At 41.9% G+C, this 57671-nt stretch carries 45 protein-coding genes, 1 tRNA gene and 2 pseudogenes (1 of these 48 running past the window's edge); 26 read left to right on the top strand and 22 right to left on the bottom strand.

Going from position 1 to position 57671, the window contains the following annotated elements:
• Nucleotides 1-333: 333 nt before the first annotated feature.
• From BHV72_RS07155 to BHV72_RS07165, 3 genes are all read right to left on the bottom strand, one after another.
• Nucleotides 334-406 (bottom strand) — tRNA-Lys (locus BHV72_RS07155).
• A gap of 94 nt (nt 407-500) precedes the next feature.
• A complete protein-coding gene (locus tag BHV72_RS07160; protein ID WP_005678626.1) occupies nt 501-1634 on the bottom strand; it encodes an AI-2E family transporter in 1134 nt (377 codons plus the stop codon).
• 16 nt (nt 1635-1650) lie between these two features.
• Nucleotides 1651-2250: a thymidine kinase gene (locus BHV72_RS07165; RefSeq protein WP_022041455.1), complete on the bottom strand. Its 600-nt coding sequence runs from the start codon at nt 2248-2250 to the stop codon at nt 1651-1653.
• Nucleotides 2251-2415: 165 nt separating this feature from the next.
• Between BHV72_RS07165 and BHV72_RS07170 the strand changes: the two genes are divergently transcribed.
• From BHV72_RS07170 to BHV72_RS07205, 8 genes are all read left to right on the top strand, one after another.
• On the top strand, nt 2416-5631 hold the full coding sequence (locus BHV72_RS07170; protein WP_005678628.1) for a SusC/RagA family TonB-linked outer membrane protein: 3216 nt from the start codon (nt 2416-2418) through the stop codon (nt 5629-5631).
• Between the two features lie 15 nt (nt 5632-5646).
• A complete protein-coding gene (locus BHV72_RS07175) occupies nt 5647-7164 on the top strand; it encodes a SusD/RagB family nutrient-binding outer membrane lipoprotein (RefSeq protein ID WP_286855504.1) in 1518 nt (505 codons plus the stop codon).
• 8 nt (nt 7165-7172) lie between these two features.
• Entirely contained in the window at nt 7173-9011 is a 1839-nt protein-coding gene (locus BHV72_RS07180; protein ID WP_022041458.1) for an alkaline phosphatase, read from the top strand.
• Nucleotides 9012-9197: 186 nt separating this feature from the next.
• On the top strand, nt 9198-9803 hold the full coding sequence (locus BHV72_RS07185; protein ID WP_005678631.1) for a DUF8457 domain-containing protein: 606 nt from the start codon (nt 9198-9200) through the stop codon (nt 9801-9803).
• Nucleotides 9804-9813: 10 nt separating this feature from the next.
• Nucleotides 9814-10488 (top strand): 16S rRNA (cytidine(1402)-2'-O)-methyltransferase, encoded by a 675-nt coding sequence (gene rsmI / locus BHV72_RS07190; protein WP_005678632.1) that lies wholly within the window; start codon nt 9814-9816, stop codon nt 10486-10488.
• Between the two features lie 34 nt (nt 10489-10522).
• Nucleotides 10523-11380 (top strand): Cbp1 family collagen-binding glycoprotein adhesin, encoded by an 858-nt coding sequence (locus BHV72_RS07195; protein WP_005678633.1) that lies wholly within the window; start codon nt 10523-10525, stop codon nt 11378-11380.
• A 98-nt stretch (nt 11381-11478) separates the two neighbouring features.
• A complete protein-coding gene (locus BHV72_RS07200; RefSeq protein ID WP_022041459.1) occupies nt 11479-12171 on the top strand; it encodes a YjjG family noncanonical pyrimidine nucleotidase in 693 nt (230 codons plus the stop codon).
• A 62-nt stretch (nt 12172-12233) separates the two neighbouring features.
• Nucleotides 12234-12893 (top strand): MarC family protein, encoded by a 660-nt coding sequence (locus BHV72_RS07205; protein WP_005682614.1) that lies wholly within the window; start codon nt 12234-12236, stop codon nt 12891-12893.
• 70 nt (nt 12894-12963) lie between these two features.
• Here the strand turns inward: BHV72_RS07205 and BHV72_RS07210 are convergent, their stop codons facing one another.
• From BHV72_RS07210 to BHV72_RS07220, 3 genes are all read right to left on the bottom strand, one after another.
• The gene (locus tag BHV72_RS07210; RefSeq protein ID WP_005678636.1) at nt 12964-14523 is read right to left on the bottom strand and encodes a SusD/RagB family nutrient-binding outer membrane lipoprotein; all 1560 of its coding nucleotides are present in this window, start codon (nt 14521-14523) and stop codon (nt 12964-12966) included.
• 16 nt (nt 14524-14539) lie between these two features.
• Complete coding sequence (locus tag BHV72_RS07215) at nt 14540-17557, bottom strand: SusC/RagA family TonB-linked outer membrane protein (RefSeq protein ID WP_227102846.1); 3018 nt, start codon at nt 17555-17557, stop codon at nt 14540-14542.
• 580 nt (nt 17558-18137) lie between these two features.
• Nucleotides 18138-19331 carry a site-specific integrase gene (locus BHV72_RS07220; protein WP_122265258.1) on the bottom strand — a complete coding sequence of 398 codons (1194 nt, stop codon included), beginning with the start codon at nt 19329-19331 and terminating at the stop codon, nt 18138-18140.
• Between the two features lie 449 nt (nt 19332-19780).
• Here BHV72_RS07220 and BHV72_RS07225 point away from each other — a divergent pair, with 449 nt between their 5' ends.
• The 7 genes from BHV72_RS07225 to BHV72_RS07255 all read left to right on the top strand — a co-directional run bounded on the left by BHV72_RS07225 (nt 19781) and on the right by BHV72_RS07255 (nt 32121).
• Entirely contained in the window at nt 19781-23005 is a 3225-nt protein-coding gene (locus tag BHV72_RS07225; protein WP_286855508.1) for a SusC/RagA family TonB-linked outer membrane protein, read from the top strand.
• Nucleotides 23006-23022: 17 nt separating this feature from the next.
• Nucleotides 23023-24648: a RagB/SusD family nutrient uptake outer membrane protein gene (locus tag BHV72_RS07230; protein WP_005678642.1), complete on the top strand. Its 1626-nt coding sequence runs from the start codon at nt 23023-23025 to the stop codon at nt 24646-24648.
• A 13-nt stretch (nt 24649-24661) separates the two neighbouring features.
• Nucleotides 24662-25543 carry a hypothetical protein gene (locus tag BHV72_RS07235; protein WP_022041462.1) on the top strand — a complete coding sequence of 294 codons (882 nt, stop codon included), beginning with the start codon at nt 24662-24664 and terminating at the stop codon, nt 25541-25543.
• A 179-nt stretch (nt 25544-25722) separates the two neighbouring features.
• A complete protein-coding gene (gene hflX / locus BHV72_RS07240; RefSeq protein WP_022041463.1) occupies nt 25723-26979 on the top strand; it encodes a GTPase HflX in 1257 nt (418 codons plus the stop codon).
• A 59-nt stretch (nt 26980-27038) separates the two neighbouring features.
• On the top strand, nt 27039-29027 hold the full coding sequence (locus BHV72_RS07245) for a DUF4954 family protein (protein ID WP_122295810.1): 1989 nt from the start codon (nt 27039-27041) through the stop codon (nt 29025-29027).
• Between the two features lie 189 nt (nt 29028-29216).
• Complete coding sequence (locus BHV72_RS07250; protein ID WP_022041465.1) at nt 29217-30854, top strand: fumarate hydratase; 1638 nt, start codon at nt 29217-29219, stop codon at nt 30852-30854.
• A gap of 106 nt (nt 30855-30960) precedes the next feature.
• Nucleotides 30961-32121 carry an acyltransferase gene (locus tag BHV72_RS07255; protein WP_022041466.1) on the top strand — a complete coding sequence of 387 codons (1161 nt, stop codon included), beginning with the start codon at nt 30961-30963 and terminating at the stop codon, nt 32119-32121.
• Nucleotides 32122-32223: 102 nt separating this feature from the next.
• Here BHV72_RS07255 and BHV72_RS07260 read toward each other — a convergent pair whose 3' ends face one another.
• The 6 genes from BHV72_RS07260 to BHV72_RS07285 form a co-directional block, all read right to left on the bottom strand.
• The gene (locus BHV72_RS07260) at nt 32224-33570 is read right to left on the bottom strand and encodes a TolC family protein (protein ID WP_005678650.1); all 1347 of its coding nucleotides are present in this window, start codon (nt 33568-33570) and stop codon (nt 32224-32226) included.
• The gene (locus tag BHV72_RS07265) at nt 33567-36599 is read right to left on the bottom strand and encodes an efflux RND transporter permease subunit (RefSeq protein WP_005678651.1); all 3033 of its coding nucleotides are present in this window, start codon (nt 36597-36599) and stop codon (nt 33567-33569) included. The genes BHV72_RS07260 and BHV72_RS07265 overlap by 4 nt, the downstream gene beginning before the upstream one ends.
• 12 nt (nt 36600-36611) lie before the next feature.
• Nucleotides 36612-37697: an efflux RND transporter periplasmic adaptor subunit gene (locus BHV72_RS07270; RefSeq protein ID WP_286855516.1), complete on the bottom strand. Its 1086-nt coding sequence runs from the start codon at nt 37695-37697 to the stop codon at nt 36612-36614.
• A gap of 124 nt (nt 37698-37821) precedes the next feature.
• Nucleotides 37822-38754, bottom strand: a complete 933-nt coding sequence (gene rsgA, locus BHV72_RS07275; protein ID WP_022041468.1) for a ribosome small subunit-dependent GTPase A — start codon at nt 38752-38754, stop codon at nt 37822-37824.
• Between the two features lie 14 nt (nt 38755-38768).
• Complete coding sequence (gene frr, locus BHV72_RS07280) at nt 38769-39329, bottom strand: ribosome recycling factor (protein WP_005678654.1); 561 nt, start codon at nt 39327-39329, stop codon at nt 38769-38771.
• 51 nt (nt 39330-39380) lie between these two features.
• Nucleotides 39381-40292 carry a DMT family transporter gene (locus tag BHV72_RS07285; protein ID WP_286855519.1) on the bottom strand — a complete coding sequence of 304 codons (912 nt, stop codon included), beginning with the start codon at nt 40290-40292 and terminating at the stop codon, nt 39381-39383.
• A gap of 300 nt (nt 40293-40592) precedes the next feature.
• Here BHV72_RS07285 and BHV72_RS19635 point away from each other — a divergent pair.
• Nucleotides 40593-40697: pseudogene (locus BHV72_RS19635) on the top strand (DUF4369 domain-containing protein); the annotation flags it as partial.
• A gap of 45 nt (nt 40698-40742) precedes the next feature.
• Here the strand turns inward: BHV72_RS19635 and pyrH are convergent.
• Nucleotides 40743-41453, bottom strand: a complete 711-nt coding sequence (gene pyrH, locus BHV72_RS07290) for a UMP kinase (protein WP_022041469.1) — start codon at nt 41451-41453, stop codon at nt 40743-40745.
• A gap of 54 nt (nt 41454-41507) precedes the next feature.
• A complete protein-coding gene (locus tag BHV72_RS07295; RefSeq protein WP_005678657.1) occupies nt 41508-42836 on the bottom strand; it encodes an MATE family efflux transporter in 1329 nt (442 codons plus the stop codon).
• 112 nt (nt 42837-42948) lie between these two features.
• Here BHV72_RS07295 and BHV72_RS07300 point away from each other — a divergent pair, with 112 nt between their 5' ends.
• The gene (locus BHV72_RS07300) at nt 42949-43632 is read left to right on the top strand and encodes a tetratricopeptide repeat protein (protein WP_286855523.1); all 684 of its coding nucleotides are present in this window, start codon (nt 42949-42951) and stop codon (nt 43630-43632) included.
• A 29-nt stretch (nt 43633-43661) separates the two neighbouring features.
• Here BHV72_RS07300 and BHV72_RS07305 read toward each other — a convergent pair whose 3' ends face one another.
• The 4 genes from BHV72_RS07305 to BHV72_RS07320 all read right to left on the bottom strand — a co-directional run bounded on the left by BHV72_RS07305 (nt 43662) and on the right by BHV72_RS07320 (nt 46333).
• Nucleotides 43662-44729 carry a zinc-dependent metalloproteinase lipoprotein gene (locus tag BHV72_RS07305; RefSeq protein WP_286855525.1) on the bottom strand — a complete coding sequence of 356 codons (1068 nt, stop codon included), beginning with the start codon at nt 44727-44729 and terminating at the stop codon, nt 43662-43664.
• A gap of 67 nt (nt 44730-44796) precedes the next feature.
• On the bottom strand, nt 44797-45555 hold the full coding sequence (locus BHV72_RS07310; RefSeq protein ID WP_022041472.1) for a biotin--[acetyl-CoA-carboxylase] ligase: 759 nt from the start codon (nt 45553-45555) through the stop codon (nt 44797-44799).
• Nucleotides 45539-45895 carry an MmcQ/YjbR family DNA-binding protein gene (locus BHV72_RS07315; RefSeq protein WP_005678664.1) on the bottom strand — a complete coding sequence of 119 codons (357 nt, stop codon included), beginning with the start codon at nt 45893-45895 and terminating at the stop codon, nt 45539-45541. The genes BHV72_RS07310 and BHV72_RS07315 overlap by 17 nt, the downstream gene beginning before the upstream one ends.
• 72 nt (nt 45896-45967) lie before the next feature.
• Nucleotides 45968-46333, bottom strand: coding sequence for a YraN family protein (locus BHV72_RS07320; RefSeq protein WP_005678665.1), 366 nt, complete (start codon nt 46331-46333; stop codon nt 45968-45970).
• 67 nt (nt 46334-46400) lie between these two features.
• On the opposite strand from BHV72_RS07320, the gene BHV72_RS07325 reads away from it, so the two are divergent.
• Nucleotides 46401-46634 (top strand): hypothetical protein, encoded by a 234-nt coding sequence (locus tag BHV72_RS07325; RefSeq protein WP_005678666.1) that lies wholly within the window; start codon nt 46401-46403, stop codon nt 46632-46634.
• Between the two features lie 4 nt (nt 46635-46638).
• Nucleotides 46639-47076, top strand: coding sequence for a nucleoside deaminase (locus BHV72_RS07330; RefSeq protein WP_005678668.1), 438 nt, complete (start codon nt 46639-46641; stop codon nt 47074-47076).
• 3 nt (nt 47077-47079) lie between these two features.
• Here the strand turns inward: BHV72_RS07330 and BHV72_RS07335 are convergent, their stop codons facing one another.
• The 3 genes from BHV72_RS07335 to BHV72_RS07345 form a co-directional block, all read right to left on the bottom strand.
• Nucleotides 47080-47364 (bottom strand): DUF4834 family protein, encoded by a 285-nt coding sequence (locus BHV72_RS07335; protein WP_005678669.1) that lies wholly within the window; start codon nt 47362-47364, stop codon nt 47080-47082.
• Between the two features lie 67 nt (nt 47365-47431).
• Nucleotides 47432-48139 carry a CDP-diacylglycerol--serine O-phosphatidyltransferase gene (gene pssA / locus BHV72_RS07340; RefSeq protein ID WP_005682627.1) on the bottom strand — a complete coding sequence of 236 codons (708 nt, stop codon included), beginning with the start codon at nt 48137-48139 and terminating at the stop codon, nt 47432-47434.
• A gap of 10 nt (nt 48140-48149) precedes the next feature.
• A complete protein-coding gene (locus BHV72_RS07345) occupies nt 48150-48836 on the bottom strand; it encodes a phosphatidylserine decarboxylase family protein (protein ID WP_005678671.1) in 687 nt (228 codons plus the stop codon).
• A gap of 160 nt (nt 48837-48996) precedes the next feature.
• Here BHV72_RS07345 and dnaE point away from each other — a divergent pair, with 160 nt between their 5' ends.
• From dnaE to BHV72_RS07370, 5 genes and pseudogenes are all read left to right on the top strand, one after another.
• On the top strand, nt 48997-52803 hold the full coding sequence (gene dnaE / locus BHV72_RS07350) for a DNA polymerase III subunit alpha (protein ID WP_122265144.1): 3807 nt from the start codon (nt 48997-48999) through the stop codon (nt 52801-52803).
• A gap of 65 nt (nt 52804-52868) precedes the next feature.
• Nucleotides 52869-53183 carry a thioredoxin gene (trxA, locus tag BHV72_RS07355; protein WP_005678674.1) on the top strand — a complete coding sequence of 105 codons (315 nt, stop codon included), beginning with the start codon at nt 52869-52871 and terminating at the stop codon, nt 53181-53183.
• A gap of 26 nt (nt 53184-53209) precedes the next feature.
• Nucleotides 53210-53545, top strand: a complete 336-nt coding sequence (locus BHV72_RS07360) for a hypothetical protein (protein ID WP_005678675.1) — start codon at nt 53210-53212, stop codon at nt 53543-53545.
• Between the two features lie 105 nt (nt 53546-53650).
• The gene (locus tag BHV72_RS07365; RefSeq protein ID WP_122265266.1) at nt 53651-54169 is read left to right on the top strand and encodes a transposase; all 519 of its coding nucleotides are present in this window, start codon (nt 53651-53653) and stop codon (nt 54167-54169) included.
• Nucleotides 54154-54993, top strand: a pseudogene (locus BHV72_RS07370) (IS3 family transposase); the annotation flags it as partial. The gene BHV72_RS07365 and the pseudogene BHV72_RS07370, both read left to right, overlap by 16 nt.
• Before the next feature lie 181 nt (nt 54994-55174).
• On the opposite strand, the gene BHV72_RS07375 reads toward BHV72_RS07370, so the two are convergent.
• A complete protein-coding gene (locus BHV72_RS07375) occupies nt 55175-55900 on the bottom strand; it encodes an RDD family protein (protein WP_122264835.1) in 726 nt (241 codons plus the stop codon).
• Between the two features lie 101 nt (nt 55901-56001).
• On the opposite strand from BHV72_RS07375, the gene BHV72_RS07380 reads away from it, so the two are divergent.
• Entirely contained in the window at nt 56002-56964 is a 963-nt protein-coding gene (locus tag BHV72_RS07380; protein ID WP_122264834.1) for a stage II sporulation protein M, read from the top strand.
• Nucleotides 56945-57671, top strand: partial view of a hypothetical protein gene (locus tag BHV72_RS07385; protein WP_005678678.1) — the 5' portion only. The gene runs 215 nt beyond the window's last position; only the first 727 of its 942 coding nucleotides appear in the window; its start codon is at nt 56945-56947; the stop codon falls past the right edge of the window. The genes BHV72_RS07380 and BHV72_RS07385 overlap by 20 nt, the downstream gene beginning before the upstream one ends.

Consider the following 57671-nt stretch of genomic DNA (forward strand, 5'->3'; position numbering starts at 1 on the left):
TTTCCGGGAAATAGCTATGGACTTTGGGTTTAGCTCTCCTGCACATCTGACTTGTTATTGTAAGAAGTTATTTGGTGCAACTCCAACTGAACTGAGAAATAATTATAATAAGGGAAATGAAACTTAGACTGTAATGTGTTCATAGCTCTTGTCTTTTAGGGATCTTATTAGAAAGATCTCCGTGTGTATAAAGATAGGAAATACTTCTCGTAATTTCTTGGTATAAGACTTCCTTTGTTTTTTTTAACTCTCGGTTTAACTGAACCATGTAATCCAGCACAATTCAGGCATAAAAAAAGAGAGTTACTTTCGTGTAACTCTCTGATTTCTAAGTGATCCGCCTGGGGCTCGAACCCAGGACCCCAACATTAAAAGTGTTGTGCTCTACCTGCTGAGCTAGCGAATCAATCCTTATTTGCAAATCAGTTATTTCCTGATTGCGGGTGCAAAGGTAGTGACTTTTATTTAATTTGCAAGCGTTTCGTGGAAAAAAGTTCCAATTATTTTTCCTTTTTACTGCTTGTTTCTTGATTATCAGTTGTTTCTACTTCATCATATTTTATCTTTTCTTTGTTGATAATAAAGCGTTGGTAGTAAGAGAGCATTAAAGTTGTTAACGGTAAAGCAATAATCATTCCCAACATTCCCATTAATGAGCCCCAGATAGAAAGTGATAAAAGGATAATGGCAGGATTTAGGCCGGTAATCTTTCCCATAATTTTGGGGACGAGAAAAGTATCCTGTATAATTTGTACGATAGCAAAGACAGCTAATGCGCACGCAATGATAATCCAGAAATTCTGTCCCGTATCCGCTGCTTTGAGGATAGCTAGCAATACAGTGGGAAGGAAACCTATGATTTGCAGATAAGGAACCATGTTGAGAGCACCGATGAAAAGTCCCAGAGCGATAGCCATTGGAAAATCAATAATGAGGAAACCTATGCTGAACAGGATACCTACGCAAAATGCCACCAAAGCTTGACCACGAAAATATCTGTTCATACCGTCCTGCACGTCATGAACCAGATTGGAGGCAAATGTACGGTACTTGTTCGGAAGCAGGTGCAACCACCCTTCGGCTATTGCTTCATAATCCAGCAATATAAAAATAACATATAATAAGATAATAAAGGACGCAAGAATGCTAAATAGAATATTGAGAGATTCTGCAAGCAAAGCCCACATCCTGGGCACGGTATCCTTGATAGCTGCAAGAATATTCTCCTCGCTTAATATACGGTTGAGCGCTTGAAGGTCGATATTCTCATGGATAAACTCGGAAAGATTTTGAGGGACGTTGTTGCCGGCACCGTTGGTGAGGTAAGTCACGAGCAAGTCATTCATTCTGCTGATTTCCGAAATCATTGGCGGTACTAACAGATAAAATAAGGATACTCCGACAACTGTAATCAGGAATAATGCACAGAGGATAGAGACGATACGACTTTTCAACTTCAGCTTGTATTGGAAGAATTTGACCAGCGGATAAACCATGTAAGCGATCAGCCACGCAATAAAGAAGGGCAATAACACTCCGCTCAGTCGTTCCACCAGCATTAATATTCCTACCACCAATACACATCCGATGGCACCACGTATAAAACTGTCGAATGTTATTTTTTTCCTTTCCATATATGTAATTGTTAGTTTATATTTTTTGTCCGTCCTCTTCGAGCGCACGGAGATAACACTCCCTGCAGAGAGGCTCATATTCTGCTGTTTCTCCCAAAAGAACCTGTTTGTCATTCTTCACCGTGCGATGCGAGAAAGAAGCCAACTGTCCGCATTTCACACAGATAGCGTGCACTTTTGATACTTCGTCTGCAATGGCGCATAACTGAGGCATTGGTCCGAAAGGGTTCCCTTTGAAGTCCATATCCAGTCCGGCGATGATGACACGTACACCATTATTGGCAAGCTGGTTGCAGATATCAATTAGTCCGCTGTCGAAAAACTGAGCTTCGTCAATACCCACTACATCTATTTCGGAAGTGAATAGCAGGATACTTGCCGATGAGTCGATAGGAGTAGAAGCGATAGAGTGACTATCGTGTGAAACCACATCTTCTTCCGAATAACGGGTGTCGATAGCTGGTTTGAATATCTCCACACGTTGGCGGGCAAACTTGGCTCTTTTCATTCTACGAATTAGTTCCTCCGTCTTTCCGGAAAACATGGAGCCGCAGATAATTTCGATTCTACCTCTTCTTTTAGTCTCTTGTATATGATCTTCTGAGAATAATACCATGATATGATTTCGTGCTTCCTTGATTAAATAAATGTGTGTACAAAGGTAGCATAACTTTTTTGAAATAAAATAGTGTTGGCATTGTAACTTTCTTGTCTCGCTTTTGTAAATCCGCTCCGATACTTTTGCAGCCGTAAATCAGGATTTATTTATTAATATAATTAAATGAAAACAATGTTTAAGGTAAAAGTTTGTTTGTTGATGCTGTTGTGCAGTGTGGCTGCTGCAATGGCAAATCCCCCTGTGCCTGTTGAAAAGGTGAAAGGTACGATTAAAACGCCGAACGGAGAACCCGTTATCGGAGCTACTATTATTGAGAAAGGAACAACTAATGGTACCATAACGGATGTCAATGGTAACTTCGTATTGAAGATTATGAACAAGATAGGCGAACTGGAGGCTGCTTGTGTCGGGTTCAAAAAGGTTGTGTTTAAACCGGAAAAAGAGATTGTCAGTCTGATAATGGAAGAGGATACCAAAGTGCTTGGGGAAGTCGTGGTTACTGCCCTGGGTATCACCCGCGAGGCTAAATCATTGGGATATTCGGTACAGAAGTTGGGAGGTGACGGAGTGGTGCAAGCGCACGAATCCAATTTTGTGAACGCGTTGAGCAACCGTATTGCAGGTGTGCAGATTACGAATTCTTCTGGTGGCATCGGAGCTTCTTCGAGTATTCAGATACGTGGTCAAAACTTCGTGGGCGGATACAACTATAACAACTCTCCTTTATTTGTGGTAGACGGTGTGCCTATTAGTAATAACAATGAGCAGTCTACTCGAAGTTTCACCGGACGCCAGGACTACAATAATCCTAATTTTACATCAGGTGAAGCTGAAGTAGACTACGGAAACGCTGCCGGAGAGATAAATCAGGAAGATATTGAGAGTGTTTCTATTCTGAAAGGTCCGAACGCTTCGGCTCTTTACGGTGCACGTGCCGCTAACGGAGTGATTCTGATTACCACCAAAAGCGGGAAAGGGCAAAAAGGACTTGGAGTGACATATAGCTCTACCGTTTCTTTTGAGACTGCCCTTCGGCTTCCGGAATTTCAGAACAGTTTCGGCCAGGGGCTGGAAGGAAAATACGCTTATGTTGACGGTGCCGGAGGTGGTGTGAACGATAAGGACGTAGCCAACTGGGGCCCCGCAATGAACGGGCAGCTTATTACTCAGTTTGACTCTCCGTTGGATGATAACGGAAACCGGATTGCAATCCCTTTTGTGTCCGGAGGTAATCAATTGGAAGATTTCCTTCAGACGGGACATAATATATCTAATACAATCACGCTGAGTAACTCGAACGATAAACTGAATTATCGCTTGACGTATACTAATAATCAGCAGAAGGGTATTGTCCCTAATACCGGGCTGGCGAAGAATACGATAGGTTTGTCTGCCGGATATCAGATCATTCCACAGTTGCGTGCCGATGTGACTATGAACTATGTACATACCAACAGCGACAACCGGGCAAGTACGGGAGCGAAGAACGCTGACAACATCATGGCTATTTTCTTGAAAATGCCGCGAAATGTCAGTCTGAATTCCTTGCAGCAGCAGTGGCGTGATGGAAAAGAAAATGTAGCCCAGAATACACCTATCGGTGATGAAACGTCTACAGGAATCAACAACCCTTATTTTGTGGTCTACAATAATCTCAACGGAAATACCCGCGATCGTGTCTACGGAAATCTTCGTTTGAAATATGATATTCTCAAGGGGCTGTCTTTACAAATCCGTTCGGGGCTTGATGTATATTCGGACAAGAGAACGATGCGTCATGCCGTAACTTCACAATCTTTCTTCAACGGTTATTATCAGGAAGATGACGTTTCTTTTATGGAAATAAACAATGACTTTCTGTTGAGTTACCGTCTGCCGGATGAGGCTGTAAGAAACTTCGGGTTCAGTATTTCTGCCGGAGGAAATATGATGAACCAGATATCCAAGCGACTGGGGGCCATTGCACCGGAACTGACTATTCCCGGGGTATACAACCTGACAAATAATGCTAAACCGATTCTTGCGGGTAATTCTCTTACACAGAAGAAGGTGAACAGTTTGTATGTAACGGCACAGTTCAGCTATTTGAACGGATTGTTTCTTGATCTGACAGGAAGAAACGATTGGTCAAGCGCGTTGCCCAAGAAAAATAATTCTTATTTCTATCCTTCGGCTTCTCTGAGTGCTGTGCTGACAGACTTGTTCGATATAAGGAGCAATATCCTGACATTTGCCAAAGTAAGAACAAGTACCTCTATGGTACGTCGGGATTTGGAACCTTATCAGACGGCTTCCAACTTTATCATTTCTCAAGGGTGGGGAGGTAACTCTACTGCAACTGCCAATAATAACTATCCAAACCCGGATATCAAACCGGAGAAAGTAGTATCCTACGAGTTTGGTGGTGATTTTCGCTTTTTCAATAGCCGCGTAGGGATCGATGTGGCTTACTATAAAAGTATTACTACTGATTTGATTATTCCGATCACGCTGAATCCGTCTGCCGGATATGATACGAAACTGATGAATGTTGGAAAGATGACTAATCAGGGAATAGAGTTAATGGTCAACGTGGTTCCTGTGCGTACCAAAGACCTTGAATGGAGCTTGAACTTCAACTTCTCCAAGAATAAGAACAAAGTAGTTGCTTTGGCGGAAGATAAAGGAATCTCACGTATTCGCCAAATTGAACGGTGGGCCTCTCTGGAATTACGTACTGAAAACACTAAGGGCGATGGTTCTTATGGTTCTCTTTACGGTGATTATCTGGTATACAAAGACGGACAACTGCAACTGAAAAACGGCCTGCCGGTAGAAGAAAACGGTGACTGGGGATATTTGGGAAATGTGAATCCTGATTGGACGGGTGGTCTTGGTACGGATTTCAAATATAAGAACTGGACGTTCAGTGCGCTTTTCGGATTTCAGCACGGAGGTTCTGTTTACTCACGTACTTATATTGAAGGGATGAGAAATGGTTCGTTGAAAGAATCTCTGGCATGGCGTGATGCTGACGGAGCCGGAATGATTGTAGCAGACGGTATCGATGTGGAAACGGGACAGAAGAATACAGTGGCTGTACCGGTGAGAAACTACGTGCAGGCGTACTATGACAACGATATGATTGCCACCTTCGACGCTTCTTACGTGAAGCTGCGTGAACTGAAAATCGGATATACTCTTCCAAAGAAATGGCTGAAGAATACTCCGTTGAAAAACGTCTCTGTATCAGCTTTCGGACGTAATCTCTTTATCTGGACGGATGTCCCCAACATTGATCCGGAAGTTGCTTCTTACGATGGGCAACTGAAAGGGATAGAAACAATGTCTTTACCTTCTACCAGAAGCTTTGGATTCAATCTTAACGTAACTCTCTAATAAACAACAGAAATCATGAAAAGAAATAAAATAACTTTGTTGCTTGCCGCATTTCTACTGGTGTGTGGTTGTAGTGACTTCGAAGAGATTAATGTCAACCCCAATAATCCCCCGACTGTTCCTGCCAATCTTCTTTTGCCGACTGTTATCAGTACTGCTGTTTCTTCAATGACGGGTAGTGGCAATGGAGCTGCCGGACAGTTTATCCAACACATTAACTATATCGGAGGAAGTAACGAAAGTTTTGGGCGTTTCAATATAACCGGGGCTTCTTTCCGCGAAGAATGGAATGCTCCGATGCGTAGTGTAAAGGATATTAATCAGATCCTTGATATTGCAGAGAAAAACAATCAGCCTCAGTATAAGGCATTGGGATTGATCTGTAAAGTATATGTTCTCTCATTGATGACGGATGCGTATGGTGATATTCCGTATAATGAAGCTGGAAAAGGAGATGTCAGCGGATTGGAATTTCCGCATTATCAGGAACAGAAGGAAGTGTATCGATTAATGCTTGCCGACCTTGAAACTGCAAATCAGCTATTGAAGTCATTAAAGGCTGACGCTACTATTAGTGACGATATTCTTTTTAATGGAGATGCAGTGAAATGGCGTAAATATGCAAATTCTTTAAAAGTACGTATCCTGATGCGCCAGTCGGCGAAGAAAGATGTGTCTGCCGATATAGCTGCGATCTTCAACAATGCACAGGAATATCCCGTCTTTACTTCTATTGACGACCAGGCAACACTGGTGTATAACAATACCGTTGATTTCTACAAGTGGTATATACAACCTAAAAACCTGCCTTCTGACGGATCGGGTGTTATATTCGGAGATAATTTCCGGGTAAGTGAAGCCATAGTAGATGCTCTGCAAACCAAGGATGATCCTCGTTTACCGGTTTATGTTGCTCCGACAAAGCATTCTTTTGAAGCACATCGGGCAAATGCTTCTGTACCTTTTGTCTATCGCGGGCAACCGGCGGGACTGAGTGCGGCAGAGCAGAATGAGATTGATAAGGATGATTATTCAGTATTGAGCAGTACGATCCGAAGCGAAAGCCGTGCTTTCGTGATGACTTTTGCTGAACTTCAGTTTCTGAAAGCGGAAGCGATTATCCGAGGTATGATAACAGGGAATGCAGCCGATGAATATGCCAAAGGTATCAGAGCTTCTATGCAGAAGTGGGCTGCTATTTCTTCTGATGACGTGGACGTCTATCTGGCACGTCCGGATGTGGCATTGAATACAGCTCAGAATGAAGCATTGAAACAAATAGGTACACAGGCATGGATTGATAGTTTTCTGAATGGTTTTGAGGCATTCGCAAATTGGCGGCGTACCGGGTATCCGGAGTTGAAGGTCGGTACATCGGTATCAAGTGCTATTCCCGTGCGCTATATCTATTCGGATAACGAGCAGAACAACCCGAATCTGATTTCATGGACAAATGAGAAAATCGGACGCATGGTGAATGACACAGATATGGTATGGTTTCAACCTCAGAAATGGAATACAAATGATAAATGATAGATAGAATGAAAAAGTTATATAGTATCGTAGGAATGTGGATCGTGTCGGCCTTTTGTTTATTGTCGGCTCAATCACGTGTTTATTCTTCAGTCGAGAATGTACATTCTCATAATGATTATTTGCAGAATGTACCTTTTTATACTGCGTACTCCACACGGTGTGCTTCTATCGAAGCTGATGTGTTTCTGGTAGACGGAGAGTTGTATGTGGCTCATAAAGAGAATGAAATTAATAAAGCCCGTAAACTCCGGAATCTTTATTTGAATCCGATCAGGGAACAATTTGAAATGAATGGCGGCTCCGGTTACCCGAACGGAAAGAGCTTCCAGCTACTGATTGACTTGAAAACAGATTATAAGGAAACAATGAAGGTGTTGGAACAGCAACTATTGGAATATCGGGATTGTTTTGATGTAAAGAAGAATCCTTTGGCAGTCCGGGTGGTTGTCAGTGGCTTTCTCCCTTCACCGGAAGAATTTTCCAATTACGCAGATTTTATTTTCTTCGACGGAAGACCCCGATTCATCTATACGCCGGAACAGAGCCTGCGTATACCCATGATGAGTACTTCTTTCCGGACATTGACTCAATGGAACGGATTGGGAAGAATGGTAGAAACCGATTACAACAAGGTAAAAGCGTTTATAGATAAAGCTCATGCCGAAGGGAAAGCGGCACGTTTCTGGGGGTGTCCCGATACCAAAACGGCTTGGAATACTTTTATGAAACTAGGATTGGACTATCTGAATACCGACCATCCTGCTTTGCTGGATGATTTCCTGAAACGTTATCCGAAGAACTTTTATACCAGCAGGGGAAAGTTTCATGAGATTTATCAACCCACCTATAAAAATGACGGAAGCAAGAAAATGCCTAAGAATGTCATTGTGCTTATCTCCGACGGCGGTGCGGGGCAAGGGCAGATGTGGGCTGCGGCTACGGCTAATGGCGGCAAGCTGAATCTGATGCAAATGAAGAATATCGGACTGTTGAAAACGAATCCGACAAATGACTATACGACTGATTCGGCTGGAGCTGGAACTGCATTGGCTACCGGGCAGAAAACCCGTAACCGCCGTATCGGTACCGACTCTCTGGGTAATAAAATACAAAACATAACGGAAGCTTTGGCCGCAAAAGGAGTTCAGACAGGAATCATCAGTAATGACGGAATCACGGGAGCTACTCCTTCCGCTTACTATGCTCATCAACCGGAACGGGACATGGGGCAAGAGATAGCGGAAGATTTGCTTACTTCGCCTGCAGATCTGGTGATAGCCGCACCGGTGGAGGCTTTTGCAGCAAACGATAGTCTGTTGACGAAGCAATTGCGGGAGAAGAATATAGCAGTCTGTAACCAATTGCCCCAGCTGAGTCAGGTTCCTTTAAACCAGCGTGTTATCTGTTTGCAAGGAGATGACTATGGAAAGAATTTTCGGGTGATAGAAGAATCTTTCAATACAGTGATAACCCGTCTTTCGGCAGGTAAGAAAGGTTTCTTCACCATGATAGAAGGAGCAAAAGTTGATAAAGGCGGCCACGCTAATGATTTGTATACAGTGGTGGACGAATATCTGTCTTTTGACCGCTTGGTGGGGAAAGCTCTCGAATATGCCGATCAAAACGGAGAAACATTAATACTTGTACTCTCTGATCATGAGACGGGAGGATTGACTTTATTGGACGGTGATTATAAAACCGGAACTGTAACTGGGAATTTCTTTACGAATGACCATACAGGGATTCCAACGCTTTTATATGCTTATGGCCCCTGTTCACAGTATTTCTGCGGTTTTGCTGAAAACTCATCCTTATTTGATAAAATTCTGGGTTTCTATAAGTAATAGATACTGTCGATTCTGATAATATGGATAATATCCCCGAATGTATCTTTTTGCATTGCCGAAAAGTACATTCGGGGATGTTTTTTAGTACATAATTTAATATGCAAGAACTGTTAAATTATCCATTATTTTAAGTTATTGCATAAATTATTCCTACATTCGCACCATATTAAATAATAGACGGACATGAAACAGAAGCTATTAACAGATATCGAGTTGGATGTTCATGAGTTGAAATACCTCATGGAGTCATTCTCAAAGGAGTCGACTCAGACTTTGTCTGAACTGTTGAAGCGGAGTATTACACGGATGCAGGGACATTTGGATGAACTCTTGCAGGATGTGGATACTGTTTGTGAAAGTTTGCCGCCTTCTCCTATCGTAGAAGAATATAAAGAATCAGACACTTTTGTAGCGGAACCGGAACCTCCTGTTGTGGAAGAAACAATTGAGGAGGAAGAGGAAGAACCTGTTGCTGATGAATCAGTGACAGAGGAGTCTGTATTTATTGAGGATGAGGTGAGTAAGCCGACCGTATTGGGAGAAAGTATCAAACTGTCCGCCGGAGGGTTACGTCAATCTATCAGTCTGAATGATTCATTCCGTTTCTCACGCGAGTTGTTTGGTGGAGATACAGACTTGATGAATCGTGTGATCGAACAAATATCAGTCATGAGCTCCTACAAGACTGCTGTTGCATTTCTTTCCTCGAAAGCCGATATGAACGAAGAAAATGAAGCAGCAATTGATTTTCTGGAGTTGTTAAAGAAGTATTTTAACCAATCAGCGTAATAAAAAATATATGGGAAAGTTGTATGTAGTACCTACGCCGGTAGGAAATCTGGAGGACATGACCTTTCGGGCTATCAAAGTTCTGAAAGAGGTCGACTTGATTCTGGCAGAGGACACGCGCACTTCCGGTATCTTGCTGAAACACTTTGAAATAAAGAACGCAATGCAGTCCCACCACAAATTTAATGAACATAAAACGGTGGAAAGTGTTGTTAATAGAATAAAGGCAGGTGAAACAGTTGCGTTAATTTCGGATGCTGGAACGCCCGGAATTTCCGATCCCGGATTTCTTGTCGTTCGTGAATGTGTACGTAACGGTATCGAAGTAGAGTGCTTGCCGGGGGCGACAGCCTTTGTTCCGGCACTTGTAGCTTCGGGATTGCCGAATGAAAAGTTTTGCTTCGAGGGGTTTCTGCCTCAGAAGAAAGGACGGCAGACACGATTGAAGGCATTGGCAGAAGAACATCGTACAATGGTGTTTTATGAATCGCCTCACCGATTGTTGAAGACATTAACTCAGTTTGCCGAGTATTTCGGAGCTGAACGTCAGGTAACCGTGTCGCGTGAAATATCCAAGCTCCATGAGGAGACGGTTCGCGGCAGTCTGGCGGAATTGATAGAACACTTTACCGCTACCGAACCGCGGGGCGAGATTGTGATAGTATTAGCAGGAATAGACGATTAAAATAACTTCATTTAAAAACGTAAAACGTAAACGTATGAAAAAGTTAGCAGTTTTATTTGTATGCGCAGCCATGTTGGCTTCGTGTGATGGCTTTAAAGGTGGAAGTAAGGACCTGAAAGCTGAAAATGACTCTCTGTTGATGGAACTGAACCAGCGCAATGCTGAACTGGATGATATGATGGGAACTTTCAATGAAGTTCAGGAAGGTTTCCGTAAGATCAATGCTGCCGAAAGTCGTGTAGACTTGCAGCGCGGTACTATTACCGAAAATTCTGCTAGTGCCAAACAACAAATCGCTTCTGATATTGAATTCATCTCCAAGCAGATGGAGGAAAACAAAGCTCAGATTGCTAAATTGCAGGCTCAGTTGAAAAATAGCAGTTATAATTCTGCTCAGATGAAAAAGGCGGTTGCCGCTCTGACTGCTGAATTGAATGCTAAACAACAACGTATCGAAGAACTTCAAACCGAACTGGCTTCCAAGAATATCCGTATTCAGGAACTGGATGCTGCTGTAAGCGATCTATCTGCTGCCAAAGAAACGCTGGTTGCCGAAAACGAAGCGAAAGCTAAGACAGTTGCCGAACAGGATAAGAGCTTGAATGCTGCATGGTTTGTATTCGGAACAAAATCCGAACTGAAAGCCCAGAAGATTCTTCAAAGTGGTGATGTGCTGAAAAGCGCTGATTTCAACAAGGATTATTTCACTCAGATTGATATCCGTACAACAAAAGAAATCAAGTTGTACTCTAAACGTGCTGAGTTGTTGACTACTCATCCTGCCGGTTCTTACGAATTGGTGAAAGATGACAAAGGTCAGTTGACTTTGAAGATTACGAATCCTACTGAATTCTGGAGTATATCCAGATACTTGGTTATTCAGGTAAAATAAGGTAGACACCTCTTTTGAATTGCCAATGTGCTGATTCCTGAATGCAAGAAATTAGCACATTGGCTTTTTGTTTCTTATATATACCCCCGTAACTGTTGATGAAATATAGAAATCTTTTTTTTGATCTTGACGACACTATCTGGGCTTTTTCCCGTAATGCTCGCGATACTTTTGAAGAAGTCTATCGGAAATATTCATTCGAACGTTATTTTGATTCGTTCGATCATTATTATACGATTTATCAGCAACGGAATACCGAACTCTGGATTGAATATGGTGAGGGGAAGATAACGAAGGATGAACTGAACTGGCAACGTTTTTCTTATCCTTTGCAGGCGGTAGGAGTGGAGGATGAGACCTTGGCTGAAAAGTTCTCGGAAGATTTCTTCGCAATTATTCCTACCAAAAGCGGTTTGATGCCTTATGCGAAAGAGGTGTTGGAGTATCTGGCTCCGAAATATAATCTTTATATACTGTCCAACGGTTTTCGGGAATTACAATCACGTAAAATGCGTTCAGCAGGCGTAGACATCTACTTTAAAAAGGTTATCCTTTCCGAAGATCTCGGGGTACTGAAGCCGTGGCCTGAAATATTCAACTTTGCTCTTTCCGCCACTCAGTCCGAACTGCGCGAATCATTGATGATTGGTGACAGTTGGGAAGCGGATATAACCGGGGCACATGGAATAGGGATGCACCAGGCTTTTTACAATGTAACCGGTCGTACCTCATTTCCTTTTCAGCCTACTTATCACATTTATTCTTTGAAAGATTTGATAGATTTATTATAGATTTTATGGATTAAGTCGTATTTTTGTCGTGTTTAATAAATGCATAAAAATGCGATACTGCCATGGATAGTACACTTCTCCCGTTTGCCTTGCTTTGTTTCACTTCGTTCTTTACGTTGACCAATCCTTTGGGGACAATGCCCGTCTTTCTTACAATGACTCATGGAATGACGGATAAGGAACGTCAGTCTATCGTGCAACGTGCCACCATTGTGTCGTTTGTCACATTAATGGTTTTTGTTTTTGCCGGTCAGTTTCTTTTTAAGTTTTTCGGGATCTCTACTGATGGATTTCGTATTGCCGGTGGGGTGATTATCTTCAAAATCGGTTTTGATATGCTTCAAGCCCGCTACACGCCGATGAAGTTGAAGGATGAAGAAATAAAAACTTATGCTGATGATATTTCAATTACTCCTCTCGGGATACCAATGTTGTGTGGTCCCGGAGCGATAGCGAATGCTATTGTTTTGATGCAGGATGCTCACAACTTCGAAATGAAAGGGATTTTGATAGGAACTATCGGACTGATTTATCTGCTGACTTTCTTTATTCTCCGTGCTTCCACGAAATTGGTGAGTGTCTTGGGAGAGACGGGGAATAATGTAATGATGCGTCTTATGGGATTGATCTTAATGGTGATCGCAGTAGAATGTTTCGTCAGTGGGTTGAAACCGATATTGGTGGATATAGTGAGAGAAGGGATGGTTGGTGTCTTAAAATAAGAATAGTGAAAAACCGGGTAGTGGAAAAGTTACTCACTACCCGATTTTTTGTTGTTTGCAGATGAATGAATTATCTGTTACCGCCTGCCCACCAGACTTTTTCGTTATAAACATACTGTCCATTTCCATAAGCAGCTTTCACTTCTGCGTTTGTCGTTGTGTCACTATTGCCATATGGACAACGTAAGGGGAAAGGCTTGGTATTCTGTAATTGAATGAAACTTTCAGTAGGTGCTGTCATTCTACGGAGGTCATTATAAGATTCTGTAGCTTCTCCGGAAGCTCCCCATAGTGCAAAATATTTTTGTATCATGGTAGTTTTCAGAGGCTCATTCGTATATGTAGCTTCTACAGTGTTGTCAAAATAGCTATTCGCTTCTTCTTCCGTGATAGCGCTAGCTGGGTTTAGTAATGTGTTTCCCAATTCTTTTCTGGAAATACTAAAACTGTTCTCTGCATTTAGCAATCCGGCTACCACAGCCTCTTTCAAGGCGCTTTTTGCATCACGTCCCAATCGGCATAAAGCTTCTGCTTCTAAGAACTTTAACTCATGGAAGCTCATTAAAAGAGTAGGGGCTGTTGCTGAATACATAAACAGAGATGTACCATATTTGCTGGTTCCTTGTTCCGGTGTTCCGCTAGGTGCATATACATCAGTATCAGGAGTCCCCGGAGCTTGTGCTTTTCCTTCTTTCTCTTTGTCTAGTTTTGTAATGAATGCCCTGGACAGACGTGGGTCATTATATTCAGCTAGTTTGCTTCTCATGCTTTCGCTTGCTCCCAATGCTGCACGTGCTTTGAAGAAACCATAAAGTGGATTTATGTTATTGACATCATATACACTGAATGCTGCCTGTTCTTCTGTGTTTTTAAAAGACTTGCTTACATACTCCAACACTTTCTCCATATCAGCGTCTTTATTAGTTGACCTTTGAAGTAGGTGCATCGTATAGCGTGCTTTCAGGGCATATGCAAATTTGAGCCATTTTTCTGCATCTCCTTGGTAAAGTAAATCTTGACTGGATGGATCTATTAAATCCTCTTGTTGTAAGTCTGCAATAGCGTCATCCAGATATTGCATTGCTTGTTTATAAATATCCTCTTGTTTATCCATTTTGGGATTTAGATAAACGGGGGAACCATTTTCGTCAACTAAGGCAGCTTGGCTGCACGGAGCATCGCCAAACATATCTGCTATTAATGCACAGTTGTAGGCTGCTAATACTTCGGCCATGCCTTTGGTTGTATAATTGCCGTAATCTATCCCTCCATCACTACATTGGTTAATTATGATACGGGCGGATTTTAATGTTGAGTACAGGTTGTTCCATGTATTATTGAAAGTGGAAGATGATGTCGGTTCACTTTCTCTGGTTTCTGCATAATACAATTGATTGTCAACACCTACTTCATATTCAATATATGAAGATAGATAAGTATTTAAGTCTCCTCCTGCATTTGAAAACGCGGTAGAGGTTATTACATCAGTTAGGATAAATCTTCCAGCCACGCTTTGTGTGTGTCCATGATCTTTATTTATTCTATCCATTGCATCTTCCGAACATCCGGAAAGGACAACTGATAAAACGCCAACGGCAAAAAATCCTTTAATTATAGTATATGTTTTCATCTTTCTTTTTAGCTAATTAGAATTTTACATTAAATCCGAAGCCATAACTGGCCGTTCCGGGTAAAGAGAAACGTTCGAATGCGCCTCCCATATTGTCATTGCCTTGTGAAGCCTCTGGGTCGAATCCTTTAAATTCTGACCAAACTAATATGTTACGTGCAAAGACATTTACGTTTACGTTTAGCCATTTTTTGGAGAGGACCGGATAGCTTATGGATAATTCACGTAACTTAATATAAGAGTTGTCATAAATATAAGACTCGTCAATAGACCTTCTTCTTGTGAAATAGGATTGAGCATCAGATACCTTTATGTCATTAGGAGCATAAATCGGATTTCCATTGGTATCTTTACCCGTTTCTTTAACTGAGTTTTCTACAATAAAATCAGTTTTACGCATATCTCCAGATAATTTACTCACACCGTAATAGTTCATCTCGCCAGCGGTACCGGAATACATTTGACCGCCTTGTTTCCAATCAAATACAGCTGAAATGCGGAACTTGTATAATTCAATATTAGTATTGAACCCCAGGCGGAAATCGGGAGATACAGTTCCGATGACCGCATCTTCTCCTTGCATGGGGAGCCCGTTTTGATCTACAACTATCTTACCTTCATTATTGCGCATATAGCTTTTTCCATAGATTACAGGGAATTTGTCACCAATTCCGGCACGTACTTGTGGAGTAACAAAACCTCCTAACATAATGCTTTCTACTCCTGGAGCCAGTTCATCAACATAATTGTCGATTTTGGAGAAGTTGAAGGCAAAATCAAGTTTAAAGTTCTTTGTATCTACCGGAGAAATGCCCAAGGTCACTTCATGAGTATTAGTATGTATCTTACCTCCGTTCATTATCATACTTGAGGCTCCGGTTGAACCGGCTAAAGGAACTTCAAATATCTGATCCTTTACATTCTGACGGGAGTAAGTATAATTCAATGTGACCAATCCGTTGAAGAAAGTAAGATCAGCTCCTATCTCGTATGATTTTGTATTCTGTGGCTTTAAGTTGGGATCATATACTTTATAGTATGGTACATAAGCCATTGCTCCGGCTATTGGGTATACAATAGGATTCCCCATATAGAAACCGCCACCATAAGCGGGAGTGTAGTAATAGCTTTGAGTATAATCTCCTGCCATACCTACTTCTGCGTAGGAGGCACGTATTTTACCGAAAGTTAATATATTGTTCTTTAACGGTGCCAATTCTGTAAAAATGAATCCTAATGAGACTGATGGATAAGTGAAAGAACGATTGTTACGAGGCATACTTGAAACGATGTCATTACGTATACTTCCACTTAAGTAGAGCATATTTTTCCATGCAACTGATACATTTGCAAAATTACCTACGGTTCGTTTTTTATTGTATTGACTTTCATTGGAAAATACAGAAGCATTATTTAAGTGATTCCAGCCCGGAAAGTTGAAATTCATGCTATACGCATATTCGTATTTTGTCTTTTTATCAACAAATTCATTACCGATTAAAGCGTCTAATGCCCATTCATCATTAATATTCCATGTGTAAGAGGCAGTCAGTAATGAGTTTAGCTCATTAACAGTATAGTGATATTCCGAATCTTCACCTGTAGCGGCCCAAGTGCTTCCATATCCATAAATTTCAGAATAGTTAGTTGTATAAGCATCGTCACCTATTTGATACTTAATATCCAGTTTATGGTTGTCGGTCCCGAATTTAGTGGAGTATTTCACAAAGGCATTTCCAAAGAAGCGTTGTGAACGTTCTGAAAATTGATTATTATCGACAGCCCAGTAAGCATCGTCAATCCAATCACTACGATAGGTATTTTGAGTATATAGGTCACCTTCTATATGGGAAGGAATGCCTGCCATATTATAACTAACAGGAGCATTGTAAACAGTAGCAACTACACTTGTGTTGGCAGTAGATTGTTTTGTGATCTTTGAAGTCACAAAATTCCCATTAAATCCGGTAGTCCAGTTGGGGTGCAGTTGTGCTTCTGCTGATAATTTTACATTGTATCTATCCATACCTGTTGAGGGAACAATACCATTGGTAGTGGTATTTCCCATAGAGAAAGAGTAGTTCCCTTTATCAAATTTTTGGGCTACATTCACATTGTTGCTCCACGATACACCAGTTTCGAAGAAGTCTTTCATGTTGTTATATGCTTTTGGAGTAGCCCAAGGGTCCATACCGGCTGCTGCAAGCTGAGGAACGTAATACCTGTCTGGTTGTTTACCATACTTATTGGTGTAACTATTATTAGTATTTCCACCATAGTTAGGATCATTAGGTAATTCTGAGATTCTAGGACCCCATGCAAAAGGTGATAAGGGGTCAAATACTCCTTTAGAGCCTTGTGCGTATTCTTGTTGTAACTCTGGCAGGGTTGAGATCTTATCGAATGAAAGGTTGGTGCTAAAAGTGATGTTTGGTTTCCCTTTATTTGCTCCTTTACCACTTTTAGTAGTGATAACAATAACACCGTTCGAGGCCCTCATTCCATATAATGCAGAAGCAGCCTGTCCTTTCAGTATATTAATACTTTCGATGTCGTTAGGATCAATATCGACTGCACGATTAGCATAGTCTGTGCCATATGCTCCGTCAGTAAGAGATGTACTAACATCGGCAGTAGAAGCAATTGGCATACCGTCAATTACATATAAAGGGGTATTATCTCCTGTGAAAGAACGGGAACCGCGAATGGTTATTTTAGAAGAGGCTCCCGGCATACCCGATGAAGGAGTGATGTCAATACCTGATACTTTTCCTTGTAATGCACCTGCTAAATCCGTATTGGCCGCCCGTGTCAGTACATCTGATTTTACATCTTGTACAGCATATCCTAATGCTTTTTTCTCACGTGAGATACCCATTGCTGTCACAACTATCTCATCTAATTTTTGTGCATCAGCTTTCAGTATGACTTTTAAGGTCGGTTTAATAATGACTTCCTGAGTCTGCATTCCAATATACGAAATCTGCAAAGTCTTTGCAGAACTTGGTCGTTCGATATTGCTCTTATTATCAATAGATTATAACTATTTGCAAAACATAAGTATCTTGTCATTCTTCTTAATAAAAAACAACCTATATCTTTAATTTATAGCTTATTATTTATAGTAGCAATGATATAAAAACAGAAATTGTGCTACTAAATATCTACTTGAAAAAGAGATAAGTATTTAGTAAATAATCGTTTAGACTTTGAAAAGAACCCACTTTGACTTTGTTATTTTGTTCCACAACAATTTCCATTGAATGCAAATACTAGAATTACTTAATTGAGAATATTCCTCAGATGTTAATAAAAATAGGTTTTATTTATTCTATGTGGTATCTTATTTTATAAATTAAAATGATTTACTTCTTTCCGTACGGTTGTGGATTATTTTTAAGTTAGTAACTATCTACTTCTCGTACTTAATAAATCAATCTTTGTTATTGCATAATTTTATTCGTCTGACAGATGTTGTTTTTTCGTCTGACAACTGTTAGACGAAAGAGAAACAACTGTCAGACGAAAGTTTAACAGTTGTTAGACGAATAAAGCTATGCATAACGAGTACTAACTAATAGTATCCGGAGAGCTTAATCCTGGAAGATTTAGGATTAGTTTCCTTTATGTTTGCCACCGGCTTTTGAGTAGATTGCTTTTTCAAGATCCCGTACAAGAGTTATATCCATAATATTCGCATATACCTGAGTCGTTTTTACACTTTTATGTCCTAACAACTTTTGTACAGTAGTGATATTAGCACCACTATATATTAATAAGGTAGCATTTGTATGGCGGGCGGTATGAAATGATATACGTTTATCAATTTCTGCCAGTTTCCCTAATATACTCAGTTCCTTATTAATATTCGAATTATCTTTCAATTTGAAAAAACGATTAAGATCATCCTTATAGCGCTGCAATATATGAATGCCTTTCCCTTCAAACAATAGATATAATGGTAGACGTACCTCAATACCAGTTTTGACTGATTTGTAAATAAGCCACGTTTCCTGTTGAAACTCAACAATATTTGCAGATGTCAAATTGGTAAAGTCGGAGTATCGTAATCCGGCGTAACAGCAAAATAAAAAGGAATCTTTTGTCTTTTGCAATTTAGCATATTTTCCTCCTAGCTGTAAATCCTCCAATTTATGCAATTCTTCCGGTGATAGATGACTATGTCTGCCTTCTACACTTTTTATTTTATATTTTCTGAATGCATATTTCTGCACGTCCATATAATCCTTATTTATAGCGACGTTAACATAACGTTTCAAATGTTTCATATGTTTGGCAATCGTATTCAGGTGATATCCCTTGGATTGCAGATAATTGTCAAATGAAGACACAAATTCAAATGTCAGGTCCGTGAACTGTACTTCCTTCTTAAATTCTTGGAGTAGCTCCAGAGTAGACAGGTGATTCTGTCTGGTGCTTTCTTTCAAAGAAGAATTAGCGACTTCTTCTCTGAAGAAAGTTAAGAACGATCTACCGTTGCTTACAGGTTTATCGATGGAATCCTTTAATAACTCCAAAGAAATACTCTTCCCCTGTTGCCATAATCCAAGTTCTATTTGTTCAATAGCCGCAATGTGCTCGTATAACATACGATTCAATACGTCTGCATTAGGATGTCCCTTTACCATTCTACGTTTCGTATCCCACTGTTCAGGTTTAAGGTATATCTTAGTAGAGAAATATATTTTTCTTCTATTTAAATAAGCTTCTACCTGTACTAATGCCATTCCCTTTTTATTCAATCTTTTTTTTCTGTTAAACACAAGGTTGTAACTAATCTTTTCCATACTTCAGTTTTTTAATTAATAATAGAACAAATTAGACGTAGTTCTGTGCTACGCCAGGGTTGAATATGCATTAATATCTCTAAAAAAATAAATCCTCAAAAATGAAGTATTCACAAAACTTTAAATTAAATGCCACTTTTTATTGATGTTTTTTTCAAAATAAGCAAAAAGGTTTGTTAATAGAGGTGTTTTGTGACTAAAAATGAGTATGTGAAATATTAAAATGAGCATTTTGCTTTTGCAAAGTGTCGCTTCTGAGTTTTGAAATCAAAACTTTTGCAGCCAATATCTATGCTTATTAGCATAAATATTAGCAATTGAATAACAGAATGCCATATTTGCAACCTTTTTTTATTAAATGAATTGTTAGTTTCATATTTATTAATATATTTGCAAATTGTTAGAGTAAAGAAACAATTAATGTAAAGTTAAACTTTAAGAGAGAATTTATGAAAAGAAAATTGATGCTGTTATTGGCATGCCTTTTTGTGGGCATAAGTCTGGTAACTGCCCAAACTCAGAAGATCACAGGTGTTGTGATTTCTGAAGAAGACGGGCAGCCAGTTGTTGGCGCCTCTGTGTTAGTAAAAGGTACTACTCAAGGTACAATCACAGATGTGGATGGTAATTTTAATTTGGCAAATGTACCAAGTTCTGCAAAGACTTTGCAGATTTCGTATATTGGAATGCAGGCGCAAGAAGTGGCAATTAAACCCCATTTAAAAATCACATTGAAGCCGGATGCTAAACAATTAGATGAGATTATAGTTGTTGCTTATGGTACTGCTAAGAAATCAGCATTTACCGGTTCTGCTTCAACTATTAAAGCTGATAAATTGGAAGAGAGAATTGTGTCGAATATCACCAATGCCCTCTCCGGACAGGTGGCCGGTATTCAGACAGTAAATGCTAACGGAGCTCCGGGAGCGTCTGCGACAGTTCGTATCCGTGGTATCGGTTCTATGAGTTCAAGCAATGCTCCGTTGTATGTAGTAGACGGAGTACCTTATGATGGTGATATGTCTTCCATTAACCCTCAAGATATAGAATCCCTTTCTGTATTGAAGGATGCGGCTGCTAACTCTATTTATGGAGCACGCGGAGCGAATGGAGTTATCTTGATTACAACTAAATCTGCTAAAACAGAAAAAGCAAAGGTCACATTTGATGCCAAATGGGGGTCCAATTCGCGCATGGTTCCTCAATATGATGTAATTGGAACGGCAGAATATTACGAAACGCAGTACAAGACTTTGTACAATTCCAAGATCTATACCGGTTCCTCTAAGGCCGAAGCTTATAATTATGCAGATAAAACTTTGTTGGACGCAAAAAATGGTGGATTGGGATACCTTGTTTATACCGTGCCTGATGCTGAAAAATTGATTGGTAACAATTTCAAGCTTAATCCTAATGCTAAGTTAGGGTATTCTGATGGTAAATATTATTATACTCCTGACGATTGGTATGACGAAGTATTCAGTTCAAATTTCCGTCAGGAATACAATGTTAATATCTCAGGCCGTTCTGACAAATTGAATTACTATGCAAGTGTCGGTTACCTGAATGATTCCGGTATTATTCAAAATTCTGCTTACAAACGTTATACCGGTCGTGCAAAAGTTGATTATCAAGCTAAAGAATGGTTAAAAGTAGGAACCAACATTGCATACACTTATTCGGATTCACAAGCTCCTGACTATCAGGATGGTGATTCTTGGGGAAGTTCTGCTAACTTATTTTATGTATCCAATACAATTGCACCGATCTATCCTTTATATGTACGTAATGCTGACGGAAGTATTGCTATCAATCCCAACACAGGGTATAAAATCTATGACTCGGGTAACAACAGCGGCTTTTCTCGTCCTTCGGTAACTGGAAATGCGGCTAGAGACATCGAACTGAACCGTCAGCATGAATATACCGATTTGTTAAGTGGAAAATGGTATGCTAACATCACTCCGATTGAAGGTTTGACGCTGACTGCTAATATTTCTGCGAATGTACAGAACAGCCGTTTGAACCAGTTGAGCAGTGCTTTCGGATCTGCATCGGCAGATGATGGTTCTGTTTTTGTACAGCATACCAGAATGATGGGAGTGAATAACCAGTATCTGGCAACCTATGCACGTACGTTTGCCGATAAGCATAATGCAGATTTATTGGTCGGTTATGAACAATACCGTTATAAGAATCAAGTACTCTACGGAGAAAACACCAATCTGTACAACCCATATATTGGTGAGTTGAATAATGCCGGAGGTATAGACAAGAAGAATGCGAAATCATATACGGACAATTATATGACCGAAGGTATTTTGAGCCGTTTGCAATATAACTATGACGGAAAATACTTCCTCAGTGCTTCTTATCGTCGTGACGCTTCTTCACGTTTCCATAAAGATCACCGTTGGGGTAACTTCGGAAGTGTAGGTGGAGCTTGGCTGATTAACCACGAAAAGTTCATGGAAAACGTGAAATGGGTGAATATGTTGAAACTGAAAGCTAGTTGGGGTGTGCAGGGTAATGACAGACTGCTGATTACTGTAAACGGTGTACAGCGTGACAACTGGTATGCTTATCAAGACCAGTATGATGTGAACTACGCTAACGGGCAATATTCACTGATTCTCAAATATAAAGGAACGAAAGATCTGACTTGGGAAACGTCTTATGCTTTCAATATCGGTACTGACTTTGAATTATTCAACAACCGTTTGAATGGTACTATTGAATATTTCAGCAGAAAAACTGTCGATTTGTTGTATAACAAACCGATCCCTGTATCATCCGGTATCAGTACAGGCTATGAGCCGACCAACGTGGGCGATATTATGAATAAGGGTGTTGAATTGGATTTGAACGGCATTATCCTTCGCGGAAAGGATTATGAATGGGCTATGAACTTCAACCTGACGCACTATACCAATAAAATTACTGCATTGGATCCGGATTTGGAGAAAAATGGCGGTCAAAAAGGTTCTTATTATATTTACCGGGTAGGAGGATCTCTTTACCAGTCTTATTTGAAAACATACGCCGGAGTAGATCCGGATACGGGAAAGGCATTGTATTATGTGGATCCGGATAATGGTGATTATACAAAGACTTCTAACTATGAAGAAGCCCAACAAGCGGATCAGGGTACTACGTTGCCAAAAGTATATGGTGGTTTGGGGACTTCAGTGCGATTCTACGGTTTTGATTTCTCATTGCAGCTTTCTTATCAGTTGGGCGGCAAATATTACGACGGGGCTTATCAGGCATATATGCACAATGGAAATAGTGGTATGCAAGGTACAAACTGGTCTACGGACATCCGTAAAGCGTGGACACCGGACAATCGTTATACTGACGTACCTCGTTTAAGTGCAAGTGATGCAAGCTACCAACAGGATTCCAGCCGTTTCCTTGTTAGCTCGGATTATCTCAGCCTTAACAATATTACATTGGGATATACAATACCGAAACGTTTGACCAGCAAACTGGGACTATCTCATTGTAGAGTTTATTTGACGGCTGACAATGTAGCTCTTTTATCGGCACGCAAAGGTCTTGACCCGCGTTTGGGATTAGGTCTGGGAAGCTCGACTGCTGAAAGTGGTGCCAATACTACCAGTTCATATTCTGCGATGCGTACTATCACAGGAGGAATTTCTCTTACGTTTTAATTAAAAAAGAAAGAACTATGAAACGAATAAATAAGTTTGCACTTTTTATATTGGGAGCATTATCGTTTGCTTCCTGCTCTGACATCAATGATATTGAGAGTGAGGGCTACCGAATTACAGGTGAACAGATAGATGATGCTACATCTGTCATCCCTTCCCGTGTGGAGGCTAAAATTGCAGGTATGTATAGCAGCATGGGGACAGTGTGTGCTGCATTTCCTTCTGATACCAGAGATGATGACGGTGGTTATCCGACAGTTTGTCTTTCTCAGGATTTGAATGGCCCGGATATGATCTGTGCCAATAATGGTTATAACTGGTTTTCTGTCAGCAGTGAATATAGTGACCGTTATGCTACGTATGCCAATCCCTTTGCACGTTATGCTATCTTTTATAATCAGATAAAAGCGGCTAATGATATTATTCTTTCTATTGATCCGGCGACGGCGAGTGAGACTGAAAAGTATTATTTAGGACAAGCTAAGGCGGTTCGTGCGTTTGATTATTTATGTCTGGCACCTTATTATCAGTTCCGCTATGCTACCAGTAAAGACCTTCCATGTGTGCCGTTGATAACGGAAGAAACGACTAATTTTGTCAATAATCCTCGTGCTACGGTAGGTAAGGTCTACGAACAAATTATAAGTGACTTGAATAGTGCTATTGATTTGTTGGAAGGATATAACCGTCAGGGAGATAAGACTCGTATCGACCAACAGGTTGCTTATGGGTTACGTGCACGTGCTCACTTGTATATGGGAATGTGGCAAGAAGCATACAATGATGCTGATAAGGCAATGGAAGGCTATACTCCTTATACTAAGGAAGAAGTGTCCAAACCTGCTTTTTATGATATATCCGATCATAACTGGATGTGGGGAATTAACGTTTCTGTACCTATGGTGAATAAGAATGCGTATGCAACTCCGGCAGGACAATTAGGGTCATTCTCCAGTTATGCTTACACGGCGGGAGTAGCCATGTATAAGACTATAAACTCCTTGCTTTATAAGAAAATCTCAACATCAGATGTCCGCAAACAATGGTGGGTCGATGAAAACCTGAAATCAGACGCATTATCTGGACTTAGCTGGGGCTCTGCAATTGGAAATGATATTTCGACATTGGAAATAGAAGATGTAAAAATGAAATTTATCAAATATACCAATGTGAAGTTCGGAATGAAAAGTGGTATAGGAAGCTCCAATAATGACAATGACTGGTGTATCATGCGTGCCGAGGAGATGATTCTTATCAAAGCGGAAGCTTTGGCACAACAGAATGACGAAGGTAATGCTGCTAAAGAGCTTAAGGTATTGATGGATGAGCGTGATGCGAGTTGGAACAAAAGTTCTGTAACTGTTGATGATGTTTGGTTGCAACGTCGTATTGAATTATGGGGTGAAGGCTTCTCTATGGCAGATATTATGCGTTTGGGTAAACCTGTTGTTCGCTTCCAGGGAAGTGACAAGGGAAACTGGCCGGATGCTTTCTGTTTCAATATTGCTGCTGATGACCCTTGGTTGCTGTTGCGTATCCCGCAGAAAGAAAGCAATAACAATGCCGGTATCGTGAATAATACCGGAGGTAACCTTCCCGTAGCAGGGCAGAATCCGAATCTAAAAGATGGTGCAACTGATTAAAATGAATACTACAATGAAAAAAGTAACAAAATATATAGCTTTATTAATTGGAGGAATAGCATTGCTAAGCATGGCTGCTTGCTCCGATGATGATGGACGTACTCCTTCTCCGGCAGTTGATCCCAATTGTATTGGTGCTTCTTTTGTGGGAGATAATATTGGATATGAAGAGTTGGAAGATACTGATCCTAAAGAACTGACGTTGACAATTAGCCGGGATAAGACAGAGGCGGCTGCAACTGTTGCAATTGAGGTACAGGCTAATACGGAAAATATTTTCAACATCCCTCAGAGTGTTAGTTTTGCAGCCGGACAGGCAACGGCTGATCTGGTTATAACTTTTGAAAATGCACAGCTAAAAGAGGAGTATTCGTTTCAAATCTCATTGGAAGCTGCTGCCGTTAATCCATATAAAGGAAACGGACATGCTAGTTTCACTGTTCAATGTTTGAAATGGGTGGATGTTTCGGGAACATTTGCTTTCAAAGACTGGGTATTTGATGAATATAATGCTGGTAAAGAATATAATGTAAAAGTACAACGTGTAGATGGCGAGAATCGTTATCGCATTGTTGATCCGTTCTCGCAAGCTTTGGCAGAGTCAGGAGAAGAAGTTGGTGAACCGGATGAATATTTGTTCTTCACGATTAATCCGAAAAACAATGGAGTCGCTTTCGATAGTTATAATACCGGGTACTTGACAGAAGAAGGATCAGATATCCTAGGATTTAGCTCATTGGACTATTTAGGGGTAGATGATGTGGATTCTAAATATGATCCGACAAGCCATAAGATGACTCTCAATGTCTATTATTACGGGGATGGTCTGATTGGACAAAAAGAATCTGTGCTTACAGTGCCGGATGACTTTAAATTGATACTTGAGGATGAGTGATTCGAATCTAATCAATATTTGAAAGACGATTAACATGAAGAAATAGATCATTTCTTCTTGACAAGAATAAATAGAGAGTATGTTCGCGTTTTAAAAAAACGTAAGCATACTCTCTTTTATTATCTCATTGAAATCATTATCTTTGTCCCCGTGTTATATAGGAAAGAAAAAAGTAAAGAATGAAAGAATTTGTAATATCCGAAGCCAAAGTAGAAATAGCAGTGCTTGTGGGACTCATCACTCAGACGCAGGATGAGCGTAAAACGAACGAGTATCTGGATGAATTGGCGTTCCTTGCCGAGACGGCTGGGGCGGAAGTAGTGAAACGATTTACGCAGAAGTTGCCGACAGCTAACTCGGTGACCTATGTCGGTAAAGGAAAATTGGAGGAGATTAAACAATATATCCGGAACGAGGAGGAAGAAGAACGTGAAGTGGGAATGGTTATCTTTGATGATGAACTTTCTGCGAAACAGATACGTAATATTGAAGCTGAGCTGAAAATTAAAATACTTGACCGTACATCACTGATTCTCGATATATTCGCGATGCGTGCTCAGACTGCTAATGCAAAGACGCAGGTGGAACTTGCCCAGTATAAATATATGTTGCCACGCCTGCAACGACTCTGGACTCACTTGGAACGCCAGGGAGGCGGTTCCGGAGCCGGTGGCGGTAAAGGTTCCGTGGGGCTTCGCGGACCGGGAGAAACGCAACTCGAAATGGACCGCCGTATCATCTTGAACCGTATGTCGTTACTGAAAGAACGTTTGGCAGAGATTGACAAGCAGAAAGCTACCCAGCGCAAAAATCGTGGACGCATGATACGCGTTGCATTAGTAGGTTACACTAATGTCGGAAAATCAACCATGATGAACCTTCTCTCGAAGAGCGAAGTGTTTGCCGAGAACAAACTATTTGCTACTCTGGATACCACTGTGCGTAAAGTGATTATCGATAACCTGCCGTTCTTGTTATCCGATACGGTAGGATTTATCCGTAAATTGCCGACTGATTTGGTCGATTCGTTCAAGTCGACGCTCGACGAGGTGCGTGAAGCGGATTTGCTTGTGCATGTAGTCGATATTTCTCACCCCGGATTTGAAGAACAGATCGAAGTGGTAAACAAGACACTTGCCGAAATTGGCGGCGGTGGCAAACCCATGATACTTGTATTCAATAAAATAGACGCTTACACCTATGTGGAGAAAGCGCCGGATGACCTTACCCCCCGAACGAAAGAAAACTTAACACTCGAAGAACTGATGAAGACGTGGATGGCAAAAATGGAAGACAACTGTCTCTTTATTTCCGCCCGCGAAAGAATCAATATGGACGAACTGAAAAGCGTAGTTTATCAACGAGTGAAAGAATTACACGTTCAGAAATACCCCTATAACGATTTTCTTTATCAGATCTACGAAGAGGAGGAATAATTAATCAATGTGCTGCTTTGCTGATTGGGGGAAGCGGCACATTACTTATATTTATTAATATGAAAGATTATCGTAGACTAACTGAAGATGAAGTGCTTCAGTTAAAGAGCCAGTCGTGTCTGGCTGATGATTGGGGAAATGTATCAGTTGCAGAGGGGTTTAATTGTGAGTACGTTCATCACACCCGTTTTTCGGGAGAAGTGAAACTGGGTGTATTTGATGCTGAATTTACATTGCCGGGAGGCATCAGGAAACATTCCGGATTGCGTCATGTAACTTTGCACAATGTGACAGTAGGGGATAACTGCTGCATTGAAAACATTCAGAACTACATTGCTAATTATGAGATCGGTAATGATACCTTCATTGAGAATGTGGATATCATTCTGGTGGACAGGCTTACTACTTTCGGTAATGGGGTAGAGGCGACAGTTCTTAATGAAACAGGAGGGCGTGAAGTACTCATTAACGACAAGTTGTCAGCGCATCAGGCCTACATATTGGCGTTGTACCGTCATCGTCCTGAACTAATCAATCGCATGAAAGCGATTACGGATTACTATTCCAATAAGCACGCTTCTACTGTCGGCAGTATTGGTGATCATGTGATGATTCTTAATACAGGTTCAATCAGAAATGTCAGGATTGGTGATTATTGCCACATCTGTGGAACCTGTCGGCTGACCAATGGCAGTATCAATAGTAATGTGACGGCACCTGTGCATATCGGTCACGGGGTGATCTGCGACGACTTTATTATCTCTTCCGGTTCAGACGTGGACGACGGAACGATGCTAAGCCGTTGCTTTGTCGGACAAGCTTGTAAACTGGGACACAATTATTCTGCTTCCGACTCGTTATTCTTCAGCAACTGCCAGGGAGAAAATGGAGAAGCGTGCGCTATCTTCGCAGGCCCTTTCACGGTGACTCACCATAAATCGACTTTGTTGATTGCCGGAATGTTCTCATTCATGAATGCAGGTTCGGGATCTAATCAGAGTAATCATATGTATAAGTTGGGACCGATTCATCAGGGGACCATGGAAAGAGGGGCAAAAACGACTTCTGATTCATATATCTTATGGCCGGCACGTGTCGGAGCTTTTTCTTTGGTAATGGGACGTCATGTAAACCATGCCGACACTTCCAATCTTCCTTTCTCCTATTTGATAGAACAACGGAATACCACTTATCTGGTTCCCGGAGTGAATCTGAGAAGTGTCGGGACAATCCGTGACGCCCAGAAATGGCCGAAACGTGACAAACGGAAAGATCCGAACCGGCTTGATTATATCAATTATAACCTTTTGAGTCCATATACCATTCAAAAGATGTTCAAGGGACGTTCTATTTTGAAGGAATTGAAACGGGTATCCGGCGAAACCTCTGAAATCTACTCTTACCAGAGTGCAAAGATCAAGAATTCTTCTTTGAATAACGGGATTCGTTTCTATGAAATTGCCATCAACAAATTCTTGGGGAACTCTATCATAAAACGGTTGGAAGGCATTAATTTCCAAAGTAATGACGAAATCCGCCAGCACCTGAAACCGGATACGGAAATCGGTGTCGGCGAATGGGTGGACATCTCCGGACTGATTGCTCCCAAGAGTGAAATAGACCGATTGTTGGACGGTATCGAAAACGGCTCTATTAACCGCCTGAAATCTATTAATGCCAGTTTTGCGGAAATGCATGAAAACTATTACACGTATGAATGGACCTGGGCATATAATAAGATTCAGGAATTTTATGGCTTGAATCCGGAAACGGTAACTGCTCAGGACGTGGTTACTATCGTGAAAGCATGGCAGAAAGCTGTGGTAGGGTTGGATAAAATGGTTTATGAAGACGCAAAGAAAGAGTTCTCGCTTTCTTCAATGACCGGATTCGGTGTTGATGGTTCTCGCGATGATATGAAACAGGATTTCGAACAAGTACGTGGTGACTTTGAAAGCAATACATTCGTGACTGCAGTTTTGAAACACATCGAGGACAAAACTGCTTTAGGAAATGAACTGATTAAACGAATCGAACATATACAATAAGTGAACCAAACTATGAATCGATGAGCGGTGGACATTGTACAATAAAGTACAATTCGTTCACCGTCTTCATTTGTACCTCGTCATTCTCCGTTATTCATTCTTAATTCTTCTTCTTTCCTTTCTCATTCTTCATTCTTAATTATTACCTTTGCCTCACTAACTAACATTACGTAATAAAATAAGAAACTTATGGCAACACCTCCGTTTAAGTATCAACCCATGTTTGAAAAGGGAAAAGATACAACTGAGTATTATCTGCTTACGAAAGACTATGTGTCGGTAAGTGAGTTTGAAGGAAACCCTATCCTGAAAATTGAGAAAGAAGGTCTGACTGCAATGGCCAATGCTGCTTTCCGTGATGTATCATTTATGCTTCGTCGTTCGCACAACGAACAGGTAGCAAAAATCTTGAACGATCCGGAAGCCAGCGAGAATGACAAGTACGTGGCACTGACTTTCCTGCGTAATGCAGAAGTGGCATCGAAAGGTATACTTCCATTCTGCCAGGATACCGGTACTGCTATTATTCACGGTGAAAAAGGACAGCAGGTATGGACAGGGTATTCTGACGAAGAGGCTCTTTCGCTGGGTGTTTACAAAACATATACTGAAGAAAATCTGCGTTACTCTCAGAATGCACCTCTGAATATGTATGATGAGGTAAATACAAAATGTAACCTTCCTGCACAGATTGACATTGAGGCTACTGAAGGTATGGAGTATGAATTTCTTTGTGTAACAAAAGGAGGTGGTTCTGCCAACAAAACATATTTGTATCAGGAAACAAAGGCAATTCTGAATCCGGGTACATTGGTTCCGTTCCTGGTTGAAAAGATGAAAACATTGGGAACTGCTGCTTGCCCTCCTTACCATATCGCTTTCGTTATCGGCGGTACTTCTGCCGAAAAGAATTTGCTGACAGTGAAGCTGGCTTCTACTCATTTCTATGATAACCTGCCGACAACAGGAAACGAATATGGTCGTGCATTCCGTGATGTCGAACTGGAGAAAGAAGTATTGGCAGAAGCTCACAAGATTGGCCTTGGCGCTCAATTCGGTGGTAAATATCTGGCTCATGACGTACGTATCATTCGTTTGCCCCGCCATGGTGCTTCTTGCCCGGTAGGTTTGGGAGTATCTTGCTCTGCCGACCGTAACATCAAATGTAAAATCAATAAAGAAGGTATCTGGATTGAGAAACTGGATTCAAATCCGGGCGAACTTATCCCGGCAGAATTACGTAAGGCAGGCGAAGGCGATGTTGTGAAGATTGACCTGAACCGTCCGATGTCCGAAATACTGAAAGAGTTGACTAAATATCCGGTATCTACCCGTTTGTCATTGAATGGTACGATTATCGTAGGTCGTGATATTGCTCACGCCAAGCTGAAAGAACGTTTGGACCGTGGCGAGGACCTGCCTCAATACATTAAGGATCATCCTATCTACTATGCAGGTCCGGCAAAAACTCCGGAAGGCATGGCTTGTGGTTCAATGGGCCCGACTACTGCAGGACGTATGGATTCGTATGTGGAACTGTTCCAGAGTCACGGTGGCAGCATGGTTATGCTGGCGAAAGGTAACCGTAGCCAGCAAGTGACGGATGCTTGTCAGAAATATGGTGGTTTCTATCTGGGCTCTATCGGTGGTCCGGCAGCTATCCTTGCTCAAAATAATATCAAGAGCATCGAATGTGTGGAATATCCGGAACTGGGCATGGAAGCTATCTGGAAGATTGAAGTAGAAGATTTCCCGGCATTCATTCTGGTAGATGATAAGGGCAATGACTTCTTCAAACAGTTAAAACCGTGGAATTGCACTAAATAATTTGTTTGCAGTTCTGATTCAATAAATGATTTATTTAAGGGATACCTGTCAAATTCGTATAGGCATCCCTTTTTTACTAACTCTCTTTTTCTAATCACTAACTATTATGAAACCACCGACAATCGAATTAAACAATCCGAAGAACCAACATATCGTCTGGTTGGATGTAGTACGCCTTATTGCCATGTTTACAGTTGTTTGCTGCCATTGTACCGACCCATTCAACTTCTATCCGGGCACAGCTCCCAATATTGGGGAAATAAAATTGTGGGGAGCCATTTACGGTGCTGTACTTCGTCCGTGTGTGCCTCTGTTTGTAATGATTACAGGCGCATTGCTCTTGCCTGTCCGGGGTGACGCTTCTACTTTTTATAAAAAACGTATTCCCCGTGTTTTTTATCCGTTCTTAATTTGGTCTATTATCTATAATCTTTTCCCTTGGATTACCGGCTTATTGGGGTTAGACCCAAAGATTATCCTTGATTTCTTTCCTTATTCCGGTGAAGAAGTGATGCAGCAATCCCTTTCAGTAGCTATACAATACATTCTGACAATTCCTTTTAACTTCTCCCTTTTGGCAGTGCACATGTGGTATATCTATCTGCTTATCGGACTCTATCTTTACCTGCCTGTTTTTTCGGCATGGGTGGAAAAAGCTTCGCAACGGGCTAAGTTAATGTTCCTGCTGGCTTGGGGAGTGACATTGTTGCTACCTTATTATTATCAGTTTGTTTCCTCTTACTTATGGGGCTCTTGCTCTTGGAATTCTTTTGGAATGTTATATGCATTTGCCGGTTTCAACGGATACTTATTGTTAGGACATTATCTGAAAGATCTCGATTGGAGCCTGAAGAAAACATTGGCAATCGGTATTCCGATGTTTGTGGTGGGGTATGTCGTGACGTTCTTTGGTTTCCGTTACATGACAGCTTTGCCGGATTGTACGGACGAAATGTTGGAACTCTTTTTTACCTATTGTTCTCTCAATGTGGTGATGATGACAATTCCTGTATTTATGTTGGCTAAGAAAGTCAATGTCCGTTCGGAAAGAGTACGGAAGGCATTGGCTAACCTGACCGTATGTGGTTTCGGTGTCTATATGATACATTACTTCTTTACCGGTCCGTCAGTGGTATTGGTAAGAACACTCAATATACCTATTCCTTTACAGATACCGATAGCTGCGATAGTCGCTTTTCTGGTGTCCTGGTTGATTGTAAACTTGGTGAATCGTATCGGTAAACCTGCTAAATACATCATGGGATAATCTGTAAAACGATATACTATAAACGCGATAAACGGTGAACAAACTGTGCAATATGCTGCCAGTTGTGTTCACCGTTCATCGTTTATTATTCACGTAGTTTTTCTATTCTTCCAGGTATTTTGTAATCTTTCCGCTGATTTGCAGCAAAGAGATCTCGCAAAGTTTGGTGTTATATTCTGCGGAGAGGATGCGTTCTTCTGCATCCAGCAAACTCTTTTGTGCTTCACGTACCTCAAAACCGGAAAGGTCTCCCTGTATATAACGATCCATGGCAATATCGTGATTATCTTTGGCAGTTACGAGGTTCTGACGTTCCAGATTCAGTAATTGAAGGTTGTTGCGATAAGCCTGCCATAAATTACTAAGGTCGGAGCGAAGGGCAAGCTCCAATTCCTGACGTTCCAGACGGCGGTTCTTGAAGGCAAGGGTTGCATTCCGCTTTTCACGGCGGCGGTTGCCGTCGAATATATTAAATCCGACAGTTACTCCGGCATTGAAGCCCAAGTTTCCCCTCCGGCTGGTTGCATTAATATCGTACTTATTAAAGGTATATCCATATCCCGTATTCAGTTTAAGGTACGGATAGTTACGTGAATTTACCTTTTTATAATCCAATTGCGCAAGTACCGTATTCTGATCTGCTTTCAGTAAAGAAGCGTTCGTTGCCAGTGTGCCATTCCATAACTCCTCAAATTTCAAATCCCCATGTACGTCGATCGTGGAGTCTTTGATTATAATAGCCTGATTAACATTCTTGTTAGCCATTAGCTCATTTAACTGGATACGCGATGAGTGCAGCAATTCCTGTTGTTTGATATATTGAGCACTGTCTGCATTGAAGTCTACTTTCGCCTGTTGATAATCCAATCCTGAGAACTTTCCGACAAGATGACTCGCTTCTGCTATACGCAGGCGTTCTTTGGAGAGCGACATTGCATAATGAAAGTTTTTCAGACGGATCTTCTGTTGGATAAAGTTGTAATATTCCGAGGTCAGGTCCGCAATGAAATCCTCAATGGCGATACGGGTGTTAGTTTCTCCCTGACGTTCCAATTCCTTCAACTGTTTGTACGTTGTACTGATATTGAATCCGTCGAAAATAGTCCAGTTGAGGTTAAGCCCGACGTTGACGGTCTGGTCATAGACCCCATTGTTTTTTGTAATCTCTCCGGTGGCACGGGCCTTACTTTCAATATTATCCAGGTTTCCGGTATATCCGGCAGAGAAATCCAATGTAGGGAAGTATCCTGCATTCCCTAACGTTGCATTGTTCTTGCTGATTTGTTCCTCGTTATGGACGATGCGCAACGAGTAATTGTTTTGCAGTCCTTCCTCCAAACACTCTTTCAGTGTGAGGACTTGTTGCGCCTTCGCAGTAGAAACTGACAAGAAGGCACATGCGGTAACTATATATATGATACGTTTCATGCAAATTCCTTTCTGTTTCATTCGGTTAGTTTTTTGATTCGGTTGGTCGAGATATAACTGTAAATAGCCGGTACGATATACATGGTAAGTAGGGTAGAAACGACCATACCACCTACTACTGCCGTACCCATGGCAATACGCTGATTACAGCCTTCTCCGGTGGCGAATGCCAACGGGATAAGTCCCAGAACTGTAGAAGCGCTTGTCATAAGAATCGGGCGGAGACGTTGCAGGGCGGCATCTTTGATAGCACTCATTTTATCCTCTCCGGCCTCCTGTTTCTGATTGGCAAATTCCACAATCAGGATACCGTTCTTTGCCACTAGACCAATCAGCATAATAATACCAATCTGACTGAAAATATTCATTGTTATATCTCCGAAATACATGAATACCAATGCTCCGGCAATAGCCAACGGTACTGTCAACATGATAATCAATGGATCTTTAAAACTCTCGAATTGCGCAGCCAGAATCAGGTAAATCAGAAGAATAGCCAAGACAAAGGCAAACATCAGACTGGAAGAACTCTCACGATATTCTTTGGAGTCACCCGCCAAAGCTGTTCGGAACGTGTCGTCCAATGTTTCCTTGGCAATCTTATCCATTTCGTCCAGTCCTTGTCCGATCGTTTTTCCGTCTGCCAATCCTGCGGAAATAGTAGCTGATACAAATCGGTTATACCGGTATAACTTTGGAGGAGCGATACCACTTTCCAACTCAATCAAGTTATCCAACTGAATCATATCCCCATTGCTGCTGCGAACATAAATGGCTTTCAAATCGGCCGGCTTATTCCTCTGCTGACGATTGATCTCGCCGAGAATCTCGTATTGCTTTCCGTTCATATAGAAATATCCCATACGCTGGCCACTCAATCCGTATTGCAATGTTTGAGCAATATTCTTGGTACTAACTCCCATGATACTGGACTTGTCACGGTTAATCTGAATACGGGCTTCCGGCTTACTGAACTTCAAGTCTACGTCTGCCATCTGAAAGACCGGATTCTCATATACTTTAGCCATAAACTTGGGCAGTACTTCTTCCAGCTTCTCCAGATTAGTAGCTTGAAGCACATACTGGACAGGCATACTTCCACGACGTCCTCCGAAAGAAGACTGCTGTTGCACAAACGAACGTGCCATTGTCTTGCTCCGTATTTCTTTCGAAATCTTTTCGGCAACTTCCATTTGCGTGTAGTTACGATCTTTCATGTCTTTCAGCGTGATACGCACGTTTCCGCTACCACTGGATACACGGGCGGTAACAGATTCTGCGTCAGGAAGAATGGAATCGACAAGCTGGTTGATATCTTCCGTATAATCCCGAATATATTCATAAGTGACACCCTCTGCACCTCGTGTGTTGATACTGATTTGAGAACGGTCTTCAAGAGGAGCCATTTCCGCAGGAATAGCATTCCATAGAACTCCAATCAGGCAAATAGTAATAAAAGTGAAAGGAAGGGCAATCCAACGTTTGTTCAAGAAAGCAGCTAGCGAACGGCTGTATAGCCGGTTCATGCCTTCAAAGAACGGTTCGGTCTTTGCATAGAACCAGCTTTGCTTTTCCCGTTTGATCAGTAGTTTGGTTGCCAACATCGGAGTGAAAGTCAGTGCCGCGAACGAAGAAATGATAACCGAACCCGAAATTACGATACTGAACTCTCGGAATAACCGTCCCGTCATACCGTCCATGAAGACAATCGGGAAGAATACGGCAACCAGTGTGATCGTCGTTGAAATAACAGCAAAGAAAATCTCTTTCGCTCCTTCGATCCCTGCCTCTTTCGGGCTCATTCCCTTTTCAATGCGGATGTAGATATTCTCCGTCATAACAATCGCATCGTCCACCACCAGTCCCACGGACAACACAATGGCAAGCATGGAAAGTACATTAATAGAGAATCCCGCCAGATACATAACGAAGAATGCTCCGATAAGGGAAACGGGAATCACGATACATGGTACCAGTGTCACACGCCAGTCGCGCAGGAAAAGGAAGATGATGATGATAACGAGTACAAAAGCCTCATATACAGTAGACTTAACCTCATTGATAGACGCACGAATAAATTTGGTGTTATCAAACCCATAATTATAGTGCACGTCTTCCGGCAAGTCTTTTTTCATTTGTTCCATACGCTGGTATACAGCGTCGGCGATTTCAATATGGTTTGCACCCGGCTGTGGAATTACTACCACGCCGACCATGGGTACGCCGTTCATCTTCATGTAGCTCTTGATGTCGGCTGGCCCCAACTCGGCACGTCCGATGTCACTGAAACGTACAATTCGGTTGTTCTCCTCCTTGATAATCAGGTCATTGAATTCATCTGCCGTGTGCATCAGTCCTAATGTACGGATCGTCAACTCGGTAGTATTTCCTTCGATACTACCGGAAGGAAGTTCTACGTTTTCATTGTCAACTGCATTTTTTACATCGATAGGAGTAATTCCGTAACCTGCCATTTTCACAGGGTCGAGCCAGAGACGCATGGAGTAACGTTTCTCTCCCCAGATAGACACACTACTTACATCGGAAATTGTTTGCAACTGTTCTTTGACTGTCAAATCTGCGATTTCACTCAACTCCAGCAGCGAACGTTTGTCACTTTGAAGAGCAACCATTAAGATAGGCATGGCGTCCGCATCCGCTTTTGATACGGTAGGAGGGTCACAGTCGCGAGGTAAATAACGTTGTGCACGTGAAACTTTATCACGAACGTCGTTTGCGGCGGTTTCCAGGTCGACAGACAATTCAAACTCTACGGTAATACGACTTTGTCCTTGCTGGCTGACACTGGATAAAGAACGGATACCGGGGATACCATTGATATTCTGTTCCAATGGTTCGGTTATCTGATTTTCGATAACATCGGCATTAGCTCCCGGATATGAGCAACTAACAGAGATAATCGGATTATCTACTGACGGATATTCGCGGACACCCAGATAATTGTACCCGATAAATCCGAACAGGAGAATAATGATTGTCAATACAGTGGCTAATACCGGGCGGCGTATACTTAATTCGGATATATTCATAAGGCGCTGGTATTAATCAATGTTATCAAGTTTCACAACCAGTCCGGTGCGGAGCTGCAGTGTTCCTGAAGTAATGATTGTATCTCCCATGTGTAGTCCTCTTATCACTTGCACTTCGGATGCTGTACGGATACCGGTAATAATATCCACCGGTTCGGCTTTCCCCGATTTATACAGGTAGACTTTATCTTTCCCCATTTCCGGCACAATAGCTTCCGTAGGGATAGCGATTGCATCGGGAATCTCTTCCTTTTTCAATAAAACACTGGTATAGCGTCCCGGCAGCAGGATGTGGTTTACATTCGGATAAAGTGCGCGGGCTGTGAATTGGTGCAGATTCGGGTCGATTGCCGATTCTACTGCATATACTTGTGCGCCGAAGGCATCTAGTTTACCTTCAACGCTGAAATTCAGGTTGGTTCCTTTTTTAATCTGCTTGGCATAACGTTCCGGTACGGAGAACTCTACTTTCAGCGGGGCGATTTTAGTCAGCTTCGCAACGACAGTGGTCGGAGAGGCGTACGTGCCGACACTGACCTGTCGGAGTCCGATAATCCCGTCAAACGGGGCACGGAGCTCGGTCAATTCGATATTCGCTTTCACTATTTCAATATCGGCATTCAGCGTTGCTAAATCTGTCTTAACTTGTTCGTAGGCTTCCTTGCTGACTGCATCCCGTTTCAGCAGGGCGTCCTGACGGAAAACACGGTCTTCTGCCAGTTTCAGTTGTGAAACCAGTCGTTGTAGTTGTGCCTGTAACTGTCGGTCGTTTACCTTGGCTAGTAACTGGCCTTTCTTGACAGGCGTACCTTCTTCAAAGTTGATTTCGACTATTTTTCCGGAAGTTTCGAAAGACAAATCTACTTCTTCATCTGGTAGAAGTACACCGGTAGTCGTAAATTCATCCGTCAATAATTGTGGTTTTATGACTTTGGCATTTACGTTTAAGATTTGTTTTCCTTTTTTTTGATTACCACCCATTACTTTGTCGGCGGCTGCCAGTTCGTCGTTTTTCTTTGGTAATCGTGAGTAGATTCCTCCTCCGATAATTCCGGCACCAACGAGGATAATGATGCCCCATTTAGTTTTCTTATTCATGGTTTAGTATCGTATGTATAGCATGTTATATAATATCTTCACAAACTTAGACACTCTCTGAAAGGAAAGGTTTAATGAGAGAAATGGTAAAAAAGAGTTAATCAATCGAAAGAAAAAAAGAGTGCTAGTAAGCAGCCCGGTACTTTCCTTCTTCTTTATCCTCCAGCATATTCAGATAAGAAGTATAGCGGGATTCGCTGATTAAATGCTCCTCTACCGCTTTGCGCACAGCACATCCCGGTTCGTGACGATGCGTGCAGTTGCCATATTTGCACTCGGCGGAAACTTTGAATATTTCAGGAAAATAATGACCAATTTCTTCTTCCTCCATATCGAATGTTCCGAAACCTTTGATGCCCGGAGTATCAATAATATATCCGTCTCCGTCTACCGGGAACATTTCGGAGAAAGTGGTGGTATGCATTCCCTTATTGTGATAAGTGGAGATTTCGCCGGTTTTTGTTTCAATTCCCGGCAGTATAGCATTGATAAGAGTCGATTTCCCTACTCCCGAATGTCCGGAGAAAAGAGTAATCTTACCTTCGAGCGCCTTTTTGATTTCGTCTAGTCCGTCACCGTTCTTTGCGGAAACCTTGAAACAAGGGTAGCCGATATGCGTATACAGGTTAATAAGTGCGTCCAGATAATGCAATTCTTCTTCGTTGTAAACGTCTACCTTATTAAATACTAATTTGACGGGAACCCGATAGGCTTCTGCGGACGCAAGAAAACGGTCGATAAAAATGGTGGAAGTCTCGGGATAGTTGACAGTTACCACCAACATACATTGGTCGAGGTTGGCGGCAAGTATATGCGATTGTTTAGAAAGATTGGAAGAACGACGGATGATGTAGTTCTTCCTATCTTCTATTTCGTTGATAAAAGCAGTGCCCTCTTGATTGGTTATAATCTGAACACGGTCGCCCACGGCTATCGGATTGGTACTGCGAATCCCTTTTAACCGGAAATTACCTTTGATCTTACATTCAATAAATTGTCCGTCGTCGGTTTTCACCTGGTACCAACTGCCCGTGTTTTTGATTACTAATCCGTGCACTTGCTTTTTGTTTTTTAAACGGTCATGATTTCTTTATCCTTTTCAGCCAGCATATCATCTATTTGCTTGATATACTTATCGTGGATTTTTTGCAGTTTGGCTTCCGCATTCTTCTGTTCATCTTCTGCCAATCCGTCTTTTACAGCTTTTTTCAGTGCGTCGATACCGTCACGGCGGGCGTTGCGTACGCTCACTTTGGCAGTTTCACCTTCTCCTTTACACTGTTTGGCCAGTTGTTTACGACGTTCTTCGGTCAATGGGGGAATACCGATACGGATTATTTCACCATTGTTTTCGGGCATGATGCCGAGATCAGAGTCGATAATGGCTTTTTCGATTACACGGAACATACTTTTGTCCCACGGCTTGATAGTGATGCTGCGTGCATCAGGAGTCGTTACGGCTGCTACATTGCTGATAGGAACCATGCTTCCGTAAGAATCTACGCGGATACCGTCCAACAGTCGGGTACTCGCTTTTCCGGCGCGGATATGTGCCAGCGCTTCTTCCAGATACATAATGGCCATATCCATTTTCTCTTGTGCATTGTCAAGGCAAGTCTTTACGTCTACCATATTTTTTGATAATTAAAGTTGCTATTCGATTGATTAAGTAGCAAAAGTATATTATTTTTTGTTCACCTGCAACAGCATACTCATCTTTTTTATGAGTGACTTACCGATGATGATTAGGGTAACTGCTGTAATAATCATCAGAATACCGACCATTAAGCGGGGTGTCAGCTTTTCGTGAAACAGAAGGACACCGAAAAATAAAGCGGTCACAGGTTCCAGAGCCCCCAGTATGGCGGTCGGAGTGGAACCTATGTAATGGATAGCCAATGCTGTGCAAACCAGTGATACGGCAGTAGGCAGGATAGCCAGTGCCAATACATCTCCCCAGAGCCACGCGGTAGGTATCACTTGCAAATCCGTCAGGAAGTTCAGACGGACGATGTAGACCGACAGACCGAACAAAATAGCGTAAAAAGTGAGTTTTGTTGTCGATAGGTTTTTCAGTGTCGAGCGGTTGACACCTACTATATATATGGCATAAGATAGCGATGATAGCAGGACAAAGATGATTCCAATGGTAGACAACGGTTTGCCTCCGTCTCCCTGATAAAGCAGGGCAATGCCGGCGAGAGCCAGTAGAATGGAAAAGACGGTGATTGCTGAAATCTTCTCTTTAAAGAACGCTCCCATAATGACCGCTACCATTACCGGATAAACGAACAGGATCGTTGACGCGATTCCTGCATCCATATAGTTGTAGCTCATGAACAGTAGTAAGGAAGAAAACGAAAACAAGAATCCCATAATAACCAGCGGAAGAATATCCGCTTTACGAAGGGCGAAAGATTGATGCTGCATCTTCATCAGTATCCCTAGTACGATGACAGCAAAAAAGTAACGATAAAATAAAACAGTATCGACGCTCATGCCGGCTGCATAGAGCGGGAGTGTAAAAAGAGGATTCATACCGTAACTTGCGGCGGCAATCGCTCCATAAATAAAACCTTTGGTTTTGCTGTTCATTGCTTTAAGTCTTTAAAATGGCGTGCAAAAGTACACAGTTCACTGATGATAAACAAGTGTTTAGCCTGTTGATAGTATAATTTAATCTTTCGTGTGCTAAAAACTATTATTTCGGCTGCATAAAACTAATCCTGTTTATGCGATCGGAAAATTAAATAAGTGTAGCCGGAAGAATAATTCTTAGGCAAATAGGGAAACTATATGCACGGAAGAAATTGTACCCTTAGAACCAAATCGCCTTTTTCATTGTATCCTATCCAATGCTTGGGAGTTTCTCGTCTTGTACAGATAAACAGGGGGCAGGTAAAATCCGGCTTCTCGGATTTGTTGAAGAAATTTATAGAAATTAATAGCGATAATGCGATAGGAGAGTATATATGCTCTGTCTATCGCTCATCGCTATAATAAATCCTAATTCCCTTATTTACCGGGAACGTCCTCTTTTTATAATTAGTTGTGTACAATTGTACCTATTTCTTCTCCGCTGATTACTTTTTTCAGATTGCCTACCGTATCCATGTCGAAAACGACAATGGGCAGGTTGTTTTCTTTGCACATACAAGTAGCCGTCAGATCCATTACTTTCAGGCCACGTTTCAGCACTTCATCGTAAGTGATGTCGTGGAACTTGGTTGCCGTAGGGTCTTTCTCCGGGTCGGCTGTATAAATGCCGTCCACACGAGTCCCTTTCAGCATCACGTCTGCCTCGATTTCGATTCCTCTCAATGAAGATCCTGTATCGGTAGTAAAGAAAGGATTTCCCGTTCCTGCAGACATGATGACGATTTCACCGTTTTCCATGTGTTCGATCGCTTTCCACTTACTATAAAATTCGCCGATCGGTTCCATGCGGACTGCTGTAAGCACACGGGCTTTCACCCCGGCAGCTACCAAGGCCGAACTCAATGCCAGACTATTGATAACAGTTGCCAGCATCCCCATTTGGTCGCCTTTCACACGGTCGAATCCTTTATTGGCTCCACTCAAACCACGGAAAATGTTTCCTCCGCCAATCACGATGCCGATCTGTACGCCTTGTTCATGAATTTCTTTGATTTGTGCAGCATATTCTGCCAGTCTTTTTTCATCAATGCCATATTGCTTTTCGCCCATAAGGCTTTCTCCGCTTAATTTCAGCAAGACTCTTTTATACTTTGCCATACCTTTTTTATTTTATTATTTGCCGCAAATATAGAGATAATTTATTGGATAGCCTCATTGCGGTACGATTACTTTTCTCACGATTTGCCTTCCGATAAAGGTTTGTACAATTCCTCTCAATGAAAGATAAATGAGGAAAGCGAGCCACAAAGCATGATTGCCTAAAAAGTCATGGAAAGCATAGTAGACGAGGAAAAAGCTGGCAGAAGCAATCAGCATTGAATAAAGCATGGAACGGGTGGCAGTGGCACCGATAAAAACTCCGTCCCACAGAAAAGCGGAAAAACCGGCCAACGGAATGGCGAGTGCCCAATAGAAGTAGGTGTCGGAAGCGTTTATTACTGAAGTGTCATTAGTCAGTAATTCGAGAAAGCCTTTTCCGCCTATTGCATACAAAAGGGTGAATGCTGCAGAAAGACCGACGCCCCAATAGAACAGGTGATTGACTGTGTTACGGAGAGCCGGTTGGTTTCTTGCGCCTATATAACGTCCTGCTAACGCTTCACCGGCATAAGCAAAACCGTCCATGATATAAGAAAAGAGAGTGAATAATTGCATGAGCAATGTGTTTACGGCTAATACGATCTCGCCTTGTGCGGCTCCGGCTGAAGTGAAAAACATAGTGACGATAACCAAGCAAAGTGTACGGAAGAATATATCCCGGTTGACCTGAAAGAAGCGGTACATAGCTTGTTTCTGCCATATCTCCCGCCAGGCAATTCGTTTGCGGAGTTTGCTGTAATAACGGATATATAGTAATATTGCCATTATGAACCCTGCATATTGGGCGATAAGGGTTCCAGTAGCTACTCCTGCCACTTTCATGTCCAGCAGATAGACAAGGCATAAGCTGGCTGTGATATTGACGATATTTTGCGTAATGGCGATATACATCGGGAAACGTGAATTTTGCATTCCGATAAACCAGCCTGCAAATCCATACAACCCTAACATGGCAGGTGCTCCCCAGATACAGATATAGAAATAGGTGGTTGCCAGTTGTTCAACTTCCGGAGTCGTCTGTATAAAAGTAAATGCAAGTTTTAGGATAGGATACTGGAGTATTAACAGACAGATTGCAATGGATAGACCGACGCCGACGGAGCGGAGTAATAACCGGGTGATTTCATTCAAGTCATGTTGCCCGTAAGCCTGCGAGGTCATGCCGCTCGTCCCCATACGGAGGAAACCGAAAATCCAGTAGATGATGTTGAATAACATTCCTCCTACGGCAATGGCTCCGATATAGGCCGGAGAACCGAGGTGACCGACGATAGTTACGTCAATCAATCCCAGTAAAGGGACGGTGATATTCGATATAATGGACGGTATGGCAATCTGTAATATGCGTCTGTTTTCGGAGTACAATTTTATATTTATCATCTTGTAGAAACACTTTTATCTAAATGATTGTTCTTTTCGTGAACAAAGGTACGTTTTTTATTTTTTTGTTGTATCTTTGTGTGTCACGAACTAAATAGCAATGTAACGGATTATGAGAACCTTAACTATATTTTTTTTGTCTCTGTTTTCACTGCCGCTGATGCTGAATGCACAGTCGGTTGATGAGATGTTGCAGAAAGTGTCTGCCGCTATTGAAGCCGGGCAGCAAGGGCAGGCTATGAGCTATTTCCGTCAAACGATTAGCTTGAATATAGATCGTACGGAAATGTATTATTGGACAAATATTGATAAGAGCAGTGAGATTAGTGTGAAGTTGGCTAACGAGCTGGCTATTGCATTTAGAAAGAAACGAAATTACGACAAAGCTTATCTGTTCTATAAAGAATTACTTCAAAAGGCTCCCAATAATGTAGCTTATCTGGAATCTTGTGCAGAAATGCAGGTATGTCGTGGGCAGGAAAAGGATGCTTTGCGAATGTATGAGATGATATTGCAACTGGATGCGGACAACTTAGCTGCTAACATCTTCTTGGGTAATTATTATTATCTAATGGCGGAACAGGAGAAAAAGAAGTTGGAAACCGATTATAAGAAAATTTCTTCCCCTACAAAGATGCAGTACGCACGATACCGCGATGGATTATCGAAATTATTTGCTACGGGATATGAAAAGGCAAGAAATTCTTTGCAGAAGGTTGTTTTAAGGTTTCCTTCTACGGAGGCGCAAAAGACGTTGGACAAGATATTTATAATAGAAAAAGAGGTGAAGCGCTAAGCGGTTCACCTCTTTTTCTATTATAAATGCTATTTTATCATTCTCATCGGAAGTTCCTGTTCCCCGGATAGCGTACGAGTAGTTGTTCTTTCTACTTTGGGACCGGGAACGAGAGGACTATGCATCAACACATAGCGAATACGTTCTTGCTGATTGGGAGTGAAACAGTTTACCCAAGATATATCATAGTCCATTATGTTGTTTGGAGTGGATGTTAGATTAGTGACGCAGTCTTTTCGTTCAAACAATTTGTTAAATTCGCTAAGACTCATGTTCTTTATGCCGTTCTTTGATTCGATATAACTTTGCATCCAATTGCTATATGCTTCTCTATCATAGGTTGGAGTGTCATCGCAATAGTCTGTGTCCATACATGTATTAAGTCCTTCATCATCCGATTCGGAGAATGTATGGAATAATCCGAGATAATGGGCTAATTCATGGGCGATTGTTGCCACTATATCAGTAGAACTGTATATTTTTTTAGATTCATTACTTGGTGTACTGTTTATATATGTATTATTAATAGAAATACAATGAGGATATTTGAGCGAACTGTGGCTGGGAATACCATTTAATTGATTTAGTCCTTCTAGATAATCGGGCTTGATTGTATATGGTAAATGAGATATACCTAAAATTACACCTTCAGAATTCTCATCTTGCTTGAAAGGGTAAAGCATGATATTTATGTATTTGTCGGTATCCCACAAATATTTAAGATTAGCTTTGTCTGTCATAAAAACCTCACAGTCTTGCACAGGATTGCTTACTTGAATTGGATGTACACCGGGCTCATCAAGTTTTACCCCTTGAGGATTTTCTGTGGCGAGAACAAATTCAAGGTTCATATCTACGCTGTTACTGCCCAAACGATTTTGATAATATTTATTGCAGGCTGTTATGATCTCCTGAATTCGTCCTTTTTTAATATTCTGTTGTTCATTCTGATAGAGAACATGAAAGACAACTGGAAGTTCATAATGATATTCTATTAGTGGAGGATCGGTGGAATCCGGTTTTGACTCCGGTTCGGAATCTTCACAGCCAATAAGCAACCATAATAATGGAAGCAGGAAAATTAATCTTGTTTTCATAAATAAGGGAGTTTTTCATATAAAACATTGGTTCCAAAGATAATGTTTAAATCAGTTCGTGGACTACTTATTTCAATAAATATTCCACTTCTTTAAACATATAACCTCTTTTTGTTTGTGTTTCGTCCTCTAAAATGAGTCTTCCTTCAGGTTCAACACAAACAATATTAGCCATAAATTCGCCATTGACGTCTTTATACCGGTACATTCCCTCTTTTCTAAAAAGCGACCTTTCATATTGGGCGGTTATGAGTGCCGTATTGTTTTTTTGAAGTAAGTCGTAATAAATTTGAATACGTAGCATTATATGCTCTAATATATTGAATATATCATATTGTTTTCCTGTGATCTGAAATAATGATACGGGATTGGGAGCAGAGCTGTGAAACACTTCCTGATTGATATTTATTCCTACTCCTGCAATGCTTTGGCTGATATTTCTTCCCATTAAGTCATTTTCTATCAACATTCCGCATATTTTCTTATCTTTCCAATAAATATCGTTCGGCCATTTAATAGAAATATCGGTGGTGTAAGTATCCAGTTCTTCCTTGATTGCTAATGATACAATTTGAGAGATAAGGAACTGTTGTCTGGCTTCCAAAAAGACTGGAAAAATCACAAAACTGAAAAGAAGGTTCTTATCAGGTTCTGCTTCCCACGAATTGCCACGTTGTCCTCGTCCGGACGTTTGAAAGTCTGCAACCACAGTGGTGAACTCTTCTGTTTGTTGTCGTGCGCAAAGAGCTTGCAAATAATTGTTGGTAGAGTTCGTTTCATTGATATGAACCAATGGGACCGGAAATCGTTTAGGGGAGCGCATCATATTCTGTACGTAGCTTTTTAGTAAACTTCTTGATTACTTCATCATAAGAATGATCGATCAGTTCTTTTATAAGTTTATCATCTGCGTCACTGTCGAAGCGGACGCTGTTCCAGTATTTCTTGTTGAAATGATAAGCTCCTTCGATGCCGGCATAATGTTCGCGCAGTTCAATCGCTTTTTCCGGATCACATTTTAATGCAATACTGTTTGCTCCTTCCAGATCAATAAGGGCAAACATCTTATTCATCACTTTTATGACAAGTGACACATCATCGAAAGGGAAAGATTCAGTTGCTCCTTTCTTGCTGAGGCAGTATTCTCTGACAGTTTCTACGTTCATAACTAATAATTATATAATAAATCTGTATACTCCGTGTTACTCTGTATTTTCTGTGATGAGCCTCGGAACTTCTTAGAATAAAGGAGGAAGAAATGCTTCCTTGATATGCTCAATCTCGAAATTGCCGTTTTCACCCACTACCGTAATGATATCGAAGCGAACCGGAATGTCAATCTGAAATAGCTTTATGTACGTATCCGCAGCACGTACTGTACGTCTTATTTTCGGTACATCCACAGCATCTTCCGGTTGAGCAAACTCGGTGTTACTGCGAGTCTTTACTTCCACGACCACCAGTTCATTATCTTTTGCTGCTACAATGTCCAGTTCGAAATGTCCTTTACGCCAGTTCCGGTGGCGGATGAGATAATCTTCCTTCTCAAGATAAGCCGCTGCTGCGTTTTCTCCGGCTTTCCCTAAATCATTATGTTTGGCCATCTTTTTTTGCAAATTTACTGCTTTTATTCTTTGTTTTTACAGAAGTAAAAGTAATTTTGCAGAAGATATGAGAAAAAGGAGTAAAAAGTGCCTGAAAATGCACGTCGAATGCACCAAACGGGAACGACGGATGAGCATTTTGTTGAGCGACGACGAACAACAGATTGTTGATCGTTATCTTGAGAAGTATAAGATAACGAACAAGTCACGTTGGCTTCGCGAGACGATTCTCATGTTTATTCACAAGAATATGGAAGAAGATTATCCGACCCTTTTTGGAGAACATGATATGAGACGATAAGAAGATGCTGGACGATACTTACTTCATGAAACAAGCCCTGATAGAGGCGGGCAAAGCTGCCGAACGGGGAGAAGTTCCGGTAGGGGCAGTCGTTGTCTGTAAGGAACGAATTATTGCACGTGCTCATAATCTCACAGAAACGTTGAATGATGTGACGGCTCATGCCGAAATGCAGGCTATCACTGCTGCTGCCAATGTGCTTGGTGGTAAGTATCTGAGTGAATGCACACTCTATGTTACTGTTGAACCTTGCGTGATGTGTGCCGGTGCCATTGCTTGGGCGCAGACTGGAAAGCTAGTGTTTGGTGCCGAAGATGAAAAACGCGGATATCAGAGATATGCGGCAGACGCTTTGCATCCTAAGACAGTTGTTGTAAAAGGCATATTGGCTGATGAATGTGCTGCTCTTATGAGAGAATTCTTTGCGGCGAAACGAAAATAAAATTTATTCTTTTATTTCCTCGAAATCTACATATTCACCATCATCTTGGGTGAATATTTTTTTGTGCTTTCTTGCCGAAGTATTCTCGGACAGAATTTCCTCTTCATCATCATTAGAATTGTACGACCCTTGATTGTAGCTTTGTTGGCTTTGTCCGGTCTTCCCGTGATGTGACGATGACGAACGGCGTCCGATCCCGAAAATTGTTCTTAACAGAAATCCTACAATCGAGAGGCCAAATACGATAATGGCAATAATAAAAAAGAGTATAAATAAAAGTATATGCATCGGGCTATGATTTTTTAGTTGTAACTTTGATAAAACTCATAGTACAACAAACGTGCCAAGAGATTGTTTATTTCATTTTTCTTGTAAAAAGTGAAAGTAAAATATACCATACAATGATGGCTGCAAAGCTGGCAATTTCCAGAAATACAAGGAAGGGAATGCAGATAATCAGGAATATAAAACTTATTTTGTTGTCCTTCCATGAGAGATTCTTGAATTTCAGGGAAAACATCGGTATCTCGGATACCAACAGCCACGAAAACAGACATACTAATATAAAAAGGTAGACAGGATGACAGGTTTCGGAGACCAGCAAGTCATGCGCGCCTGCCACTAAAGAACCCCAGAACAATGCATTTGCAGGAACTGGCAGCCCTACGAAAGAGCTTGTCTGCCGTGTGTCATTATTGAACTTGGCCAAGCGCAGCGCGGAGAATACGGAAATCAAAAATGCCGCATAGGGTAGGTAAGGAGCAATAAACTCCATGGTTGCCGGATAGTACATCTCTTTGAACAGAGAGAAGACAATCAATGAAGGAGCGACACCGAAACTGACGTCATCTGCCAATGAGTCCAGATCCTTTCCGATGATTGAGTGAGCGTTGAGTGCACGTGCCAGCAGTCCGTCGAAGAAATCGAAGATAGAGCTTAAAACGATGAAAAGTAATGCCAGCTCATATTTGGCTTCAAAAGCCATAACGCAGGCGATACAACCGGAGAAAAGGTTCAGGCAGGTTACTGTATTGGGAATATTATTTTTAATAACGTTTGTCATTGCGACCGAATTATTTAAGTTTGGCGATAACCGTCTGGTTACCGGTCGTTAACTGTCCCATACTGACACAAACTTCTGTACCAAGGGGCAAATATACATCCACACGGGAACCGAATTTGATGAATCCCATGTGCTCGTCAATATAACATTCTTCGCCTACTTCAGCATAGGTGACGATGCGGCGTGCCACAGCCCCAGCTATCTGGCGGGTAAGTATTTCTACTCCTTCCGGAGTTTCGATAACGACTGTCGAACGTTCGTTTTCCGTGCTGGCTTTCGGCAACCAGGCTTTCATAAAATTACCGTTGTGGTGGGCGACCTTCTTGATTGTTCCATCCACCGGATACCAGTTGGCGTGCACATTAACGATGCTCATAAAGATAGAAACCATTAACCGGCGGTCGTGGAAATATTCATTCTCGTCTACTTCTTCAATGACGACAATCTTTCCGTCGGCGGGGGCTACGACTATTTTTTCCGTATCTTGTCCGAAAAGGCGGATGGGACAGCGGAAGAAGTTCACCATTAGCAGATAGACAACGATGCTCGCCACTGCTACCACATAAAAAGGTATTTTGCAATCGATCCCCCAATAAAGAGCGGCATTAATCAATAGCAGCAGCAAGAAGCTACCCCATAATATATGTGTTCCTTCGCGGTGAATACGTATCTTTTTTAATTTCTTTAGTCGACCCATGAATGCTGTTTAATGATATTGTCTGCAAAAATATACTTAATTTAAAAAATCAGCAAGTAATTCAGCATAGAAATGTGAATGTTGATAACTTTTTGAGGATTATTTTTGTTTATAACGCGGGAGGTAGTAATTTTATGCCTTCAAATAAAGACTTATCATTATGCAGGATTTCGTTCATTTACACGTCCATACGCAATATTCCCTTTTGGACGGTCAGGCTAGCGTCGCTCGTCTGGTCGATAAAGCAATGCAGAATGGAATGAAGGGTATTGCCGTGACCGATCATGGAAATATGTTCGGTATTAAGGAATTTACGAACTACGTCAATAAGAAGAATAGTGGTCCGAAAGGTGAAATCAAGGACCTGAAAAAACGGTTGGTGGGAATTGAAGCCGGCTCCATAGAGTGTGAAGATAAAGAGGCGGAGGTTGCAGCTTGTAAAGCAAAGATAGTGGAGGCGGAAAACAAACTGTTCAAACCGATTATTGGGTGCGAAATGTATGTTGCCCGCCGCACAATGGATCTGAAAGAAGGCAAACAGGACCAGAGCGGTTATCACTTGATTGTATTAGCCAAGAATGAGACTGGCTATCATAACCTTATAAAATTAGTATCGCACGCATGGACGCGCGGATATTATATGCGTCCGCGTACAGACCGCAGCGAACTGGAAAAATATCACGAAGGATTAATGGTTTGTTCCGCTTGTCTCGGTGGCGAGATACCGAAGCGGATTACCAATGACCAGTTTGCCGAAGCGGAAGAAGCTATTCAGTGGTATAAGAACCTGTTCGGCGATGATTTTTACCTTGAAATGCAGCGCCATAAAGCAACTGTTCCCCGGGCCAATCACGAGTGCTACCCTTTGCAGGTAAAAGTGAACAAATATCTTATGGAATATTCCAAGAAGTTCAATGTCAAGTTGGTTTGTACAAATGACGTTCATTTCGTGGATGAAGAAAATGCCGAAGCACATGACCGTCTGATCTGTTTGAGTACCGGTAAGGATCTGGATGATCCTACCCGTATGCTCTATACCAAGCAGGAATGGATGAAGACACGAGAAGAGATGAACGAGCTCTTTGCCGATGTGCCGGAAGCGTTGAGCAATACATTGGAACTTCTCGATAAAGTAGAATATTACTCTATCGACCATGCCCCTATCATGCCTACTTTTGCCATTCCCGAGGATTTCGGAACGGAAGAAGAATACCGGCAGAAGTTTACGGAGAAAGACCTTTATGATGAGTTCACTCAAGATGAGCATGGCAATGTGGTGTTGAGTGAAGAAGATGGAAAGGCGAAAATCAAGCGTCTGGGCGGATATGATAAATTGTATCGTATCAAACTTGAAGGGGACTATCTGGCTAAACTGGCTTTCGACGGAGCAAAAAGAATATATGGTGAACCGTTGACGGAGGAAGTGAAGGAGCGTATGAACTTCGAATTGTACATCATGAAGACGATGGGTTTCCCCGGATACTTCTTGATTGTGCAGGACTTTATCAACGCCGCTCGCAAAGAGCTCGGAGTGTCGGTAGGTCCGGGACGTGGTTCGGCTGCCGGTTCGGCGGTGGCCTACTGTCTGGGTATCACAAAGATCGACCCTATCCAGTACGACTTACTGTTCGAGCGTTTCCTGAACCCGGACCGTATCTCATTACCTGATATTGATGTGGACTTTGATGATGACGGTCGTGGCGAGGTACTTCGTTGGGTAACGAATAAATATGGTCAAGAGAAGGTGGCTCATATCATCACGTATGGCACAATGGCTACGAAACTGGCTATCAAGGACGTTGCCCGTGTGCAGAAACTCCCTCTCTCGGAATCCGACCGTCTGGCTAAACTAGTACCCGATAAGATTCCCGATAAGAAACTGAATCTCCGCAATGCGATAGAATATGTCCCGGAGTTGCAGGCTGCCGAAGCCTCTTCCGATCCTTTGGTACGGGATACGATCAAGTATGCCAAGATGCTCGAAGGAAACGTTCGTGGCACTGGTGTGCATGCCTGCGGTACGATTATTTGTCGTGATGATATTACCGACTGGGTGCCTGTCAGCACTGCCGATGATAAGGAGACAGGTGAAAAAATGCTTGTCACCCAATATGAAGGTTCGGTGATTGAAGATACCGGATTAATCAAAATGGACTTCCTCGGACTGAAAACTCTTTCCATTATTAAGGAAGCCGTCGAGAATATCCGCCTGAGCCGCAGCTTGGAAATTGATGTAGACCAGATAGATATTAACGACCCTGCCACTTACAAACTATATAGTGATGGACGCACAATTGGTACATTCCAGTTTGAATCTGCCGGTATGCAGAAGTATCTGCGCGAATTACAGCCTTCTACTTTTGAGGATTTGATAGCCATGAATGCTCTGTACCGTCCGGGACCTATGGATTATATTCCTGATTTTATCGACCGCAAGCATGGACGCAAGCCTATCGAGTATGATATTCCGGTTATGGAGAAATACTTGAAAGATACCTACGGAATCACGGTATATCAGGAACAGGTGATGCTTTTGTCACGTCTGCTGGCAGACTTTACCCGTGGTGAGTCCGACGCCCTTCGTAAAGCAATGGGTAAGAAGTTGCGTGACAAGCTGGATCACATGAAACCTAAATTTATTGAAGGAGGACGTAAGAACGGACACGACCCGAAAGTACTTGAAAAGATTTGGACGGACTGGGAAAAGTTTGCGTCTTACGCTTTCAATAAGTCACACGCTACCTGTTACTCATGGGTCGCTTACCAGACAGCTTATCTGAAAGCAAACTACCCATCTGAATATATGGCGGCTGTAATGAGCCGAAGCTTGTCGAACATCACGGACATCACGAAGTTGATGGACGAATGTAAGGCAATGGGTATCCAGACATTGGGACCGGATGTAAATGAGAGTAACCTGAAGTTTACGGTAAATCATGATGGTAATATCCGTTTCGGACTCGGTGCCGTGAAAGGAGTAGGTGAGGCTGCTGTACAAAGCATCATGGAGGAGCGTAAGAAGAACGGTCCTTTCCTTGGAATCTTCGACTTTGTGCAACGCGTCAACCTGAATGCCTGTAACAAGAAAAATATGGAATGCCTGGCATTGGCCGGCGGATTCGACAGTTTCTCAGAGCTGAAACGTGAACAGTATTTTGCCGCTAACTCGAAAGGTGAATTATTCTTGGAAACATTGATGCGTTATGGCAACCGCTATCAGGCAGACAAAGCTGCTGCCGTCAATTCTCTGTTCGGAGGCGAAAACGTAATTGACGTCGCTACCCCCGAAATTCCGCAGGGAGTGGAACGTTGGAGCGATCTCGACCGCTTGAACCGTGAACGTGACTTGGTTGGTATCTATCTTTCCGCTCATCCGTTGGATGAATTTTCCATTGTGCTGGAACACGTTTGCAATACTCGTATGAGCGAACTGGAAGATAAAGCAGCCCTGGCAGGACGCGAAATAACCATGGGAGGAATTGTGACCAGTGTTCGTCGTGGAGTCAGCAAGAATGGTAATCCGTATGGCATTGCCAAGATTGAGGACTATTCCGGCTCTACCGAAATCCCGTTTTGGGGAAATGACTGGGTGACTTATCAAGGGTACCTCAATGAAGGAACTTTCCTGTATATCAAGGCCCGTTGCCAAGCCAAACAGTGGCGGCAGGATGAACTGGAAATCAAGATTACCTCTATGGAACTTCTTCCGGATGTGAAAGAAGAACTGGTACAGAAAATCACGATTATTATTCCTTTGTCGGTATTGAATACAGCTCTGGTTACTGAACTGGCAACCCTCACGAAAGAGTCTCCGGGCAATACGGAACTTTATTTTAAGGTGACGGATGACAGCGATACCAACCACATGTCGGTCGATCTGATTTCCCGCCCCATCAAACTTTCGGTGGGAAGAGATTTAATAACATATTTAAAAGAGCGTCCGGAACTTGGATTCCGCATAAATTGATTATATTTGTAGCGCAATAAAAACGAGAAGATATATATTAATAATAAACTTAATACTTATAAGAAATGGCTTTAGAAATTACAGACAGCAACTATAAGGAAGTTCTTGCAGAAGGCAAGCCGGTTGTTGTTGATTTTTGGGCTCCTTGGTGTGGCCCTTGCAAAATGGTGGCTCCTATTATTGAAGAATTGGCAGCAGAGTTTGAAGGACAAGTAATCATCGGTAAGTGTGATGTGGATGAAAATGGCGATATGGCTGCCGAATACGGCATCCGCAATATCCCTACCGTCCTGTTTTTCAAGAATGGTGAGATTGTGGACAAGCAGGTCGGTGCAGTCGGCAAACCTGTATTCGTAGAAAAAGTAAAGAAGCTTTTATAGTCGATCATACTTAAGACTTAAAATATATGGGACTGGAAGACGATTTTTTATTAGCAGATGCCGATGATGAAAAGACCATCGAGTTTATCAAAAACTATCTGCCTCAAGAACTGAAAGAGAAGTTCTCGGACGATGAGTTGTATTATTTCCTTGACTTAATCGACGAGTATTACTCTGAAAGTGGAATTCTCGACGCTCAACCCGATGAAGACGGCTACGTTGACATCGACTTGGAAGAAGTGGTGGCTTACATCGTAAAAGAAGCCAAAAAGGATGAAATGGGAGAATACGATCCCGAAGAAGTCCTCTTTGTGGTTCAGGGAGAAATGGAATACGGAGACTCTCTGGGACAAGCGGACTAGAACGCGGTGTCCGGTCTCATAGTGGATAATACAAAATAAAAGAGGCTGCCTCATTTTGAAGTGCACCCCAAAAGTTAGACAAAAAACTTTTGGGGTGCATTCTTTATGAAATACACTTTTGAAAAAAAGCTCAATATAGTGAGCAGGGTAAAAGCCGGTTGTCCAATTAGACAGTTGGCAAAAGAAAACAACCTACACGAGAATAAAATTCTCGATTGGGTACGTTTATATGATAGATACGGGGTTGATATCCTAAGAAAACGTTCCAAGATAAAGCCTACAAGTGATTTTAAGGAACAGGTTGTACGCGAGATATTGGAAAAAGGATTACCTTTGTCCCATGCATTGATAAAGTACCGTATAAGCCGTACAGCACTTGAAGGCTGGGTTCGTACGGTTCGTAAACATGGATATCCGGAATTACATATATTTAGACGTAAAGGCAGACCTTCTCAAACTATGGCAAGACCTAAGAAAAAAGAACCTCAGACAGAATTGGAAAAGCTTCAGGCGGAAAACTTGCGCCTGAGGGCAGAGAATGCGTTACTAAAAAAAGTGAAGGCCTTAGTCGAGGAACAGGAAGCCCGGGCACGTCTCAATGGGCAGAAGCCATCGACGAACTAAGGTCCGAATATCCTCTTGACTTATTATTGGAGTTAAGAAAGATGGCTCGTTCCGTATTCTATTATCATCTGAAACGGCTTGAGGAACCAGATAAATACGCAGTGGAGAAAGAAGAAATCAAATCCATTTTCCATGAGCACAAAGGACGTTATGGCTATAGACGTGTCACTTGGGAGATGCGGAACCGTGGTTATGTCATCAACCACAAGACCGTGCAGCGTCTCATGACAGAAATGCATATCAAATGCAAGATGCGCAAGGTGCGTTATCGTTCTTATAAAGGAGAAGTTGGCAGTCTCGCCCCAAACATAATCGGGCGTAACTTTGTTGCTACTGAGCCAAACCGTAAATGGGCGACTGATGTAACACAGATAAATATAGGGGCTACGAAACTATATCTGTCGTCTATTCTTGATATGTTCAATGGTGAGATTATTTCCCATAACATATCTAACAGCCCTAATCTTGAACAAATATATGACATGCTCGATAAAGCATTTGATAAGTGTGATAACCTTGACGGACTCGTACTTCATTCTGATCAAGGTTGGCAATACCAACACTTCGGATATCGGAAAAGGCTTGAAGGACATCATATAATTCAAAGTATGTCGAGAAAGGGAAATTGTCTGGACAACTCTATGATGGAGAATTTTTTCGGAATTATGAAATCTGAGCTTCTATACGCTGAAAAGTTCGAGTCTCCGGAAGACTTCACAAAGGCTTTGGAAGAATATATAGATTATTATAATAATAAAAGAATCAAGTCCCGGTTAAAAGGAAAGAGTCCAGTACAATACCGAACTCTTTCTATAACTGGATAATGTTTAACCAGTCCAAATTTTTGGGGTCACTTCATTTTTCTATTTTGAGACAGCCTCTTTCTGCGTAGGGAAATTGAAATTTCTAACCGTGGAAACTAGAGTTCCCAAGTGCGGAAACGACAATGAACGCATCGCTACGGATCTTTGGTACAAAGGGAACGGGCAGTAAATAAAGTAGTCTTTATATCTCTTCCAATGCATAATACTGATAATCCCGAAGCACTGTTTGAAGGAATTTCTCCTGATTGTTGTCGCGTGGAGTAATGGAAAGCAACTCCTGCACCTTTTGGGCTAGTAGCAAGATACGTCGCGGACGGTCTTTCTCACCGGATTGCAGTGTTCGTGTAATGACATTTACCTGTTCGAGTGATAAATCGGCGGATTGCGGATAGACCGGATGATAATCTTTGGTCAGATAGTCAAATTCATCAAGGCTGACGTGTATCTTACGATAGTTTTTTTCCTTAATCACCATTGTTCCGGCAGCAAGATCCCCTATTCGTTGACTGTTTTTTGTCAACAGGACCACTAGAATGCCTAAACCGCCCGTAATTGGACCGTCAATAGGAAAAAGCAGCCAGCGCAACAGGTAAGAGCTGATACTGGGGGTGGTACCGTCGGCTTTGACAACACGGATATTCATTATACGCTTGCCGAAACTCTGCCCGTGGTTGAATGTCTCGCAAAGAAAAGAATAACCGAGTATCGGTAAATAAATGACGCAGAGAAAGAAAATGAGGGTAAATCCCGAAGGCAACCGCAGTTCGGTTAAGAGGGTGGCAGTAGAATATACGTAGATTACGATTAGGAAATAATCGATAACTAATGCCAACAGTCGTTCGCCAATACTGGCGGGCGTCTGGCTGATACGGACGAATTGGCCGGTTATAATCGTAGATTCTGCCATTTCTGATTAAACATTCTTAGGATTCCGTTGCAAATATATCATATTTCTCTTACTTTTGCTTCCGGTTTCGGACAAAACTTATCCGAAATCCCTTGGAAAGCATGAAAGAAGTTACGTTTATCCGTCGGAACATTGAAAAATGGAAGGAAACCGAAAAGGTAGTGGAGCAGGCCGCGGGCTTGTCTCCCGACCAACTTGCCGGCGTATATACGGATTTGACTGCTGATCTGGCATTTGCCCAGACACATTTTCCGACTTCACGCATTACTATCTATCTGAATAATCTTGCTTCGGCACTGCATAACGAGATTTACCGGAACAAACGGGAAAAGTGGTCGCGAATCATCACGTTCTGGACGCGTGAAGTTCCGCAGACAATGTATGATGCCCGGCGTGAACTGCTGACTTCCTTCATTATCTTTATTGTCAGCGTGCTGATAGGAGTGATATCCGCTGCGAATGACCCGAACTTTGTCCGCCTGATTTTAGGGAACGGCTATGTGGATATGACTTTGGATAATATTGCCAACGGTGAGCCAATGGCGGTCTACAACGTCTCGGACGAAGTGCCGATGTTCTTGGGAATTACGCTTAACAATGTGATGGTTTCTTTCAATTGTTTTGCAATGGGGCTGTTGACTAGTTTCGGTACAGGATATATGTTACTTAGAAACGGAATCATGATAGGTGCCTTTCAAACCTTCTTTTATCAGCACGATTTGCTTTGGGAATCCAGTCTTGCTATCTGGCTGCATGGAACGCTTGAAATCTGGGCAATTATTGTGGCTGGTGCCGCCGGACTGGCTTTAGGTAACGGTTGGCTTTTCCCCGGCACCTATTCACGGTTGGAGTCTTTCCGTCGGGGTGCAAAGAAGGGAGTAAAGATTGTCATAGGTACCGTTCCCGTATTTGTAATGGCAGGTTTTATTGAAGGCTTTGTCACCCGACATACGGAACTGCCGGATCTGTTGAGGCTTGGATTCATTCTACTTTCGTTGTCATTTATTATTTTCTACTATATTTATTTACCAAATAGAAAAAAACATGGAATCACAGAAACCTAAGATCGCGATGTATGTGAAACGTCCTTTCGGTGAAAAGTTAAACGCTTCTTTTGATTTTCTAAAAGAGAATTGGAAATTGTTGTTGAAGTTTACTACTTATCTGTTGTTGCCTCTTTGCCTTATTCAGGCGTTGAGCCTGAACGGATTAATGAGCGGGGCATTGTCGATATCCGCTATCGCAAGTAGTACGGCAATGGCTGCGTCTTCTTCTTCGCTCATTGCTTTCGGCTCTTATTATGGATTATATATGTTCCTTTATCTGATTGGAATAATCCTCCTGACATCGTTGGTCTATGGGCTGATCCGGACATATAATGAACGCGAAGAACGCTTGCAGGGAGTAACTTTGGGTATGCTGAAACCTCGGTTGTTCCGTAATATAAAAAGACTGCTACTGATGACAGGTGCTTGTATATTACTGGTACTGTTTGTTGGTATTTTTGTAGGTCTTCTGGTTGCTTTGACGCCTTTCACATTGTTTCTGACTATTCCGTTTATCATAGCTTTCTCCGTACCGCTTGCTCTGTTGGCGCCCATTTATTTGTTTGAGGATATCACTTTAATGGAGGCTTTCAAGAAAACTTTCCGGTTGGGATTTGCTACTTGGGGAGGTGTCTTTCTAGTTTCATTGTTAATGGGAATTATAGCTAACGTCCTGCAAGGAGTAACGATGATGCCTTGGTATATTGCTACTGTCGTGAAGTACT

Source organism: Bacteroides sp. 43_46 (assembly GCF_001915455.1).
Taxonomy (GTDB): domain Bacteria; phylum Bacteroidota; class Bacteroidia; order Bacteroidales; family Bacteroidaceae; genus Bacteroides; species Bacteroides caccae.

Coding starts and splice junctions, on each gene's coding strand:
- BHV72_RS07160 (WP_005678626.1), bottom strand. CDS start 1,634: ATGGAAAGGAAAAAAATAACATTCGACAGTTTTATACGTGGTGCCATC.
- BHV72_RS07165 (WP_022041455.1), bottom strand. CDS start 2,250: ATGGTATTATTCTCAGAAGATCATATACAAGAGACTAAAAGAAGAGGT.
- BHV72_RS07170 (WP_005678628.1), top strand. CDS start 2,416: ATGAAAACAATGTTTAAGGTAAAAGTTTGTTTGTTGATGCTGTTGTGC.
- BHV72_RS07175 (WP_286855504.1), top strand. CDS start 5,647: ATGAAAAGAAATAAAATAACTTTGTTGCTTGCCGCATTTCTACTGGTG.
- BHV72_RS07180 (WP_022041458.1), top strand. CDS start 7,173: ATGAAAAAGTTATATAGTATCGTAGGAATGTGGATCGTGTCGGCCTTT.
- BHV72_RS07185 (WP_005678631.1), top strand. CDS start 9,198: ATGAAACAGAAGCTATTAACAGATATCGAGTTGGATGTTCATGAGTTG.
- rsmI (WP_005678632.1), top strand. CDS start 9,814: ATGGGAAAGTTGTATGTAGTACCTACGCCGGTAGGAAATCTGGAGGAC.
- BHV72_RS07195 (WP_005678633.1), top strand. CDS start 10,523: ATGAAAAAGTTAGCAGTTTTATTTGTATGCGCAGCCATGTTGGCTTCG.
- BHV72_RS07200 (WP_022041459.1), top strand. CDS start 11,479: ATGAAATATAGAAATCTTTTTTTTGATCTTGACGACACTATCTGGGCT.
- BHV72_RS07205 (WP_005682614.1), top strand. CDS start 12,234: ATGGATAGTACACTTCTCCCGTTTGCCTTGCTTTGTTTCACTTCGTTC.
- BHV72_RS07210 (WP_005678636.1), bottom strand. CDS start 14,523: ATGAAAACATATACTATAATTAAAGGATTTTTTGCCGTTGGCGTTTTA.
- BHV72_RS07220 (WP_122265258.1), bottom strand. CDS start 19,331: ATGGAAAAGATTAGTTACAACCTTGTGTTTAACAGAAAAAAAAGATTG.
- BHV72_RS07225 (WP_286855508.1), top strand. CDS start 19,781: ATGAAAAGAAAATTGATGCTGTTATTGGCATGCCTTTTTGTGGGCATA.
- BHV72_RS07230 (WP_005678642.1), top strand. CDS start 23,023: ATGAAACGAATAAATAAGTTTGCACTTTTTATATTGGGAGCATTATCG.
- BHV72_RS07235 (WP_022041462.1), top strand. CDS start 24,662: ATGAAAAAAGTAACAAAATATATAGCTTTATTAATTGGAGGAATAGCA.
- hflX (WP_022041463.1), top strand. CDS start 25,723: ATGAAAGAATTTGTAATATCCGAAGCCAAAGTAGAAATAGCAGTGCTT.
- BHV72_RS07245 (WP_122295810.1), top strand. CDS start 27,039: ATGAAAGATTATCGTAGACTAACTGAAGATGAAGTGCTTCAGTTAAAG.
- BHV72_RS07250 (WP_022041465.1), top strand. CDS start 29,217: ATGGCAACACCTCCGTTTAAGTATCAACCCATGTTTGAAAAGGGAAAA.
- BHV72_RS07255 (WP_022041466.1), top strand. CDS start 30,961: ATGAAACCACCGACAATCGAATTAAACAATCCGAAGAACCAACATATC.
- BHV72_RS07260 (WP_005678650.1), bottom strand. CDS start 33,570: ATGAAACAGAAAGGAATTTGCATGAAACGTATCATATATATAGTTACC.
- BHV72_RS07265 (WP_005678651.1), bottom strand. CDS start 36,599: ATGAATATATCCGAATTAAGTATACGCCGCCCGGTATTAGCCACTGTA.
- BHV72_RS07270 (WP_286855516.1), bottom strand. CDS start 37,697: ATGAATAAGAAAACTAAATGGGGCATCATTATCCTCGTTGGTGCCGGA.
- frr (WP_005678654.1), bottom strand. CDS start 39,329: ATGGTAGACGTAAAGACTTGCCTTGACAATGCACAAGAGAAAATGGAT.
- BHV72_RS07285 (WP_286855519.1), bottom strand. CDS start 40,292: ATGAACAGCAAAACCAAAGGTTTTATTTATGGAGCGATTGCCGCCGCA.
- pyrH (WP_022041469.1), bottom strand. CDS start 41,453: ATGGCAAAGTATAAAAGAGTCTTGCTGAAATTAAGCGGAGAAAGCCTT.
- BHV72_RS07295 (WP_005678657.1), bottom strand. CDS start 42,836: ATGATAAATATAAAATTGTACTCCGAAAACAGACGCATATTACAGATT.
- BHV72_RS07300 (WP_286855523.1), top strand. CDS start 42,949: ATGAGAACCTTAACTATATTTTTTTTGTCTCTGTTTTCACTGCCGCTG.
- BHV72_RS07305 (WP_286855525.1), bottom strand. CDS start 44,729: ATGAAAACAAGATTAATTTTCCTGCTTCCATTATTATGGTTGCTTATT.
- BHV72_RS07310 (WP_022041472.1), bottom strand. CDS start 45,555: ATGATGCGCTCCCCTAAACGATTTCCGGTCCCATTGGTTCATATCAAT.
- BHV72_RS07315 (WP_005678664.1), bottom strand. CDS start 45,895: ATGAACGTAGAAACTGTCAGAGAATACTGCCTCAGCAAGAAAGGAGCA.
- BHV72_RS07320 (WP_005678665.1), bottom strand. CDS start 46,333: ATGGCCAAACATAATGATTTAGGGAAAGCCGGAGAAAACGCAGCAGCG.
- BHV72_RS07325 (WP_005678666.1), top strand. CDS start 46,401: ATGAGAAAAAGGAGTAAAAAGTGCCTGAAAATGCACGTCGAATGCACC.
- BHV72_RS07330 (WP_005678668.1), top strand. CDS start 46,639: ATGCTGGACGATACTTACTTCATGAAACAAGCCCTGATAGAGGCGGGC.
- BHV72_RS07335 (WP_005678669.1), bottom strand. CDS start 47,364: ATGCATATACTTTTATTTATACTCTTTTTTATTATTGCCATTATCGTA.
- pssA (WP_005682627.1), bottom strand. CDS start 48,139: ATGACAAACGTTATTAAAAATAATATTCCCAATACAGTAACCTGCCTG.
- BHV72_RS07345 (WP_005678671.1), bottom strand. CDS start 48,836: ATGGGTCGACTAAAGAAATTAAAAAAGATACGTATTCACCGCGAAGGA.
- dnaE (WP_122265144.1), top strand. CDS start 48,997: ATGCAGGATTTCGTTCATTTACACGTCCATACGCAATATTCCCTTTTG.
- trxA (WP_005678674.1), top strand. CDS start 52,869: ATGGCTTTAGAAATTACAGACAGCAACTATAAGGAAGTTCTTGCAGAA.
- BHV72_RS07360 (WP_005678675.1), top strand. CDS start 53,210: ATGGGACTGGAAGACGATTTTTTATTAGCAGATGCCGATGATGAAAAG.
- BHV72_RS07365 (WP_122265266.1), top strand. CDS start 53,651: ATGAAATACACTTTTGAAAAAAAGCTCAATATAGTGAGCAGGGTAAAA.
- BHV72_RS07375 (WP_122264835.1), bottom strand. CDS start 55,900: ATGGCAGAATCTACGATTATAACCGGCCAATTCGTCCGTATCAGCCAG.
- BHV72_RS07380 (WP_122264834.1), top strand. CDS start 56,002: ATGAAAGAAGTTACGTTTATCCGTCGGAACATTGAAAAATGGAAGGAA.